Here is a 57,671-nt window from a genome sequence, read left to right on the forward strand (position 1 = left end):
GAGCACCAACAAGCCGCACGAATCGATATCCAGTCGGCCCGCAGGAGCCAGACCTTTCAAATGCATCGGACTAAAACGTTTTGGTGTTTGATCGCCATGAAAGCGCGATTCTTTGTTAACCAGGCTGATCGCAGGCTTGTATCCCGGTTCCGGTTGCCCTGATACGTAGCCGATGGGCTTGTTCAACAGTATTGTAACTTGATCTAGCTGCTGGGCTTCCGCCATGTTATGCAGTCTTATTTTCTGCAGGGGATAAATCTTTGTACCCAATTCGGTGACAGGTTCGTCATCGACATATACCCATCCGCGTTCGATGTAATTATCCGCTTCCCTGCGAGAACACAGCCCTTGTTGAGACATGAGCTTGGATAACCGGATTTTTTCCATGGGTCCCCGTGAGTTTCTATAGCGGCTTTATGGTCGACATTGAAAGATATTCTCCTCCTTCCCGCCCCTTTTGCCGGAATTTTGCCAGAGTTCGATTATTATAATTTGAACCCCCCTTCTGTTTCATATAAAATTCGGTTTTCCAGGCGCGTAGCTCAGCTGGTTAGAGCACCACCTTGACATGGTGGGGGTCGTTGGTTCGAGTCCAATCGCGCCTACCAGGAATCTGACGAGAGCCTGAATAAGCTACGGCATTCGCCGCTCAACAAACCGCCTTTGGCGGTTTTCTTTTGCGCGCCCAGCAGGCGTACAAAAGAAACGGCCTCTTGAGAGGCCGTAACAACGAATTACAGAGTAGATACAATAATGCCTGAGTCTGGCTCGATTCAGGACGTCTTGCGACTACTCCGGCGGCGCACAACCGCACCCATCAGTCCCAGGCCAGCCAACAGCATGGCATAGGTTTCGGGCTCGGGAACCGGCGCTGCAACTGTCTCGATCGAGCCGGAGTAAATACCGCCCAGCGTGCCGCTCGTGACGCCACCTATGCTGAGATATGCCGGGCCGGTAATAGGTTGATCCCAGGATAAGCCAAGATGATTCTGCGTGTTGCCGGCCGACGGAAGCACTACCGACTTCAGGATCTGATCATCTTGAGTTCCCTGCAGTCCATCAGTACCAAATGTAATCAGCGACATTGTGGACAGTACCGTTCCCAAGGTGCCTACATTCGGAATATCCAGCGGAAAATTGACGACACTATAGCCGGAACTCATGTTGGGTTGCGACAAAGTGAAGGTGAAAATATCGCTGAAGCTTTGCTGATTCCCCAACACGCTACCCGTGAATGTTGTGGGCACGCCGGGAGATATTTCACCCAGGGCAGTTGTTGTTGCATTCGCGCCGACGCTGACTCCTGCCAGAATCGCAACACCTATGGCTCGCTTCAAAAAAATATTAACCATGATTATAATCTCCTATAAGTACGTACTTGGAACAGTTGGATATCAACGATCTGTGCAGATTTGCGGCAGAGTCGATATTTTTTTACGATACTTACTACACGGATCTGGAGAAATTTAACTCGCAGAACTCGAGTTATGAAGGTTACACCTGAGAAACGAGGGGTCAATAGACCGTATGGACTAGCTAAAGCAAAAAGCATTAAACTTCTTACCGTCCGTAAACATCCTCGAAACGCACGATATCATCTTCGCCCAAATATGAACCCGATTGGACCTCGATCATCTCAAGGGGCACGCAGCCTGGATTCTCCAATCGGTGGCGAGTACCCAACGGAATAAAAGTGGACTCATTTTCGGATACGAGATAGCTGGCATCACCCCGCGTCACCTGTGCCGTTCCGCTTACTACAATCCAATGTTCCGCACGGTGATGATGCATCTGCAGCGACAGGGCGGCCCCGGGTTTGACAACGATGCGTTTTACCTGAAAACGCTCGCCGGCATCGACAGCGTCGTACCAACCCCAGGGGCGGAATACCTTGCGATGCAATTCGCCTTCGGGCCGACCCTGACGCTTGAGGCTATCAACAATTTTCTTCACGTGCTGCGTCTTGTTCATGTGGGCTACCAGGATGGCGTCTGCCGTTTCGACCACCACCATATCCTCTACCCCTACGCACGCCACCAGTCTGTGCTCCGCCATGATCAGCATGTTATGGCAATCATCCAGCAACACATCTCCTTGCGATACATTGCCGTGATGATCCTTGGGCAATACCTGCCATAAGGAATCCCATGCCCCAACGTCAGACCAGCCAGCCGACAGCGGAATCACCGCGCCCATCGGCAATGAGTCATCGCCCGCAGCAATACGCTCCATAACTGCGTAATCGATCGAGTCGCTCGGACATTGCATGAATGCTTCTTTGCTCACACGTAAAAAATCGCCATCCACAACACCCCGATCCCACGCTACATGGCAAGCCGTCAGGATGTCCGCTCGACAGCAACCGATGGCCGAGATCCATACCGAAGCATGCAGCATGAATAAACCGCTATTCCAGAAGTAAGAACCGGCGTCAAGATAAGCTTGTGCCGTTGCGAGATCGGGCTTCTCCACAAAACGCGCTATCCGATTGACCCCATCCTTTCCGAGAGGCTCACCCGATTGAATGTAGCCGTAACTCGTTTCGGGTGAATCCGGCTTGATACCGAAAGTCACGACCATGCCTTCATTGGCTAGCGTTATGCCTTTGCGTACCGCCGCCTGAAAACTTGATATATCCAGAATCAGATGATCAGCGGGCATCACCAGCAGGATTGGGTCGTCTCCGCCGCGCATTGCCGCCAGGGCAGCCAGAGTCAGGGCGGGAGCGGTATTACGCCCGACGGGTTCAAGCAGGATCGTGCCTTCGGTTTCCATCAGGCGCAGCTGTTCCGCAATTACGAAACGGTATTCTTCGTTGCAAACGATCAGCGGCGACCCGAGTTCCACGCCGGTGAGCCCCTCCATGCGTCTCACCGTGGACTGCAACAGTGAATCTTCTCCAATAAGCGGCAAAAGCTGCTTGGGATACTTCTCGCGCGAGAGCGGCCAGAGGCGCGTGCCGGAGCCTCCAGAGAGCACAACAGGAATCAATGGCTGCATGAACCTTCCATAAGGGCGATATTCCCATCCGTTAAAAATCTATTCCTGAAACCACTTACTGCCGGCTCCGATTGCTGACTACCGGTTAATAACGAAAGCGCGGACCTCTTCGTTAACGTCGGCCTCCAAATCCCTCGGGATTGGCACTTTGCCAGCGCCAACTATCGGCGCACATTTCCTCCAGCCCACGTTCCGCCTTCCAATCCAGTAAATCAAATGCCAATTTGGGGTCGGCATAGCAAGACGCAATGTCGCCAGGGCGCCGGGACCCAATCTGGTATGGCACCGGCCGACCGCTTGCCTGCTCAAAAGCCCGAATCATCTCCAGTACGCTATAGCCTGTCCCCATCCCGAGATTTACCGTCAGGCACCCCGCCTGCGCGTGCCGATCCGAAGTACCCGGGACGGCAACGGCATCCAGGACTTTCAGGGCTTTAAGGTGACCCAGCGCCAGATCCACGACATGGATATAATCCCGCACGCCGGTACCATCCGGCGTTGGATAATCGTTGCCCCAAACATTGAGAATTTCTCGCCGTCCTATCGCTACCTGGGCAACGAAAGGCATCAGGTTATCGGGAATGCCCTGTGGATCCTCGCCGATCAGGCCGCTGGGATGGGCACCCACGGGGTTGAAATAACGCAGGATACCGCAGCGCCAGGAAGAATCACTGCGGTATAGATCGCGCAAAATCTCCTCGACCATCAGCTTGCTGCGCCCGTAAGGGTTTGTGGCAGAGAGAGGATGGTCTTCAGTTAACGGAAGCCACTTGGGATCACCATAAACCGTGGCGGAAGAACTGAATACCAAGGTTTTCACATCACACTCGGTCATCGCTTCCAACAGACGAAGGGTACCGACCACATTATTATCGTAATAAGCCAATGGCTGCTTAACCGACTCTCCCACCGCCTTGAGGCCGGCGAAATGAATAACCGCACTGGCGCCGCTGTCGCGCAATGCCGCAACCAACGCGGCACGATCCCGACTATCGCCACGCACCAGGCGCAGTTTTTTGCCGGTGATGCGTTCCACCCGGGCTAATGCCTCGGGATGGCTGTTGCAGAAATTGTCGAAAACCGTCACGTCAAAGCCCGCGTTCAGCAACTCCACGCACGTATGCGACCCGATATAACCTGCTCCGCCGGTGACAAGAATCATGGTTCTCAATTAGAAATCACAATCATTCGAAATAATTTTTCCAACAACCTCAACCCTGCCGCTGAAGCAGGCTAGCGACGCACCAGTTCTTTCAGCAGCAGCCAGAGAAAAAACATATCGTCGATAAAATAGCGTTTGAACATGCGTCGAGGCTCCTGCAAAAACCGGTAAAACCACTCAAGTCCGGACTTCTGCATCCAGACCGGTGCGCGTTTGACCTTGCCCACCACGACATCGAAACTGCCGCCAACACCCATGGCAAAAGGAATTTTCATCTCTGCCTGATAACGCCCGAGAAAATGCTCTTTTTTTGGCGAACTGATCGCCACGAACAATATATCCGCCTGCGTGGCTTTAATGCGCTCGACGACCTCTGCCTCTTCCTCCGGCTTCCAATATCCATTGCGGTAGCCGGCGATGGTCAAGCCGGGATACTTGCCGGCGTAAACTTGCTTCACAGCGGAAACCACATCTTGCCGAGCACCAAGCAAGTACACGCGCCAGCCCTTCTCGGCTGAACGGCGCATTAGCGATTCGAACAGATCTACTCCGGCCACGCGTTCTTTCAGCGGCTTGCCAAGCAGCCGGGATGCCCACACGACCGGCATCCCATCCACATTAATCAACTGGCAATCATTGATGATACGTCGCAATTTATCGTCGCGGCTGGCCTTGACAAGCTTATCGACATTGATAACAACATGCTGGTGAGGCCGCCCGCTCTGAATGAATGTCTCGACGGTCTGCAACGTCTCTTCCATTGATAGATTATCGATTTGACAACCCATCATCTCAATACGATGTCTCATGACAGCTCCCTCGCAAGCACTTCGACAATCCGCTGAGCGGCTCTACCATCCCACAGATGTGGCCGGCGGCCCTGCTTGCCTTCGCCACGAAGCACCTTCCGTACCTCGGCGACGATCCGTGCGGGATCCGTGCCAGCCACCACATTGGACCCTTCATCCACGGTCACCGGACGCTCGGTATTTTCGCGGATAGTAATGCATGGCACGCCAAGCGCAGTGGTTTCTTCCTGGAGTCCGCCACTGTCGGTCAACACCACAGCGGCATCTTTCCATAAGTGGAGAAAGCTCATGTAGGGTTGCGGTCCCACCAGAGTGATGTTCGGCCCAAGGTCGATGCCAAATTTTTCAAGCGTTCCCCTGGTGCGCGGATGCACAGGGAAAGCCAGCGGTAGCTCGGTTGCTATCTCGCGCAGCGCACCAACGATACGCGCCAGCATCTCGGCGCTGTCCACATTGCTCGGCCGATGCAGGGTAACCACCCCATACTTTGCATCATTGTTCGCACACACCGTCTTGAAATTGCTTGTTTCAAACCCCGAGGTATCGGAGCGAACCAGCTTTTCCGCCTGGTATAATAAGTTATCAACCATCACGTGCCCGGCATAATGAATTGCCGCATCCGGCTTCCCCTCGCGCTTCAGGTGCGCAATGCCGCTTGGCTCAGTCACGAAAAACCAGTCCGCAATACTGTCGGTAACCACGCGGTTGATCTCTTCCGGCATGGTCATATCGCCACTGCGCAAACCAGCCTCTACGTGCGCCACGGGAATGCTCAGCTTCTTGGCTACAATAGAGCAGGCCAATGTCGAATTTACATCGCCGACCACCAGCACCGCATCAGGCCGCTCCGTATTGCAGAGCTCCTCAAAAGCCAGCATGATCTTGCCCGTCTGCTGCGCATGGCTACCTCCGCCCGCCGCCATGAAGATATCTGGTTGAGGAATGCCCAATTCCTCAAAAAAAACTTCATTCATCTCGCGATCATAGTGCTGACCGGTATGGATAATCTTGTATGTCAGGCCACCATGGGATTGCAGCGCACGTACGATAGGCGCAATTTTCATGAAATTCGGGCGCGCACCGGCAACCAGATAAAGACTTTTCACGTATTTATCCCGGCGGACCCGGGTGAAAAGCGCCGCCTGGAGGCAAAGAAGCCGATCCCCGCGATTCCCGCCATCATCATCATGTAGCTGCTCGGCTCGGAAACAACCGACATGGACATGGACTGAAACGTTTCTTTCCCATCTCCGATCAGAACCCCGGTCGAATAAGCCGAAATTGATTCTGTACCTGGCGACCAGCTATATATACCGTTCTTGAACCAGACCCCCGCTTTGTCGTTGAAAGTATTGATGTGATCATGTTCTTGAAAAAGCAGTACCCCATCCTTCCAGAATTCAAGGGAACCGGTATCGTCCGCTGCCCACTTTACATGGAGATCCAGGTAGGTCCATCTCCCCGTCTCGAGCTCCCATGAAGTCAGCTCCCGGCGTTCATAATCGATTCCTGCAATAGATTTGATGTCGGATGGAGATGTAATAGCGTCATGGTCGAATGCATTGATTAACTTCATTTTATTATCTTGAACGATAAGAGCGAGAGTCGGATTTCGAAAACCGCTCTCATTCTTGTCGGGCGAATTAAGAATTTGCGCAATGGCACTACCAACCTTGACGTATTTCCAAGTATCCGGAAGATAATAACCCCAGGAATACCAACGCTCCGAACCGACAGGATCTATGAAAGCACTTGCTTCGGAGCGGTAACCCGAATGGGTCGCAATATCGTCAGCAATATAAGTCGAGCGCATCACGGAATTCGCAGACCCTGCCGGATCTTGAACTCTTTCGAGACGGCCTGGAACACCGCTCGGTGTCGATATACCGCTAACGACATTACCGTTCGCTTCCAATGCGCGATATCCGGAAAAATCGCCCGAACTGAATCTTCCATCGAAAACAATCTCGGCATAAGCATAATTACAAGAAAGCGCAAAAACGAGGCTGGAAAAAATAAATTCTGATCGAATCATGAGACTTCCTTATAAGAGAAATCATACAACACCGCCTCAAAGTGAGCGGCCAGGTTGAGATGAACCCGAATTGATCCACAGTTTTTCTAATTGTGGATGCAAACATGCATCGAGTACTCGAGCTAATCTTGCCTTCCTGCCTCTCCAGGTTCGCAGCGAAGCAATGGCGCAGCAAGTCACTCCTTCAAGGCATGTGCCAGTTTTGAAATATCACCAGAATTGACCAGTAGCCCCTCCTGTCCTTCTATTATGATTTCGAGTATGCATCCCATAGTGGTTGTTACAACACACAGAAATCGACCATGACATCGCCTCCAGAATCGCCACCGACATATCTTCATTTTATGAAGGAAGTACAGATATGACTACACGCGCGAGCAAATTTTCCTACTTTGGTGAGCCATTCCGCAAATTGAATCTTTTTACTGATACCCAGCTCTTCTGACGATACTCATGTCCGTTGTGTTTCACTGCCGCGTCCGATGATCAATCTGAAGCGTTCATCTAGCAAGAAACGACCTGAATCAAGCGAATCGCCATTACGCGCGCTCCTCCGTATTCAAACTCCCATTTCCGTTTGTGGCACGGAGTTGAAAAAATCACGTGCGTGTGGCAGAGGCCAGATTTCCTATAGATCTAGCCCCGCTCGATGATAAGGAAATTACCCGGACCGCATGAGATAGAATGAATCTAATGAGCTTCCTCCTGCGTCTTCCGCATTCATGCTCAAAAAAATCACCGAAATCAGGATCATGCAGCACAACGCGAAGCCGTACCGTATCAGTAAGATTGTTTTCGCGCGATTAAGAAATGGTCAGCTCCGAGGCCAAACGCCTTTAACAGATCGAAAAATAGTTTCCTGAGCACCAAATTATTATTATCAAATTTCCTGATAAATTTGATATACGTACTCAACGTTTGATAATCAATCAAGGTTAAACTTTCTCTTGCCACAAGCACATCTAATGATTTCTTTGTAAAAAGATTGATGTGATGAGGTGGCGCAACCATATCCCAATTCTTCAATCCTTTTACTCTCCTGTGTATACAACCAGGATTAGGTGTACTTAAAACCACGTATCCACCAAGTTTCATTCGCTTTATTAATGCGGAAAGAAATGACCGAGGACCTACTACATGTTCTAGCACGTTGAAGCATGTCACAACATCATAGTGAGGCTATGTTGAGATACGTCTTCCTTTATTAGCTGGACGTTTAAAATATCCTTAGCAAACCTGATTTCTTCTTTAGATACCTCTAATCCGCTTGCATCCAGCGAAAACTCCTTCGCCGCTAAAGCTACGAAATAACCATTACCCACCCCTACATCGAGTAGCTGGGCCGTCCATCGATTTCCGCGATCCTTTTTAAGATGTAACGCCATCTGAATCCCCATTCGTATTCTATGGCAAGTGCTGTTTTCCGTCTCATTGTATAATAAGCATCAGTTTCGTACTGATCCTGACAAAAGTTAGTATTTGCCATAATGCAGTCGCAGTCGGGGCAAACGTGAATATCTATGTCGTTTTTGACGAAACTTTTTTGACTTGTACGATGCCTAGGATCAACTATACAAATTTTTTGCTCGTTATACATTTTATCCACCCATAGGTTGGAAATACCTGTATTGAAGATCCGACTCTGAACCGCCATACTGGCAGATTCTCCTCATCGGCCTCCTATTGGCTATTACTGATCACGAGGCTGTCTTTTCGCTCCCTTGCACGCTGCCGGTCGCAGCGAGCGCGGCATCCACATCATCCACTCTCATCACGAATCGGTGCTTGCCGTTTGCCATCGGTACGAAAGATAAATTCTCTACAAAACTAATATTATCAAATACGAGGGCCGCCTGAATCCTCTTCCGATAGATAAACCATGCATTTTCTGCTTCGCGGCAGTGTAGATTGACCACCAGATTGCACCGGTCGTACAGGACCTGAAAAGCTAGAATTCTGCCGTCTTCGCGGAACATATGGGTAAAGAATTCAGAATGTACCGTACTGCCCGCCTGATCAAAAACCAGATCGTTGGAACGCCCGATCACCTCGCGGATCAGTGGAAAGCCCCGGCCGCAGGGACAAGGGTTATCATCCATCACCACTAGATCACCAGTATCATAGCGTGGCAAAAAAAAGGTCTGATTGGAAAGATCGGTGGAGATAAGCTTACCGGATTCAAGTACTTCCGGGTAGCTGCGAGTGGTAATAAGATGAAGGCCTTGTTTGAGTTCACACTCATAAGCTGAAACTCCCCCATCGTTACATCCATATTGGTTCAAGCAAGGCGCGCTAAAAGCTGTTTCGATCGTCTCGCGCATCACTGGTGTCAACACTTCCGCCGTACATACGATGCCCCGCAACGCAAAGCGCGGGCGTCGAGACGCCAGAATGTGTCGGGCGAGTTGGTAAATTGCCGATGCATAGCCATAAAGTAGCCGGAAGCCGCCCGAGGCAATTGCTTCCGCATAGCTTCGCATCCGCTCCTGCGAAAGATCAAAGGCTGAGAACAGGGTTATGTTCATAAGTTTGTGGTAAACCTTCTCTTTGTAGCCAGTACCGAATAACGATGAGCCGGCAAAGAAAGCTACCGGCTCGCCCAGCCGATAACCAGTCACGCGCCAGCTTAACAGGATTCCGGCCCAAAGATAGGATTGGGAGGGCGTCCCCGTGAAATAGACAAACGGCTCTCCAGTGGAGCCGCCGGTCTTCTTTCGCATGCGCTTACCACTGTAGCCAGGATTCATGAGGCACTCGCGGTGGCGGTTCGCGAACGCCTTGTCGATCACCGGTAATTGTTCAAAAGAATGGTAGTTGGCGTAGAGCGGAATGCAATCCCGTAGCGCATCGAAATAGTTTGTTAGCGACTGTTTCTGCCGCTGCTGGATAGCGACGGGTGATTCGAACTGGACACTTTCTAATTGGCAAAGTAAATCTAACGCGCTGGTCCTGCGCATCATATCAATGAGAAGAAATCCTCCATGGCCTAACATCGATAACTTTCCTCGCTCAATCAACGTTGCAGGATCCAAAAGATCAAAAACAGATTACCAAGCGTTTAGCGGCGCCATTAGACTCCAATGCCATACCTTTGAAGTTGAGCCGGTCATATCTCAGGCATCCGGATGCATTTGTTATATTTTCCTAGGCCTCAATCGTGATTTTGCTCACATTAGGGAGCAGGCCGAAGCGTGCCCATATCGCCTCAAGCTGCGGAAACACCACCTCATCAGAGAATATGTGTTGTATGCGTCTTCTGCCGTTAGCGCCCAAGCGCTGCCGAAGCGGCTCATCATCGAGTAATTGGCGCAGTGCCGCTGTCAATCCGCTGATATCACCGGGCTGTACCATAACTCCCTCTTCACCCTGCCGCACCACCTCGGGAATACCGCCTACCGGAGTGGTGATCACCGGCAGCCCCCATGCCATCGCTTCCAGCACTGAGATGGGTAAGCCCTCGTTATATGAGGGCAATACGAATATCGACGCCGTCGATAATAGCGTCTCTTTATCTTCGCCGGTTACCCATCCCAGCAATTGTACCCTCTCCGAAACACCCAACTGTCGCGCGAGTTTGCTTGCCTCGTCGACATCGCCATCACCCCCGAGCGCCAATTTCACATCCCCACTCACAACAGCGAACGCCCGGATCAGATCGAAAGCTCCCTTACCCGTCCCGATCCGTCCGAGAAAAAGAATCCCATTCCTGACCTCGTTGTGCCCGAGCGTTTTTCGCCTGGGCAATGATACCGAGTTGTAGACGACCTCCACCTGCGCCCCCGGCACCATTTCGCGCAACTTAGCTGCCCAACTCACCGATAAAGCTATTACAGTCGCCGCGTTTCTCAAAAGAGCACGGATGATTTCACGCCGTAAAGGGCCGCATTCTCCGCGGAAAAACTCCTCGAACTGGCCCCCATGCATATGTAACACGTAGGGGACACGAAACAGGATGGCAGTGAAGGCAAAAATGGATTTCCTCCAAACGCTTGCTCTAGACGCGACATGAATATGGATCAAGCCAACATGACCCTTGATGAGAAGAGCAATCATTCGCCAGTAGGCAAAAAGAGCTGTCGTCAATTTTTTCCATGTAGAACCGTCTACATGGGTGAAGAGGTAAGTTATCCGCCATTTGTCAAACAGCCCGGTCTGGCGGTATTTCGCGACAACGGCCGCGATTCCACCTTTTGCATAAGGATGAGTTCCAATCATGAGCAACTCCCGTCGAGCGTTTGAGTGCTTCATATTTTAAAGATGTAATTCCTCACAGAAAAAATAGTTCAACACCTTACCGACGAAAAGATATTTTGTAATTTTGCCCCGAGCGGGTGGAGGTACTGCATTCCTGCTATTAGTTTGCCTCATATTTTGAGGTTCATGTAAAGAACCAAAAAGATCTTGCGCTTGAAATGCTGAAGAGGTATACGTCGTGCTTGGCCGAGCTAGGTTATCTCACGCGCGGCGATCGGTGCATTTGGATCTGCCAGAGCTCGACTCGCACCGAGCAGTGCAGCCACGGTCAAGATATGCCAGTTGACAAGAGAGAACCCCGCGAGTGCCATGTTGCGTTTTTTGATACAGAGCGCAAGCCATATACACATCCATGCGCCAAACTCTAAGAACAGCCATGCTTCAAGAGTATCAGGTAAACCGCCTCCACGCATCACCGCTATTCCAAAGGTCGTGAGGTGTATGGCAGGTGTAAAAACCAGAGGCCATTGGTTGCGCACTGCATGCCACCACCAGGTTTTACCAAAAGCCAAACGCAACAATATGCCGCCAGCATGAGCGCGACCGCTCTTCCAGAGCCGGCGCAAGATACCCCAATTTGATTCCGCATGGCCGGTATGCAACACTGCCACATCCGGAAGACGAAACAAGCGCCAACCTGCGGCACGTAAACGAAAGCCTAGCTCAGCCTCCTCAAAGGCCGGAAGCCAGCGGTGGGCCAGGTAACCCACCGATTCGATTGCCTCGCGCCGATAGAGACCGCCCCCGCCCAATTTATTCACCTCTGTTGGATCGTTCACGCTTCCGACCGTTTCAGCCCGTTTCGCGTCCATAGCGTTGCGGATCTGGGTATCGAGGAGTTTGCCTCCCACCCCTGCAACGTCAGGCTCGGCGGCTAGCACCTCCAATGCCCTTGCTATGAATCCCGGTTGCAACTCCATATCACCGTCGAGAACGTAGATATACTCTCCCGCAGCGAATTGATAACCTAGTTGCACTGCAGCACCGCAGCCGCAATCTTCAGTGCGAGAAAACTGTACGATACGGATGGGATAGGAGCCCGCAATTTCGACAGTCCGATCGGTTGAAAGCGAATCGACTAGAATCACTTCCCCATCAATCGATTGCGCCTCGCGAACGGCAGCAACCAAACAGTTAGCAATCCGCGCTTCTTCGTTGAATGCCTTAATAAGAATACTAACGGAACCCTTACGCTTCATCGCGATACTCATGCTCCGAGCCTTCCGATGTAAAAATCGTCACGTTGGACACATCGTATTGGGACATCAACTGGCACCGCAACATTGGGTACCTCGACTACTATAGGATAAGTCCTTACCGGCTTGCCATGCATAATATCAAACCCTTCAGATCGTCCCCGCTCTCCGAGCGCTAGAAACCAATCTCGCGGCAAGCCGTGGATCGGGACAAACCAATATCTGCTGGGTTCAAGCTTGATCACATATTCGACCATTTGCTTTGGGTCATTTATTTTGGAGACTTGATCGGTCCGATGTGAGTTTCTCCAGACCGAAGCTTACGGGTGAAATAATCTTGAAGGCGGCTAACACGTTGATGGAATATTATCAGAAATGGCCTTAAAACTGGTACACACGCCTTAATCTGATCTACTCAATAAGCTACTTTTCCCGTTGTCGCCCCCAAAAGCTCAGCATACTTATTTATTTTTGATTGTTGAGAAGCTTTAAAAGCCGGAAAAACTCATCTTACATATGTTATATGTAGGTTTCGTTTCAATCTGCCAATCTGCCAATCTGCCAATCTGCAAAAAATATCCCGCGAAAGCGGAAAATGCAAGGCTATCGATCTGTATTGCCTCGAATGGGGGTTCCAATTCCGGGCGATCGATTATCGGCTCTGGCAGATGCAGGTTCAACACAGCGATTCAGCTGATGACTTTATGTAGGGCCATGAATGTGTCCCTTCGCTTCACTCTCGGAACACCTAAAGGGAAGTCCTTTTTCTGAAATCATGTATTGTTTCGGAACAAACAATATGCTGCTAACTTGGCTGGTAAAGAAGACCCGGTCAACAATCCACTTCTCTAAACTAGAGGTGCGCCAGAGCTCTTACATTTGATCAGAATCTTCAGAGTTCGGCCTGAGTTTTTCGAGACCTGACATAAAGTCGGGCTATAGACTCCTATGACTTTTCTACTTAGCCAGAACCAATAATGAAAATCCACCTAGCACTCTTACAGCCAGATCAGAATGAAGTTGAAAGAAAAGCTTCCTAGGCACTTTCATGAGATTGGTTTTCCAACCATGATTGGAAAGCTCTAGCGAACCGCTTGTATAGCAGTAATCCACCACCTCATATCCCGTATCTCGTAGGGTTGCCAAGGCTGTTTCCTTCATAAAATAGTGGATGTGACCCACTGATGACCTGGAACGTAATATTGGGGAGAGGCGAAAAACCGATTGAACGGATAAATCCAGAGGGATATGAAACACTTTATATACAGCTTTCTTTTTAACTTTTCTTAGAAATCCAAAGTAATCCTCAACGTGTTCAAATACGTCAATGGCCATCAATACATCGAACGCGGGATCTTCATAGTCAAGTAGATTTTCGAGAAAAAAATGAAGATTCTCCCTTTCTTTATTCTTGCAGATCGCAAAAGCTTGAGGGGAAATTTCATATCCGGAAAAAACTACTTCGCCACCGTATTGATGTGATAGACAGTTCAGTATTTCACCAGCTCCACATCCTACTTCACATAATGTCAAAGGAGTAACGCTATTTTTTTTGAGTATCTTTAATATCTGCTTTGCTTTCCATGCCGAATCCTCTTGATGCCAAGTTGGATGGTTCTCCAAATACGTCCCATCCTTATAAATATTGCCAGCGTTCATATTTGCTTCCCCCTATTACAGTATCTTCCAGAAGAGATACGCTACGATTGGCCACCCCATGATGCCGAATATTGAATACCGTGGTGCAGCAATCTAATCGCCTGTGCATTCCTGCTTCGATATCCTTATCATCCTTTTCTTCAATGTGATTTCAATTTTACCTCACCCTCGGAAGACGATTATCCGGGGAAGTTCACTGCTAATCAGCGAGCACATCTATCTGCGGAAAAGCCACGCAATCTCAGCGTCAACTTGGTGCTCGGCGGTTTATAAATTACCAAACAAAAATCTTACGGCCGAGCAAATGGTTCAGGCTCGCCCGTTCTTCTACTCGAAAAGGTTTGAGGAGATAAGATGCCAACATAAAAAAACCGCAGGCAAGTGCAGCCATGATGGCCAATCCCGACCAGCCGTGTGTCGGTATTGCAATCTGTTGTGCCAGCAAGAATCCCGTTAAAGCCGCCGCCGCCAGTTTGTAAATTCCGATTACATCGGGTCTGTAAGTGGTGGTACGCACCAGGGCAATAATAACCGTGGCGTTGAATATCATTTCGCTCACAACAATTGCGATGATGGGGCCCCACAGGCCCAGACCGGATTTTAGCAGCGAATAAGTCAAGGGCAACACCAGTATTCCAAAAGCCGCCCCTCGCAGACATAGATGACTCTTACCGCTAGTCACTGCCACAGTCTCCAGTATCTGACGCTGGCTATAGAGAACGAGTGCCATCAACAAGCCTGCCAGGTAATGGCCTGACTGCATGAACTTGCCACCACTGAGCAGGGTTAACAGTTCGCCTCCGGCAAGCCAGACAAATACCAGGATGGGCATCAAAACAAACAGGCTCAGTTTCCCGACGAGATTGACGTTGCGTGTCAATTCCACCATACCACCTTCTCCTACATAAGAGGCCACCAGCTTGGGCCTGATCAGACTGAACAGCATAGTCGCTGGGAGATAGCGGGAGATTTGCCCGTAGAGCCTGAGCAAAAAGCCAAACAGCGCCGTAACTTCCAGACCGAGATAACGCTGAATCAAAAATACGAAGATTTGTGGGCTATAAGTTAGCGTAACGAGGTGGCTGAAATACATATGGCGGGCCATAAGCCACATAACAGGCCAGCTCGGCGGATGCCACCCATCTCGTTTCAATAAACCGCCGTGCGTGCGCAAATGCTTGACCAAGCTGTATAAGGCGAGCATTGTGCCTAAGGCGGATGCCGTTATCTCGGCCAGTACCACTTGGTCTAGATGAACCGCTCCATGTACCGCTGTGATACTCAGGAACAACAGCAAGGCAGCATTACGCGTCACAAGGCTTATTTGCGCTTGGCCCTGTTGCAAAAGAGGTTCCAGGATGCTTTCACGGAGGTGCCGGCCAAAACCGTCCACGAGCATCACGAGCAGATAAAGCCGCGCCATATCCACCTGGTGCGCAAGTTTCAGAGGGATCAGAAGCCAAGGTATCGCCACATACAGCAGCAGCGAACCAGCGACTAGAACAAAGCCGATCCAGGCGGTAATCTTCCAAACGAAATGCGCGAGTATTTCGCCGCTAGCGTGCAGACGAAACTCCGGTAAATAGCGCGCCGCAATCCACGGCAGGCCGAGTGACGCTATTGCCAGCGCAAACTCCATTCCGGCGATCAATGTCACGTACGCCCCGTATTCTTCCACAGTCAGCAAGCGCACCAGCCAAAACAAAATAATCAAGGTGAATAGAGCGGAGATTGCTTTGCCAACAAGAAAATGCGCCGCGCTACGCTTGAGGGCGTGGCGGGAATAGGGCGAAGCACTCATAAATGACTCTCGGCTATTGGGGCAGCATGCCCATGATACGGTCAAATAAGACAACTACCAGCATGGCAGCAAGCTCTCGAAACTCATACTGAGTGGTGGCGAGGGACGATAAAAAGGGATAAAGGTAAGACAACGGATCAACAGCCCATTTGGCATAAGCAGCAGCTTGTATCGTCGGCGGAATAGATTTCGCCAAAAGCGGCAAACTGGGATTCGCATGCATAGGCCGCGCATGACCACGCCCCTCTGATGCGCCCATGCAGAGCTATAAAATCTTAAAATGAGATATCTGAATAGCTGCAGGATTTACAGGTACTGTAAAAATTATAGCTTAGGTGATTAAGACTCATATCTGAAGCAGGAGAGATCGAATCTGACCCCTCCCTGGATTTCCGACTCTGCATGAGGCACACAAGCTGTCATCCGACCAGGGACCTGGATAACCAGGACGGATTCATGGTTCATGTGCTATATGACACAGCTCAATCGGCAGCTTAACGCCATAGCCCTGCTGAGCGCGATCAAACCGGCTTAACTGTAATCCGCCTGATCCGTATCGAAGTCAGGCGGATCAATATCACGTTGTTTTTGCGAGCAGTAAGTCCCGCAAAGAATTATCTCTCATGTCTGCATTCGGACACAGTGGTTAAAACCGAAATATACCCGCCCTTAATCATTCCCCGGCAATCTCGAAAAAGAGCGCTGGACCGTCCGGTAACGCTGCTGTATCTACGTGCAATTCGATGCCGCCTCCTGCCTGCGTAAGAGGAATCGCCTCACGCCGAGCGCCCCCCAACGTGAGCGGCCACGCCTTGAGCCCGGCACTATTCTCGGCCGCGACACGTAATGTAGCCGAGATCGTCCGAACCTGCGGCGGGAATTTACCCAATGTTTTAATTGTGGTGCGTTCCGCATCCGCGAAGGTCATGCCCGTGTTGATGGCATCGGTCAATACCCACAGCAGCAAGTGACGGCTCTGGGCAATCGGCTTTTTGTCCAGCGACGAAACCGCAAACATCGCCGGTCCGCTCGCGGTGCGTACGCTCAACGCACCTATGGAGGCATCACCGCCTTTCAGCGCCAGGGCCACCGTGCGATCGGTTACAACCTGGATAAGGCCGGCCCCAGAGTCGATGACAAGCTGCCCCGTGTCGGATTGGAATAGCTGATTCTCCGGTCGAGAGCGATTACCAGAACCTATTAATCCCGCATCCTGCAAGGCTGCTAGGGCGTCCGAACGTAGATCCCGCCCAGCGGCCGGGCCATTCGCCGATTTTACAAGCCACCAAGGTTGCGATCCTGTCAGGTTGACCCAGAGTTCGCCAGGTTTTGGCCGATCTGGTATCGGGCCGAAGTCCAGCCCCAGGGGAGAAATGAAGGCCAACTTTGAAAGCGGCTCAGGCAGGTGTTCTTGACCACCGTTTCTGGCCATCATCTTATCAGTATCCATGTGCACGTGGATGCGCTTCTGTGAACTCGCGACATCGCTCCGCAGATACAGCATGGCGGCGAGACGCTCAGCAGCGTGAGCGATCGGATCGCCTCCAACGCTGAATGGGTAGATCGCTTGCCGCCGCACGAACGGCGACGGGCCGTAATCGAACTGAATGGGTGATTCGGCGAATTGGCAAATCATATCCCAGTCTTGATGCGCCGCAAACGCAGGCATCAAGGCGGCCGATTCGTGCCGCCATTGATTCCAGAATGGTTGCCCGTACTCGCTCACGGTAAATGGCTTGCCCCACTGTCGCGCGTTGCTGAGCCCGCGTATATATTGAGCCATATCTTTATGTAAGCTCGACTGCATCATTCGTGAGCCCGGATCGCCACCTTTGCTGGGCAAACCGGCGGAGTAGCTGTGCATGTCCACCCATTGCAGGTTGGAACGAGTAATGTCCGAGCTAATAATACCCCAATTGTCGAAAGCGGTAGTCAAGCCCTTGAATCCCAGGTCGCGCACCCGTTTCTCCATCGCGCGATAGCTCCGCTGTTCCAAGTCGACAACGAAGCGCATAAAATCGATATCACGGGGTCCTTTTCCCCGCACCACGACAGGCAGGTCGATTGTTCCGGTGAAGGACTCCTGAGGCTTTAGCTCAGCGCCCCAGGCTGACCGTAACGCCGTATCGTTGCTGTAACGCGCCTTCAGCCAATCACGGAACTGCGGAGCCAACGCTAGTGGATATAACGGGCCATAGCCGGCTTGTGCCGGGTATGGTCGATAGATCTCGACGAGATAAAAAAAACTTCCCTCATTAACCAGGATAATGCCCAACATCGCGGGGTCCTTTAGGGGAGCAATTCCCGTATAGGGATTTTTCGCTCCCCACAACCGCTCGATAAGGGTCGCCCAATGGGCGAAGCCCTTGGGATCAGTAAGCACATCCATTTTGGCGCGGTATTTTCTTACCCAGCGATGAGGGCGCACATCGCCCCACGCGGCATTGTCGGACGTCATACCATCGACGATCCAATAAATACCCGCCGCCTTGAGCTGGGCGAGCAGGTAATGCAGGCGGTCTAATTGCTCAGGATCAAAGTCGAAATCCTTGAAACGGTCGGTCATCAGGAGTGGGTCAACATTATGTATGCGAACCAGGTTATAGCCTGTGCGCGTGAGCTCCCTTACAAGCCGATCACTTCCGGCTTTGTCCGGCATCCCTCCACTCAGCGGGCTTAGGGCCAACGAGGCACAAAGGAAGCGCTCTGGAGTGCTGCGGCGCTCGAAGCCAATATGCCCGTCTGGTAACACAATGACCGAGCCGTGCTTGCCCGCGGGTCCGGTTGGGACCAGGGCAGAGAAATCAAGGGCACTCCCGGAAGAAACGGTAATGTCATGATCTGTAATTGTTTTCCAGTTATCCTCGGCCAACACGCTCCGCGCCATAAATAATGTTATCAGGAACGGTACAATGACGAGACTGCGAAGTAATGGGAACATTTTCAAGTCCTCCTACGGTTGTGTGTCGCTAGACTGCAAGAATAGATAACACCCTCTCTTGCGACTTCCGGCGCCTCGTGCGTTTGATCTGGCAAAAAGTGTATGGCCATTTGCTCATCTGCCCATCCTCGATAACCACATGAATCTGGTGTTTCCTTCTCCACGCGCCTTGCCGACCAACCATGATTTTTTTATGCCTTGGTGCCGAGTGAACCTTCATTATGGCGCTGCCTGGAATCTTAATACGTATTATGCTGCGACCGACGGAACACGCGATACGCGCTCGCTCCTGCCCTGCCGGCATATCCGCAGTAGATCCTGCGCCAGCGGGTCAAGACGCTTTGGCAGGCCGAGCCCGATGCAGTCATGCTCGAACACGCACGGAACGATAATGAGAACTTGCGGATTCGAAAGACTTGCGTGGTCTGGCGCCCCTGTCGATCACATAGATAAAATGAGCCATCATTGCAAAAAGCTCTGCTGAAAGAAGCGTGTTGAGTTGAATATTTGCCTCGAACGCAGAGCGCATCAGGAGGACAGCGAGCAGAGCCATGCTTCCGCCCCGGGTGGGTTTGGCTGCACGTATCGAGTACCGGATAAGAAAATATAAAAAAACCAATAACGCGGCAAGCCCGACGAACCCTGACCGACTGAATATTTGCAAGAAAAGGTTGTGCGCGGTGAAAGCAGTTGCCAAGCCGAGCCGGAGGCGACTCTCAAGTCCCCAAAAATCTGCGCCCTGCCCAAATAAAGGGTTTTCCAATCCGGCGTTAATCGCTGCGATCCATATCGACGTTCGTCCAGTTGCCGTAGATAGAGTACCCAGTGCACGCGCATCCAAATGGCCCTGAAGCGCGTCAAGTATGTCCGTGTCAAAGAACATTGCGAACGCTCCACCCACTAAAATTGAAATAATGAAACCGCCCAATAAGGCGATCGGGATTAAGCTCCCGCCTTTACGGTCGGCAATGGCCCCATTGGTTCGGTTCAATAACCGCCAGCAAAAAATGATAAAAAAACCTACGAATGCGGCTGCAATCGATGCTTTGGACTGCGTTAAAATCAGCGTCAGGCTGGCTGCGGAAAGTATGCTCGCTCTAACCCATGCCTTGGCTGACGGTTCTGCCAACTCCAGCACGAGATACATGCTTGCAACCGCGCCGAGCCCATTCGCATGCGATGTCACTCCCCACAACCTTGAATCAAAACCCGGAATCAGCCCAACATAACCGGGCTGAAAGACAAGCCGGGGCGCAACTATCGCTGCGATCAAGCTGGAGAATACTATCAAGCCAAGACACTGTTTCCCGACAACAACCGGGTCGGTTCTTGACAATCTGACCCAGAGAAACAATGCGATATATGTGAAAAGCGGGTAAATCAGGTTTACATGGAAGTAATAACGCTGCCCGAATAGAATTGGCAAAATATTAGAAGCAACGTAGAACACTACAAACGCGATAGTGATGTCATCTGGCGCTCTCAGCCCTCGGCTATCAAATCGGTCAAAGCTGGCTTTATAATTTTTGAAATTGAAAAGCCAAGCTGCACAGAGTGCCACGGAACATCCAATCGCAGCTATAAGAAGCAGCTTTGTGGACACGGCACTTCCGACATCGGCTTCGGACGAGACAACCAGGTTTTCGTCCATAAAGGTCAAGACCCGGCCAGACAAGATGGTGGTCGCTACGCTCGTGCTCGCGATAAACAGCATTAGATAGCTGAACATTCGAGCTGGCCAACGGAACCCGGCGCCTGCGACAATAACGATTGCCATGGTCGAAAGCAATGCGAGAACAAATGCAGCGAGTGGTAAGACCGTGAGTTGCAGCACAATTAATTTTCGCCAATGATTGAAAGGCCTTTCGTATGAGACGATGCGGACAAAATCGCAGGCATGTACTTAACTCCTGGCGCGATAATAAAGTCCAACGACTTATCCTGCTGAAATATCAACCATGACATGTCGGGCGTAATCGCAGGTGTGGTGTCCCACCGCATAGCGCATGGGATGCCTAGGTATAGGCGATACTCCCGGGCGAGCTTGATATGTGCGTATGCAAATGATCTGCGAGTGACAGGTTTCGCCGCGAACAGGGCTTTGGTGATTAAATAGCCGCAGTGCGCTGTTATGCCGCCGGTAACCGCAATTTCTTTCATGGATGACCAGAGCCAGGCATGCCATTCAGCTTTTGACGATGTTCAGAGGTTAACGCGCCGAGCATCTGATCGATAAACTGGGCTTGCATCTCATATGCGCGGGACGCTTCAGCATCGATGGAGGAAACGCGTATCAGCATTCCATCTGGAATTTTCCCATTCAAGCCATACCTCATTTCCGCGAGTTTTTTTTGAAGACCACCTTGAAATACGCGATTACCAACTGTTGTCCAGTAAGTGACCGGCTCATTGCGCTGCCCGAGATTGGTCAGGATACGCGTGACCGGAATCAATCCGTTTTCAGTAGCCAAGGTACCCGTTTGTTTACTCTGGAGCGAGAATCCCTGTGCAGGATAGCAAACCTCGGGGTAATGCATCTGCATGGAATCCCTCTGATCGTCTCCATAGGCGATCGCGAGCATGATGCGGTAGTCATGGTCGTCCTTGTAAACACGGCTGAGTGTCTGGGTATAAATTTTTTCGATCATTTCCTGCTGCTGCGGATCGACCATTTGCACTGAGTTCTGCTGCTCTTCGCTCCAGTTCCCGAATGTATGCGGAATCATTGTATCCAGATTGATGGCAGGCCCCTGGTCCGCAATTTTTTGGGTAGGACGCAGAGCCAGTGCGAGACCTGAGGCCGCAAGCATGAGTATCAAAAGAATGAAATTCCTGAAGAGTAGATTCATTGTTACGTTCCGCTCAACGTTCCATTGCTGCCGCGCCGCAGCTTGACGCCGAGCTGCAACAGCGAATCTACTCCGATGATCAGCACCAGGGCACTGAGGAAGAGCACCATCCCTGCGAATCCATGTAAAAAACCCTGTCCGGCTTCGTCACCAAAATGGTAGGTGATAAGCGTTAATACGATTACACGGATGACGTTAGCGGTAAAGGAGATGGGTACGATTAAAATGGCTAAGGTAACGTTGCGGAACAGGGAGTCGTGCCGGATAATGTTAAGGTAGAGCAAACCCAGTGCCTCAAGCGTAAAAAGGGTATGCAACCCCGCGCACGCGTCAGCTACCAGCAGTTTGTATTGCCCGATCTGAAGTATGACGCCCGTGCGGGCGATGGGATAATTCGCCCAGAAAAGTATGCTTTCAGCCACATAAGAAACCGCCATCTTCATCGGCATCGTCAGAGTATCCACCACCGTCGCGGGTAAGGGAATCATGAAAAGCATGAAGAAAAGCGGAAACCATTGTGCCTTGAGTGCGGCGCTGCCGCGCATGAGCAAAAGTATGGCGGCCAGCATCCAGATGACTGAACCGATCTCCAGGAGCAGAATGTCTTGCGAACGGCCAATCACATAGAGCAGCAGCGCGAAAATAAAAATGGGCCAACCGGCTGAAGGCACCACTGGCTGATTTTCGCTCAAGCGCCACATTTCCGGCCACTTGCGATAAATAAGCCAGCAAGCGATACCGAGCACAATCGGACCATGCGCTTGCTGATCGGTACTCCAGATGCCGCGAAAGAGGTCGACCAGACTGGGTAAATACAGTACGATTAATCCGGCAATAATCGGAAGCCAGATGAGCAACCGGCCGCGCCAGCCTTCCGGTTGTCCAGATGATCCGTTGAACGTAGTTGCCAAATTGGTACTCATTTTGTTTTTACAACATGCGCTATCCCGTCACCTTCGTATCGCAGCCACGCTGCTGGCGCTCGGGATTACGGTTAGCTTGTTCATCGGAGGGGCACGACCAATTGCTGTGAATCTGGTGCCGGAGCCATGGGACAAATTGCTTCATGGCACCGTGTTTGCGTTGCTCGCCTGGGCACTTGGCTTCGCTAGCGGGTTCCACGGGTGGCGCGCCCTGGCTGTTGCGTTTTTCGGCTCGCTGCTGGTTGGGTTGCTGGATGAGTGGCATCAGTTATATCTTCCTGGTCGGCACGCTGGGTGGCCTGACTTTATTGCCGATATGGCAGGCAGCTTCATCGGCACAATATCGCTGGCGTTGTGGAGCAGGAAGCGTGGCTAGAATTCGACAATAGCGGAAAATTCTCATCGTCCAATTCTCCTCACTGATGGGAAAAGAGAAAAAGCGGATAAAAGCGGTGGAGAACACGATTGCCTCCTGATAAAAATACTTGAAGCGCTTTCGGACTACCGCGGAGGCTTGGACTGCTCGCTTTTATTGCCAGTTGCAAGCCTGAGGTTTTGTACACCGTTTTCCTTCACTCAGAATTCGTTCAGCACCGACCCCACAGGCGTTGTGCCCGTTTGCTGGAGGCTACGGGCCAGTTCGATTGTTTGCGCGACTGATGTTCGATCTTTGCGTGCGACTATGAGAGCGGCTGATGCGCGCGCTGCAATAATCTGAGCTTCAGCGTATTCATGCGCGGCAGGCGTGTCAATAATGACAACATCAAAATCGCGAACCACCGATTGCAACAATTCGGGAAAGCCAGTGCGGCCGAGCAGTTCTTGCGGATTAGGCGGTACAGCGCCGGCTGGCAACACGGAAAGCCCCAGCAACGAAGGTACGCGTGCAATCGCCTCGATCCCGATACGACCTGCCAGCATACTGGATAAACCTGCGTTGTTGCCTAACTTGAATAGCTCATGCTGACGCGGCGCCCGCAGATTTGCGTCGATGAGCAAAGTGCGCTTTCCCAGTTGCGAGAAAACGACAGCCAAATTTGCAGCAATGAAGCTGCGTCCTTCCCCTATGCCGGGGCTCATGATGGCGAGGGAATTCAGCCTGGCTTCAGTATCGAACCACCGCAGCATTAGCTGGCTGCGCAAAGCACGCAGTTTCTCGACAATCGGACTGAACGGTTTATAGGCGGCTACCAGTTGATAGCTGAGGCTGTTATCCCCCGCAGGAAGGTATAGGTTATTAAATTGACGGGAGAGAGCAAAACGAACGTCGTCTTCCGTAAGCAGGCCCAGCTCAATGGCGGTATCGCCAAAGCGTTTGCCCTGCTCCACCTGCAACCGGAGAATACGATCCGCGTTCTCGGCGGAGAGGCGTCCGGTATCGACGAGGATGGCCCCTATTGAACTACCATTCCCGGTGACCCGCGCTTTACCGTAAATGGAAGACTCGTCGGGTTTCGTGGTCTGATTTCGCTTGATGAGCGGGAGGCTAGCGCTTACGGGTTTCATGATCTGGTTCCGTTTTAGGTATTAACCGGCTACCGGGCCGAGCTGCTTGGGAATTTTTTGCGGCGGCCTGCTGGAAATCACCGCAAGTACTGGTAGATCGATGGCCTGGATAAGATCTTCCGATGAACGTACACGACGGCTGCCGAGTTCAAGCATAAATGCAATCGCTATCCCGAGTAAGGTACCGAGGAAAATGGAGATTAGAACGTTGAGCAGGATTCTGGGCCGCGAGTGCTTGGTTGGCATTGTGGCTGGATTCAGAATCGCAATATTTGTCTGAGCCGACAGGCTTTCGAGACGGGTTTGAGCAGAACGCTGGCTCACACCATCAAACGTATGCTGGGCAGCTTCCACATCACGTTTGAGTACGGCGATTTCATCGCGCTCCTTGTTGAGTTCGAGTATACGTTTTTTTTGAGACTCCATTGCTTCAAGCAGTTCTTTTTCCTTTTGCTTACCTACGTCGTAGGAGGTACTGATGCTTTCCGAGATTTGCCGGGTTTCGCTAGCCAGCCTCCTCCTGAGCGAGGCAAGTTCAGTTTCCGTACGTTTCGTTTGCGGATGATTTACGCCGAGATTTATATTACTTTCGTGGTGTTTGGCCTCGAGGCGCGCAATGTCCGATTTAAGCATATTAATCATTGGGCTTTGCATCACTTCAGCCAGTGTTTCGGAGTTACCGGCGGATTTACGCTTGCTGCTGCTATCCGAAGTTTCAGCCTGCACGTTCGTTAATCGGGTAGATAATTCGTTAAGCTTGGCGGTTTCGTGATCGAGTCGCTCGTCGGTAGCGATGATGCCGGATTTTTGCTGGAATGCGGAGAGTGCCGTCTGGGCTTTTTCCAGTTTCTCACGTACCATTTTGGTCTGGTCTTCAAACCAGGTGGCAGATTGACGGGCGGGCGTGACTTTCAACTCCAAGTGAACGTCGATGTAAGCCTGCGCAAAGGCATTTGCCACGGTTGCAACAAAGCCGGGCTCAACGCCGCTGAATTCGATGTTGATTACATTGCTTTCACGTGAAGGTCTGACCTCAAGCTTTTGCTTGAGCAGGTCAGCCAGCCAAATCGTCAAATCCCCTTCACCCTCCGTGGCGTCCATCCATTGTTCCCGGATAGCCGGGCTTTCATCCATACGCAGCAGCTTGACCACACGCTGCGCCACACGGTCACTGGTGATGATATCCACCTGTGTCGCCATATATGCGGGCGTGGCCAACCCCGGCATGATCATGCCGGCAACAGGATCAGGCGACCTGACATCGATCACCACGGAACTGGTGGCCGTATATTGCTTGGGTAACAGCAGGCTGATAAAAAAAGTGGCAGCCACTGTAACCAGAAGCGTAAGCGCGGCCACCTTGTAGCGCGCCCGGAGAATGAGCAGAAATTGTAGTAGGGTCATTACGCGCCGACCATTATTAGAAGAAACTTTCTCGAACGTAAATTATATCGTTGGGCTGCACTGAATCGGTCATCTCTGGCGAGAGTCTTTCCACAACACCCTCAGCGTTTGTTCGATGAAGACGCAACCACCACTCGCTACCACGCGGCGTCGGGCCGCCGCCCTGCGCCAAGGCTTGCATGACCGTCATGCCGCGCTCGATACGATAAGCACCCGGACGCTGAGCTTCACCATAAATATAGAAAACCGGCGCACGATGGATGTAAATCGTGTCTCCTCCCGAAAGAAGGATATCTTCATTCGATTTCTCGGTGAGGTAGAGCGCGGGAATATCTATCACTTTTCGGAAAGGTTTGCCCTCTCGTAAACCGGTAACGATAGCAAAGTCATCCCCTGTTGGCGCTACGCCACCGGCAGCGGCAAGCATGTCGCTTACCCGACTGAGCGTCTCGAGCGGGAAACGGCCGGGCCGGTTGACCTGACCAAGCACGCTTACCTGGTTGCCACGCATCTGCAAAATGATGATGTTAACCTGGGGTTGCCTGACAAAGCCGCCATTCTTCAGTGCGGCGGCAACCTTTCGTTCGGCAGCCGCAATAGCAAGTCCGCCAACTTCGACAGTCCCGACGAGCGGGAAGGTAATGGAACCATTCTCGGACACACGGGTTTCGGTCGCCAGCTCTGGGTTCTGGAAAACCTGGACGCGCACGATATCTCCCGGACCGAGCGGATAGTCGAGAATATCTTGTGCATACGCACTCATGGATAACAGAGTAAATAAAAAAGCGAGTAGCCTTATCAAGGTTTTGGTCATGCTGTCATATTTCCTTTAAGCGTGGGCTAATTAGATGAGGCGTCATTTCAAACCCGCAACGCCTTTCTCAATACCAATGTCAATGTCGGACTTTACGGCGCTCACGGGTGGCGCCCCGACGGATTGCGATGCCATGTCGGTATCCGTGTCAGAAAATCCACCCATATAGGTAATTTTAGCTTTCTCTTTTAACCCCTTGAGTTCCTGTTTGGCAGCTTCCGCCATGCGTTGGTTGCCAAGAAACTGCTGGATGCGTGGCAGGGCCGCAGCTTCCGGTATTGGCACGGATTGCGCAGCCGCGAGTCGCATTACAGTGATGGACTGCGGCCCTTGGATGATCAGGCCGTCGCCGACTTTGAGCGGATGTATTTTAGGCAGCAATTCAAGAGGAATCTGTTCAGCTGATCGTGTAGCGCTACCGGCCCCAAATTTTATTTCCTTGCCCTTGAGCCAATTGGCGATACTTTCCATCGATTTTCCTGTACCAAGCATCTCTCGCAATTCGGTGTCTACCCCGGCAGTTACCGGAACCACGATTTCCTGAATGTTGTATATGCGACGCTCGGCAAAGAGTTGGGGATTATCAACGTAATATTGCTTCGCTTCCTCAACAGTCGGTTTCGCCATTTCCGCGGTCGCTTGCTCAATATATGCCCGGGCAAGAATTTCACGACGCGCGTTTTCAATAGCCATAAGAATATCTGGCGAACGGTCAAGTTTCTTGGCAACGGCTTGTTCAACAGCTAATTCCTGATCAATGAGCTTATCGAGAATTTGACGGCGGATTTTGGGCGCTGTTTCAGGCGTGCCGGCGTTAGGGCCTGCTCGAGAAAGTATGTAATTAATCTGGTGAACGGAGATTTCTCCGGAGTTGACTTTAGCGGCAATCTGACTGGCGGGCTTTTCGGTATCTTTGTTGCCACAAGCAGCAAGCGCCAGTGCCAGCGACGCGGAGAATATTTGCAATATGATTTTTTTCTGGCTGAGTTTCATGTGGGCTTGAGTGAGGGATATCAATAACAACAATGTTCAAAACTTGGATAGGATGTGCTGCATCATGCACCCACCAGCTAAAACCATAGAAAATCAGAATAATAGGCAAGTTTCGGTAAAAAATTACAGATGCATTTTAGACATAAAACATGACGTTATCGTGACTTGCTCAATGCTTTATCGAATTCGATATTCCAGTAATAAAAGAGTCACTTAATAAAAAGAATATACACGATGCTGACCGCCGTCAATTCGTTTCTGAATGCAAATCTGATGACCTCATAAGAATATTTGAACGGCAGCAACAGATAAATCAAACCGTTGACTTCGAGATTCTGGCGTGGTCCGAAGAATCACCTGTATCACTTTTGGTTACTGCAAAGTAGCGAGTTTGCACTTTCCGCGCAATAGTCCATACGCACTATCAGAACCTGTATAGCTGGCTTTTCCGCCATCAGAAGGAAGAGTTATCCAACCAGAGCCATGGGTGGCCGGCAGGCGAATTACAGTAACCGTACACCACTTTTCCGTATCTTTTTGAATGCATGAGCATCAGAAATTAAGTTTTACCGAAAAACTGCCTGCGGTACTGTCAAAGTCGAAGCCCCGTAGATTGGACGCACGTCTGTCGCGATGGAAAGCGGCACTGAGGAAAAGCATCTTGTAAGGTTGCCAATCCAACGCGACGAGGCCGGAGTGGATTGAATCGCTACGGCTAGTCGGAAGTGGAATGATGGCACCGTGCCAATTACTTAGAACATAATCGTAGCGCATGCGCAAGGCAATTTTTTCTGTAATTTGCCATATAGGCGCTATCGAAAAACGGTTATTCGATACGAAACTGCTGGAGAACCGCTGAAAGTTGGGATTCAGGAATGCGGACCCGACAGTTTGAAAGTTGGAAAGCTGGCGCGCCCAACTGGCGGTAACGTGAACTTTGCTCGTGACTGCCCAGTTTAGATTGAAGTTGCCCACGAAACCGGCAAAATCGCGCTGAGAAAAATGCTTATGTTCACGCGACAGGTATCCCGCCCGCGCATCGATTGAAGCTTTGCCGGTAACGGGCCATGACAAGCGTAGTTCGTGTTCCATCTCATCGAAGCGGGTATCGAAGAGGCTCGCAACGATGGGTTGTGGTCTGTTGATGAATTCTCCACGACCGCTCCTTACCTTATAAGTAAGCGATGCCCCCGACGGGCGGGTGTAGCGGATGCCGCCCTCGACTGAAGAAACTTGGCTATTAAAGTCCTGCACGGTGATTCTACTATTCTTCGATATGGTGTGATCAATACCACCGACAAGGTGCCAAGCCCTGTCAATTTCAAATATTCCTTCAAAATGGTAATTGTCAGCGGTGCGCAGGTTTTGAGTAGTGGAGTTGGCGAAACCCGTCATACTCGCAAAGTTGTTAAGCGCCTCGGTGTGAAACCCGCTCAATCTGCCATGAAGATAAGGAGTCGCGTACCAATGCCAGGTCGCCGTATAGTTTTTTCCGAGGAAGTTCAAAAAATCGAAATTGTTGTAGCGGTTATCGACAAGGCTGCCATTGGCCTCGAACCGCTGCATTAAATAAACCTTATTCAGGTTAAGCGCAAAGGTTGACGTTATGATCTGATCTGCTCTAGCAGGTACGCCGACTATCAAAGCAGGATTGATGAGAGGCGATAATCGGAAGACGTTGGTGTCATACGTCACCGTGGTGCCTATCGTTGCGCTTAAGGTATCGCCGGGAGCGGCACGGACGTATTGCGATACCAGCAATAAAAACAGATAGGCGGCAACCGCGAACCAACGGTCATAATGCCGATTATTACAGTAGGAAAGAGTCAGCAGCGACATTTTTTCTAGTTCTTTCTTTCCTGCGAAATAATACTGCAAAGGTATCACCTAGAGCATATGGAAAGTAGGTAAACCACGTTTGCAGACAGTAGAAGCGACAGGTTATAGCGGCAGAGCTTGAGTTCAATAAGCGGCCCGATCTTTGAGAACTATCAAGATAGTCTTCAAGATGATATGCAGATCAAGCCGCAATGACCAGTTACGCAAATAATCGAGATCATGATCAATACGCGCCTGCATCTTATCCAGCGTTCGAGTCTCGCCGCGGTAACCGTTAACCTGGGCCCAGCCGGTAATTCCAGGTTTGACCTTGTGGCGGATCATATATCCTTTTATCAGATTGCGATAGATTTCGTTATGTGCTACGGCATGAGGCCTGGGCCCGACAATGCTCATTCGACCCTGCAGGACATTAACGAACTGCGGCAACTCGTCCAGTGAATTCTTGCGCAGGAAAGCGCCGATGCGTGTAATGCGGCTGTCTCCCTTCTCCGCCTGCCGGATGCTATCGCCATCCTCGCACACGCGCATTGACCGGAATTTATAAACAAGGATTTCTTCCCCATCCAGACCATAACGTCGCTGTTTGAAAATGATGGGGCCAGCTGAATCCAGCTTTATCGCGATTGCGATAAGCAGAAGGAGCGGTGCAATCAACGTCAGGATAATGAGGGATAAAATAATGTCACTTCCTCGCTTGACGATCCCGTTGGAGCCTGTGAAGGGCGATTCGCACACAGAGATTACCGGGGTACCGCAAACTGCGCCGCTCCGACCTTGGATAAGATCGGTAATAAACATGTCCGGTACGAAATAGATCGAGGCCGTGGTGTCTTTCAGTTCATCAAGAATATGTAGAATGCGCGGTTGTGAGGCCATAGGCAGCGAAAGATAGATGAACTGGATGCGGTTTTCCTTGACGAATTCGGGGAGTTCACGAAGTCTGCCGAGCAGTGAACCGTGTTCCGCTTGATGAAGCCTGCTCGGGTTCCGGTCATCGAAAAACCCGGACAATGCGATTTTTGAATAGCGTGTTTCATGAATTCGGCTGGCAAGCGCAACCCCCTGCTCGTTCATGCCGACGATGATTGCGCGCTGTGGGGGTCCCTGAAGCAAGAGCAGATAGGGCGCGGCGGAGCGCAACGCCAGTTGGGCACCGATCTGGCTCAAGGGGGCCGCCCATAACCAGGTGATCAGCGCCTGGCTGGAGAATTCGGCAATGTAGCCGGTGGCAACGCCGAGAAAGAGTAGCAGCAAAGCCACCCAAAACCAACTGTAGAGGATATTGAAAATAAGCAATTTGACTGAAGATTGCAGACGCGATGTGCCCGGGAAGGTAATCGAAAATACGATGACCGCAAGAATCAGATAGGGTGGACGCAATTCTCCGTAGACGCTGGCGCTCACAAGCCAAAGCGAAAGTGCAAGTACCGCCGGGTCCAGGATGGCCTCGACTGCGCTCAGCATGTTATTGCCGAGCGGTACCTGCGTATGACGCGCGGAAACTGTTGATGCGGAAAATGTGGGATGGACTTCAGCCATGGCTTGGGCTGCGCTCAACTTTGGAAACGGCTTGCATGCGATTGTAGACGTCAAGTTTTCGGAAAATCTGATGCAAGTGGTTCTTTACGGTGTAAGAACTGATGCACAGAATGCTGCCTATTTCGGCGTTGGTTTTGCCCTTCTTTACCCAATCCATTATTTCGATTTCGCGCTCACTCAATCCACGGCCTTCGCTTCGTGGTTGTTCCGCCAAGAGCGACGGCATATATGAGCGCTGCGCCAGAGGCACTATTCGACGCAAGGCAGTGTCAAGATATGGCAATAGTATTTCCATCGCGCTGAGCGTGGAATCATCGAGTTTGTCTTCGGAGCTAAAAATAACGTAAAGGCAATCATGGTGTCCACGCTTGTCGCTGATGCCATGCAAAAGCGATGAGCGCATGCCGTGCAGAGCTCTCCCGAAAGAACATGGAGGAGCGCGGTCTGCACGAAAAATATCGAATTCACCAACACCGGGTTTGCAAATGCTTGATGTGCACGGCATTCTGCCCAGCTCGACCCAGCGATTATGAAACGCCTGCAACAATGGTGAAAGACTTGCCGGTTCCGATCGCGCGGTTCTGACGCCAGGCAGCGGGGATATGATGTCATGCCGTATGGAGTTCGAACTAAAATCGCCCCACGCGACGAGCATGATTTCGTGGGGAAGGTAATGCTGCACCTCTCCCTGCAACCATCTGAGCAAGTCCAAATGCTGGCGTACCGCTATCCCTTCCTGAATGATGCGGAAGTAGCGTTGGAGATGATCAACAGAGTGTGAGGGGAAAAAACCCATGTCGTGAATAAGTAAAATATTTGGATGGGTTGGACTGCTGGAGCTGCGATAAAAACATTGAAGCAAAAGCTTTCATTTTCCTTTTCTGATGAGCGCAGTCTGTTCGGCAGCACACATAGCATGCGCAGCATATTTCTAAACTTTCGCGCCACCTGCTTCTCATCAAAAGCTTTAATCATTCGATCTGGAGCTCGCGCTTCTGGTCAACACATGTTTAAGGGCACTTGGCGTAATATCAAGCACAATTCATGCCAGATAATTTCCTCTTTAAACTGAGCAATTAGCGCACTGGTTTGGCGTCAAATGTCGCCAAAGCACATCAATTGCTTACGATTCGAATATAACCATATGTTTATTACAATATTTGGATGTCGCTGAAAAGAGACACATTGATGTGCCCCGGTTGCAGTTACTGTTGGCTGGTCGAACGCAGGAATGGTGGAGTCAATTATAGATTGCCGCAAATTCGCGTAGCGATGCGTGTGGCGCTGGTCGTGACGGGGTGCAGCGAAGGATTCCGGGAGATTCTCACAGCGGCGGTTAGCGGAATTCGATGAGCGGTTCGCCAAGGTGGCGCCAAGTTGGTGGTGTGCCTGGCCGGCTTTGAAGACGCGATAGCCGTGAGGGCGCTGCCGGAAAAATACCGCAAGTGACCGCGCATCCCGAATATACGGGAGCGATTGAACGATGCGCCGCTGGGAGGGGTGATTCGCATCTTCCCCAATGACGATTCCGCCAGGCGGCTGATCGGCGCTGAGCAGGTTGAGAAAAATGAGGTCTGGCAGGAACGCCGCTACCTGGCTATGGACGAATTCGCGTAGCGGGCGAACGTGCCATCACCGGCAAAAAAACGTCATTGAACCGAGCAAAATAAATTTACAGCAAAATTTGGACTTGACTCCAGTTTGCCGCCACAACACAATGACCCGTCTGGATGCCTAAATGGGCAGCGGAACCTCCAATCTCATCAATGTTCTTTTGATGAATTTTTGCGACGCCTTCCGGTTTCATCCGAGCTTTCCCATCAGGAAATAATTCTAATGGAAGCCAATAGCGCAATATACTGATTCTACGGTGTTGAAGGGGTAAAGTACGAACTGTTCAAGTTGTACTAATTCAATACGGGACAACAATGGAGCTTGATCTACGCTTCAGCGACAAAGAGGTTACGGCGCCATAGACAGTGGATGGAAGGCCTCTGGGATCGCTCGAAAACCTTCAATCCCCCCAGTCGCTTTCTCTCCATTTTTTAACCCTTGAAAAGGGTTCTAATGGAAAATCTCGGTTCATTCCCGACACAAATTTAAATGAAATACAGAAGAGAAATAGATGGTTTGCGAGCTGTCGCCGTTCTGCCGGTAATTTTTTTTCATTCCGGTTCAGAGTGGTTTAAGGGCGGCTTCGTTGGCGTTGATATTTTTTTCGTCATCAGCGGGTATCTCATCACATCAATAATTCTTGCTGAAAAAGAAGCAGGTAAATTCACGCTTCTCACTTTCTATGAAAGAAGAGCGCGGCGGATTCTTCCAGCACTTTTTTTTGTAATGCTGATATGCCTGCCATTCGCTTGGTATTGGATGCTGCCATATCAGTTGATAGACTTCGGACAAAGTCTTATCGGCGTGCCTGTTTTTTCGTCGAACGTGGTATTTTGGCTACAGTCAGGTTACTTTGAAGCTGCAGCGGAAAAAAAACCTTTACTTCATACTTGGACTTTAGCAGTCGAGGAACAGTTTTACATCATCTTTCCTCTTCTAATCATTATTTTTTGGCGACGAGGTAAGAATTGGCTGGCGGTACTGTTTGCCGTTGCCGCTGTTGCTAGTATAGGGCTAGCGGAATGGGGTTGGTGGAACCACCCCGTACCTAATTTCTTTCTTGCACCCACCCGCGCCTGGGAGCTTCTGATTGGGTCACTGCTTGCCGTCTACTATCCTATGCTGCACAGGAGGAGATACCTTCCACCAGTCAGCCAGCTAGTCAGCTTCGCTGGTTTTGTCTTGATCACCTACGCTATTTTCAATTTCGACAAAGAGACGCCCTACCCCAGCGTTTATACTTTAATCCCCACACTCGGTACAGCCTTAATTATTCTCTTTTCCAATCCTGACACAATTGTCGGGCGAGTGCTTGCTCACCGATGGCTTGTAGGCATAGGGTTGATTAGCTATAGCATCTATTTGTGGCATCAACCGTTGTTTGCTTTTGCTCGCATCAGGAATTTTGATGTATCCAATACCTGGTTACCCTCCCTTTTATGCGTTTCCTCTATTGTGCTTGCCTATTTGACGTGGCAATACGTTGAGCGTCCATTCAGAGATAAGCAAATTGTGAATAGAAAGGTATTGTTCTTTTCCGCTTTATCCATGAGTGCGTTAATGATAAGCATCGGTGCGGTATTTATATTGAAAGATGGCTATGCCTCGCGCTATCCGGAGAGTGACAGGTACTTGGCTAGTCTTAGTTTTTCAGATCAGAAATGGTACGTAAGCAGGCGTTTTTATGACGCGCAGCTTTCGGAGTTTGACGCCAGACGTCCAAAGATCTTTATCGTCGGTGACAGCTATGCAATGGATTTCGTGAATACGTATTCCGAGAACAATTACATGAGGAATGCCAGTGTTTCGACTTTACTGGTTAAGGCTGAGTGTGGCCTGGTAATTTCAGGGCGTGATTTTTCCTCGCATATATCCCCCGCCAAGAGGGTGAGCTGCGAGCGGAGAAAGCCTTTTGAGCAAGAAAAGACAATTAATCGTATAAAAGAGTCGGATGTGCTGATTCTGGTCGCGGCATGGAAGTTATGGGAAGCGCAATACCTAGACGAGACTATGACTGCTCTGAAGCGCTTGGGCGCCAAGAAAATCTTGGTGGTAGGGAGAAAGAATTTCGGAAAAGTAGAGCCCATCAGTTATTTGGGTATGCCCAACGATCAGCGAAAAGATCTCACGAATGCTGTCGAGGAATCCCATCATGTGGTGAATGAGTTCATGAAGAAAAACCTTTCCTCAGAAATCTTCATCGATTTTCAGAACACCGTTTGCGGTGATGAAAAGTTCTGCCCTTTATTTACCGCAGATTCTCGCCTGATTTCGTATGACGGTGGGCATTTAACTAGCGAGGGAGCGACATATGTTGGAGAAAGATTGTTTACTCACCCACTACTTGCACAATTTAGATAGAGGATCTGCTTTAGGAATTCTGGACACACATGAGGAGTCTTCGGCAAACTGAGCTATTGAAGGCGGTTTGCCATGAGACGAAAGCAATTTTCGATGGGGTGGCTGATGGGGATCGAACCCACGACAACCGGAATCACAATCCGAGTAACAAAATTCTGATAGACGGCTGATTCAAAAGTCAAACCATCACTCCCGCAGTCTAACATGGCCAGATTCCAGCTCCTTGGAAACTCGCGGCAGCTCTGACGCTGTTTCCATATCTTAGACAATATTTCAATACCTGCTATTGTTAAATCAGCACATATTTACTTATGGGAACACATGGTTCCGCATATGGACTGTTAGTGCTTTTTTTACGGTTAGCGCTGGAACGCCATGGTACGTGTCGTTATGAAGAAGCCCCCTGAGGAGGAACTAAAAATGAGAGCTTTTTTTATTGCCTCGTTAATCAGCAGTATTTTTGCTGCTAGCCCAATAATTGCTCTTGCTTCCCCCGACAAGGAGGAAGAGAGGGAGGCCATTAAGAGGGAGGAATGGAAGGCCGAAAAGGAAGAAAAGAGGAGGGCCGAAAAGGAAAAAAAGGAGGGTAGTGCCGCAGGGACGAAAGACTGGGACAAAGGTGAGGTATACGAGCTCCCCGACCCTTGCTTGAAAAACTCCAATCTTCCAGGGTGTGAAGTCGGTCGATATTAAAATGAAACTTAAAGACTGGAAAACGGTAGCCGAAGACTGGAAAGCGTTTATTGAAGTAGTCGGAACCATTTTGGGTTGGTTGGCACTTCTCTTCGGGGGCGGGTTTGCTATCTGTCAGTATCTCGAAAAAAACAAGGCAGACCGGATAAAGGAAAGCTTGGTGTTCGTTGAGCGGTTCCAGAAGGCGCCGATTTATGACAAATGGGAACGAATAGCAAGCACATGGCGCAATCATGAAGAAGAGATGAATGATCTCCTTAAGATTCCTGGCGTGACAGAACAGTGGAACAGTTTCGTCCTAACGACCATAAAAGAGGAACAGATAGAGGGTGATGTCTTTGCCATTATTGATTTTTTTCGTTTAGTACATGTATGTGCCCGGAGCGAGATATGTGATGCCGATACGATAAATGAATTCTTCGGAAGTGAAGTCCGTACATTTTTTAGGCTGCACTACCCATTTATATCTTACAATCGAGAGACCCGTAAGAATCCGTCACATGCCAAGGAGTTAGAGGAGTTTGTTGCATCCTTGCCGCGCTGACACAGGGTTTGACGTGGTGAAGGAGCGACCTCCGGAGAATTGCTGGTCAGGATACTAAAACATGGTATGAAACTTATGATGTATTCAAGCTGAAACCACGCACCTACAAGGATTACAGCAAAGTGAAATCATCCTGAAGTCATTAAAGTTCACAACGCGGATTCAAATTCGAAATGCAACATCTAATGGTGGCCTGGTATAGCGCACCGTTTTTACCAATGAACACCTCAAACGGTGTTCTGAATAAAGTGGCCCCCTCAGTCAAGACAATATTGGGTGAAGTTTAAGAGGGTAGCCTTTCACCCGCAGCGGCACGGCGCTGCCCCGGTTTTGCTTCTGTATTCTGTTCCTGAGCGAGCTTATTTCTCGCACTGAATTTATCTGCAATACTTGCTCCGCCACCGGCTGCGGTCCGGTAGACCACATCCGGTGTGCGGTAGTCCAGCGATTGGTGCGTTCTTTCCGTGTTGTAAAACACAAGTATTCTGCCAGTCCCAGCAGCAATTGCGGCAGGGTGGCGTACCCTTTCAGATACACGTCCTCGTACTTGACGCTACGCCAGAGCCGTTCCACGAAGATGTTGTCCAATGCCCGCCCGCGCCCATTCATGCTGATGGCAATGCCGTGCGCCTTGAGCACACCCGTGAACGCCTCCGAGGTGAACTGGCAGCCCTGATCGGTATTGAATATCTCCGGGGTGCCGTAGACCTGTAGCGCTTGTTCCAGGCAATCCACACAGAACCCGCTATTCAGCGTATTCGATAACCGCCATGCCAGCACCTTGCGCGAGTACCAGTCGATCACGGCCACCAGGTACACAAATCCTCGCGGCAGGCGGATGTAGGTGAGATCCATGCTCCACACCTGATTGGGCCGGGTCACGATCATGCCTCTGAGCAGGTAAGGATAAACCTTGTGTCGCGGATGCGGGAGACCGGTGTTGGGTCCCGGCGCCATGCCGGCCAGTCCCAATATGCCCATCAGCCGACAAATTCGCTTGCGGTTGATCCGGTATCCCATGCCGCGCAGATACGCCGTCATCTTGCGGCTGCCGAAAAACGGGTGGCGCGTGTATTCGGTATCGATCAGCGCCAGGGGATCACGCGCGCTGATCCAATGTTTGCGCGCTTCTACTGGCATATCCCGGACTTTTTTTTAAGCCAGTCCAGCTCCATCTTGAGCCGCCCGATTTCGGAGTAGAGCCGCTCCGGGTGAGCGGATTGATCCACCGGCTTGGGGCCGCGCCTGGCGTCAAATATGCCTGCCGCCTGTTCTTGCAGCTCCTTCTTCCATAGACCCACCTGGGTAGGATGCACTCCAAACTCCTGGGCAATCTCGTTTATCGTCTTGACCCCCCGGATGGCCTCAAGCGCCACCTTGGCCTTGTATTGACCGCTGAAATTCTTGCGCTTACTTTCACTCACAACCTGCTCCTTTTCTATCGCAGGCTACTATCTTAAATTATTGTCCGGAAATTGGGGTCCACTATACCCCGCACCTACCAGGACAATCTTACTGAGGCAAAGACGCTGCTTGCGGTATTTGGAGGAATGCGGCCATGTGATGTTCGTCCGATGCATGTGGCACAGTATCTCGACGTTCGCGGTAAAAAAGCCCCCGTTCGCGCGAATCGGGAAAAGTCTCTGCTATCGCACATATTCAGCATGGCAATGCGCTGGGGTGTGGTGGACTCCAATCCGTGCCGAGGTGTCGCCAGAAACACTGAGAAAGGGCGCGATAGGTATCTTATCGATGCCGAGTTTATGGCGGTCAAACATATAGCTGGAGACTTCATTGCTACAGTCATGGATTTCGCCTATCTGACTGCACTCCGCAAAGGCGATATTTTCGCGTTGCGGCTTGAGCAAATCACCGCAGAGGGCATCTATATTAAGCAAGGTAAGACTGGCATGAAGCAAATATTCGAATGGATACCGACGCTGAGGGAAGTGATTGCTCGCCCACGTGCGTTGCCGCGCCCTATACGCGGGCTATATCTCTTTTGCACTAGGAGAGGGCAGCCCTACACAGATGCGGGGTTTAAAGCGATGTGGAACCGCGTACAGGTAAAATGGGCTGAGTCAGGGGGAGAGCGTTTCACCTTCCATGACATTCGAGCAAAGGCGCTGACCGACGCTAAAAGGCACGGGCTTGATGCTCAGGCATTGGCCGGCCATACTTCATCGGCTACGACCGACCACTACATCAAGATGAAAAAATTTCGGAAAGTGACTCCGTTACTATAGGTTAAATAGTGCAAATTCGCCTGGTGGGCATCAACCGAAGCTGTCGCTCGCTCGGGAGCAGCTATACCTCCTCAGCAATTTCGTGCCGGTTGTCTTCTAGGGAAGGTAACCGAGTGCCACTTGGAAGTTCTTCTGCGCGAGACTGTGTCCGCCAAACAATGTCTACTATCTCCCTAATCCTATCGACAAGAGGCTTGGCATCATTGCCGAGTTTCGCGAGGATGACACCCGCATCCCCAACGAGTCCCCAGTAGCGATCAAGATCAGAGACCTTCTTATGCATTTCCGCCTGGAGCTTTTCTAGGCGGTGCAGTAGCCTCTGTTGGTGCTCTTGCTCTAGCACCTTGGTCTTTGATATCTGATCTCGAAGCTCGTTAATTAGGTGTTGCACACGATCCAAGTCACCTTGAGAAAATTCATAAACAAAACAACTTCCCAGCTTTGTCCGAAAGCGTGATCGTAAGGAAGAAACTTTAAGGTTCGACATTTCAATCTGGCACGCCTTTTGAATATCTACCAAGTATCCCCATATGAGACCACAGTCGGCTGTTCCCCCGCTGGACAGGCTGGGAGGTGTTCGAACGGACGCTAATGGAAGAATATTCGCATAAAGCATTTCAATAACCAGAGCATAAGCCTCGACCAAAACGTCATATTGGTTATCGTCCCAATCTGGCGAAGCGGACGTTACCTCCCCCACGAGATCGACCATCTGAATTGTGCCAGCAACAGGATCAGCCTTTAATGAATCGATGAACTCTTCTTTAAAAAACAAGATTAATCTCCTTGAGAAGGTGATCACGAGAAACGAGCGTTTCCATAACAATCAAACTGACGTAATCCAAGGTGCCAAGTGAACGCCCTGCTGTCTTTAAGTTATCGGGGGACGAGATACTCTACTAATCTTGCGAAATGCGTTTTAGGGAATCAAGGTATCTTAGACAGTTGTCTAAGATAAGGTCTGCAAGGATTTCGGAAAGGAACAACGATATAATATAACCTACCGAAAATATTGGGGTGGCTGATGGGGATCGAACCCACGACAACCGGAATCACAATCCGGGACTCTACCACTGAGCTACAGCCACCATCCGAGAACAATAACGCATGTTGATGCTCAGGCACCAATGGCTAAAGAAATAGCCTATGGCGTGCCCGACAGGAATCGAACCTGTAACCCCCAGCTTAGAAGGCTGGTGCTCTATCCGGTTGAGCTACGGGCACCACTCAAATCGGATTTCGCCTCAGATTAGCATGAATTGGTCGGGGTGGAGAGATTTGAACTCCCGACATCCTGGTCCCAAACCAGGCGCGCTACCAGGCTACGCTACACCCCGGAAGGGCGATAATATACCTTTCCGGCTACAAAAGGTCAATTTATACTGTTGAGGAATGGTATATCGAATCTCACGCATTGACAGGAATTTCTTCCGCATTCCAGCACACAGGTTAATTTGCCGACTTCTTGATTTGAACTAAGCCTCAGCTCTCGCATTTATTCCGCTCGATCAACGCATATGCAGAGTGATTATGGATGGATTCGAAATTTTCAGATTCCACCACATAGGCGTCTATACGTTCGTCCCGATTCAGTATCGCCGCTATGTCACGCACCACGTCCTCGACGAATTTCGGATTGTCGTAAGCCTTTTCGGTTACATACTTCTCATCCGAACGTTTCAATAATCCGTAGAGTTCACAAGACGCCTGGTCTTCTGCCATACGTACCAGATCTTCTATCCATACGAAGCTCCTGGTTCTAACTGATATTGATACATGGGACCGCTGGTTATGTGCGCCATAATCGGAAACTTGCTTCGAGCACGGGCACAGGCTGGTCACGGGTACAACGACTTTCAGGGTGAATTGGTAGCTTCCTTTTTTTAGTTCACCGGTAAAAGTCACTTCATAATCCAGCAGGCTTTTTATGCGTGAAACGGGAGCCATTTTGCTGATGAAATAAGGAAATGTCATTTCGATATCGCCAGATTCCGTTTCCAGCTTCTCCACCATGGCCTGTAGCAGGCTTTCAAACGATTCTACGGAAATCGCCCGGTCGTGGCTGTTAAGTATTTCCACAAAGCGCGACATGTGTACGCCTTTGAATTGATGCGGTAGATCCACATACATATTGAATACGGCGACGGTGTGCTGGATAGACCCATCCTTGTCTCTTATCGAGATCGGATGACGGATGGCCCTGATACCCGCCCTGTTGATTGCAATATGCCGGGCATCGAATGCATTCTGCACGTCCGCAATAGGAAAATTCGTATCGTTCATGAAGGGATATTTTTTCCTGGAAGCGAACACGGATGCGTAAATATATGCATCCGGTTGCGTTGACTACTCAAAAAGTCTTGCTCTGACGGACTCGACGATGGTCGCCTTATCCAATCCGCAATCAGCCAGCATTTGAGAGCACTCACCCTGGTCTATGAAAACATCGGGCAAACCTAATTGCAATACGGGAACCGTAAAACCCCTGCTTGCCAGAGATTCGATCACCGCACTACCAGCTCCACCCATGATCGTATTTTCTTCAACCGTTACCAGCAATTCGTAGTTTGCCGCTAATGACGCGACCAGATCGTCGTCCAGGGGTTTGACAAAACGCATATTAGCCACGGTAGCATTTAATTCTTCTGCCGCTTCAAGGCAAGGCTTGAGCATGCTGCCGAAAGCCAGCAGCGCGATTTTTACGCCTTCCCGGCGAATCTCACCCCGGCCTATCGGTAACATCTGCATCTGCGCTTGCGGCGTTATACCCGTTCCCATGCCTCGGGGATATCGCACCGCTGTGGGCGTATCCATCTGAAATGCGGTATAGAGCATCTGACGGCATTCATTCTCATCCGCAGGAGTCATTACGGTGATGTTCGGGATACAGCGCAAATAGGTTAAATCGAAACTTCCAGCATGCGTAGGGCCATCTGCTCCAACCAATCCGGCCCGATCGATAGCAAATACGACCGGCAGATTCTGAATAGCGACATCGTGAATCAACTGATCGTAAGCGCGCTGCAAAAAGGTTGAATAAATAGCGACAACCGGCTTCAATCCGTCACAGGCCAAGCCCGCGGCAAAAGTGACTGCGTGCTGCTCCGCGATACCGACATCATAATAACGATCAGGATATTCCTGAGAGAATCTCACCAAGCCGGAACCCTCGCGCATAGCCGGCGTAATCCCGACCAGGCGCTGGTCCAGCGCAGCCATGTCGCATAGCCAGTCTCCAAAAATCTGCGTATAAGAGGGCTTGCCTGGGGCTTTGGGAATGATACCGGCGTCCGGATTAAACTTGGTTACACCGTGATAGAGAATCGGGTCTTCCTCCGCCGCCTTATAGCCCGCACCTTTGCGCGTTACGATATGCAGAAACTGGGGTCCATCAAGATGCTTGATGTTGTTGAGCGTGCCTACCAGTACGTCGAGATCATGACCATCGATAGGGCCGATATAGTTGAAACCGAACTCTTCAAATAGCGTACTGGGCGTCACCATGCCTTTTACATGCTCTTCGGCACGCTTGGCGAGTTCGAGCACGGGTGGAACGACACCCAGCATTTTTTCGCCGGCACGTCGTGCCGTCGCATAAAACTGACCTGACATGAGCCTTGCGAGATAATTGTTGAGTGCGCCCACCGGACGCGAAATCGACATGTCGTTGTCATTGAGAATCACCAATAAATTGGTGTCCATGGCACCCGCATTGTTCAGGGCTTCGAATGCCATACCTGCACTCATGGCGCCGTCGCCAATCACCGCGACCACGCATCGGCCTTTGCCCTCGCGTTGCGCTGCTACCGCCATACCTAAAGCAGCACTGATGGAGGTGCTGGAGTGAGCCGTACCGAAGGCGTCGTACTCGCTTTCGTCACGCCGTGGAAATCCTGCTATACCGCCCTGCATGCGTAGCCTGCTCATGCCCTCACGACGACTGGTAAGAATTTTATGAGCATAAGTCTGATGGCCCACATCCCATACCAGGCGATCATTGGGTGTGTTAAAAACATAGTGCAGTGCTATGGTCAATTCAACCGTACCGAGATTGGAAGATAGGTGCCCGCCCGTTTTAGAAACGGATTCGACCAGGAACTGCCGCAACTCGTCGGCAAGTTGCGGCAGCATCTTGCGTTCCAGCCTTCGCAACTTTGAAGGGGTAGTGATGGTATCAAGCAGTGGATACATTTAAACCTTGAAAATTATAGTATTCTTTACCGAAGAAAATACGAGTCAAAACTCCCGCTGGATGATGAAGTCGGTTACTTGCCGCAACCGTCCCGCCTTTGCGCCAAAAACATCCAGCGACTGATATGCATCGCGCCGCAGCTCTTCAGCCAACTCACGTGCCCGACCGCTCCCGAGGATACTCACGTAGGTTGGCTTATTATTTTCGGCATCCTTGCCGGCAGTTTTACCCAGCGTCGCGGTAGTCGCTTCTGCATCGAGTACGTCGTCCACTACCTGGAATGCCAAGCCGATACACTTCGCGAAATGATCAAGGCTCATCAGTTGGCTCTCGTTCAAACTACTACCGCAACCCGCACCAAGCATTACAGCAGCCCGAATAAGCGCTCCAGTCTTATGAATATGCATAAACTCCAGCTCCGGCAGACTTAATGTCTTTCCAACGCTGGCGAGATCAACGGCCTGCCCTCCTGCCATACCGCGAGAACCCGCAGCTTGCGCCAGATGCTTGACCATTTCCAATTGTATTTTCGGGGTATCAGCCAAGCAATACTCGCCCAACAATTGAAAAGCGAGGCTTTGTAAACTATCGCCCGCCAGCAATGCGATGGCTTCGCCATACTCGATATGACAAGTAGGCTTACCCCGCCGCAACACGTCGTTATCCATGCTGGGCAAATCGTCATGCACCAGCGAATAGGCATGTATCAGTTCCACTGCGGCCGCGGCAATCGTCACCCGCTCTTCGTCCGCCTTGTTCAGCTCTCCTGCCGCAAAGGCAAGCAACGGCCGCACGCGCTTGCCTCCACCCAGAACGGTATAGCGCATGGCGTCGTGCAGACGTTCGGGAGCAACGTTTGCAGCGGGAAGCAAGGTCTGCAGGGAATTTTCGATGCGTACCTGGCGGCTCCTCGCCCAATCCTGGAAATCAGTGGTCATCGATACCAGACGGGGAGAAATTTTTCAGTGTGTCGGCCTCAAGAAGACGTACCTGTTGTTGCGCATCCTGTAGCTTTAATTGGCAGTATTGTAGCAACTCCGCACCACGTTTGTGAGCTTCGAGCGATATTTCAAGCGGCATTTGTCCTGCTTCCATTTCTATTACAATAGATTCCAATTCTGTCAAAGCGGCTTCGAAACTTTCGGGCCGTGAAAATTTGACGGAGTTAACGGGCTTTGTCATGATAAACACATTGTCGCAAATTAGGTATATTGCGGGCAAGCTACAAAAATAACGCAATAAGCAGGGTCAGGTCAATTAATCCACGAAACTTTCCCACAAAAACGATCTCTTGGTGACAATTATAAGCGTTTCAGAACGAGAGCAAGCGCTTTCCACTTTGCCCGGTGCGTTTATTCAGCAATTTTAATCTTTCAACTCTCTTTTTTATTCCTCAAAAGATCTAAAAGTAACGAAATATGGCCGATCTCGTTGATGTTTTCCAACTGGCACCGACTCAACTACCGGTTGAATGGTACCTTGACTCCCACATTCTCGACCTGGAAAAACACCTTTTGTTCGACCAGGGGCCCGGCTATGTCGGCCATGAAATCATGCTGCCGAATGTGGGCGACTATTATGTGCGGGAATGGATGAGTAATGCCAAGTTCCTGGTGCGTAACAAAGGCGGCATTGAACTTCTATCCAATGTTTGCCGGCACCGGCAATCTCTGCTGCTGAAGGGTCGCGGCAATACTAGAAACATTGTCTGTCCCATACATCGATGGACTTACGATATGAGCGGCACGCTGCTGGGCGCCCCTCATTTTTCGAAAAATCCCTGTCTCAACCTTGGCAGCACACCGCTGCAGAATTGGAACGGGTTGCTATTTGAAGGCAAGAGAAACATCGCGCGCGACCTGGCACCCCTGAGCCTTCTCAAGGATTTCGATTTTTCCGGCCATGTGCTGGAACGGGTCCAGGTAGAAGAATATGCCTGCAACTGGAAAACTTTCATCGAAGTTTACCTGGAAGACTATCACGTCGAATCATATCATCCGGGCTTGAACAACTTCGTTGATACCGCTGAACTTAAATGGGAATTTTCAGAGTGGTACAACGTACAGACGGTGGGTGTGAATGATGCGTTTACTCGTCCCGGCACGCCGGTCTACGCTAAATGGCATGAGCAACTATTGCGCCAGAGTTCAGGAAAAATGCCGAAGTATGGTGCGATCTGGATGCTCTACTATCCAAACATCATGCTAGAATGGTACCCGCATGTACTGATTATCAGCACGCTGATTCCGACGGGAACAGAGCGCTGCACCAACGTCGTCGAGTTTTACTATCCGGAAGACATTGTCTTGTTCGAACGTGAATTCATTGAAGCGGAACAGGCCGCCTATCATGAAACCGCGGTTGAAGATAACGAAATATGCAAACTGATGACAGCCGGACGCCGCGCGCTATACGAGCAGGGAATCAATGAAACAGGCCCGTATCAGTCACCGATGGAAGATGGCATGGTTCATTTCCATGAATTTGTGCGACGCGAAATCGGGCCGCACATAAAGTGATTTCGAATTTGCCACTGACTAATTTTGCATGCTTTTTTGAGGTTACCCCATGATTACCATTCAGGAAGCCGACAATTTAATCAGCGTTGCTGTTTTCGGTGAGTTTACCTTGGCTGACTACAAGCAATTCGAAGAGCAGGTACTCTACAAATCCAGGCGCGACAGCAAAGTGAATGTGCTGTTCGATTGGCGCGACATGCTGGGCTACACTGTCGACGTCGCATGGGAGGACCTCAAATTCATCCGCGCACACGGCAGTGAATTCAACCGGGTTGCAATAATTACCGAGAACCAGTGGCAGGCTTGGGGTGCCTGGGTATCCAATCTATTCGTTGATGCCGACATCAGGGTATTCGGTCACTACACCGATGCCAAAGCTTGGGTAGAAGCTTAAAGCGGCCTGGCGCGGGCTCAGACTTATCTGCGATTATCAGATCAGGAAACCTGAATTCCTCCCACTACCCACCTATCCCCTTCCATAAGCAGTAATGAACATGCCTGTGGACAGGCTGAAGCCCCGCATGACGAACATGACATCGCTCGTTCATTTGGCAGTCGTATTCATGTAGAATGCCCGCTGAAGAGGTCGAGGCCAGGTGTGGCCAGTTCCAACCGAAGACGCAGGTTCAAGTAGTGTTGCAAAAAAACGACACATTTCTCTTCTATTCTCCAAAATCTCTTTATATTGGCCGCCAACTCGTACAGAATGGAACCTGTCGATCTTGCTGTGTTAAGGAAGGCTTGCTGTTTATTTAAACGACGCCTGACACGACTGAAAATGGTGGCATCACAGCTACATGGATATGACGGATGGTATTGTGTTGGCAGCGAAGTCAACAGAAATGTCGTCAGTTACTGATCTTGGTAGCGCACCTGAGCTCCTGGTATTTAATTGATAAAGATTCAAATTCAAACTGAGCATTCCGAGCTCGAGCGGTAAACGGATAGCGATCAGAACTACTGTATTTCGGACCGGATTACTTACATTACAAAAAGATGATTAGACCATTAATTTGGAGGGGAAGACCTTGAGTTCAACAATAGCGAAGTTGAACGCTCCGCTAACGCAAGCGTTTGATCCTCGGTTATTAGACGAGTCGCCGATAGCAATAACCCCAACACCGACGTACAACACTCAAGATCAACGATTAGCTGATTTTGAAACCTTGACTGCTGCCTTGGAATATGCGGCAGCTGGCGTCGCGGGATTTAATTTCTATGATGCCAAAGGCAATCTACGCTCGATCCTTCCGTATCAGGCGTTAAAGCAAAATGCCCAGACGTCAGCCCAACGCTTGATGGGCATGGGTCTGACCAGCGGCAATCGCGTGGCCATTATTGCCGATACCACCCCAGAATTTGTAGAATTGTTCTTTGCATGCCGCTATGCCGGATTGGTTCCTTTTGCGATGCCGGTACCAGTCAATCTTGGCAGTCATGCTGTATATGTTCAGCAGCTGCGGGGGATGCTTGATGCGGGTCAGGCGAGCGCCGCCATAGCCAATGTGGACTATATTAATTTTCTGAGCGAAGCTGCGGAGGGATCCCAGGGATTACGCTGGGTCGGCACGCCGGAACAACTCGGAAAGTTTGCAGTTCCCGATACAGCGCTACCGACAAATACCCCTGACGAAATCGCTTATCTTCAATTCACCTCTGGCAGCACGCGCACTCCGCGTGGGGTAATTATTACCGAACGTGCACTGATGAGCAATTTACAGGGAATTGTTCGGCACGGACTGGAAATACGCGCTGGCGACCGCTGCGCATCATGGCTACCGTTTTATCACGATATGGGGTTGGTGGGCATGGTGATGGCACCAATGGTGGCACAGGTTTCCGTCGACTATCTGGCCACCCGCGATTTTGCCATTCGACCTCTGCAATGGTTGCGGCTGATTAGTCGAAACCGTGCTACCGTGGCGTTTAGCCAGCCATTCGGACTCAAACTTTGTACCTTGCGAGTCCGCGATTCCGATTTGGAAGATCTTGATCTTAGCAGTTGGCGAGCAGCGGGTGTCGGTGCGGAGATGATCCGGCCCGATACTTTAAGGTATTTTGCGGAAAAATTTGCACCTGCGGGTTTTGATGCGCGAGCCTTTCTCCCTTGTTATGGACTGGCGGAATCAACGCTTGCCGTAACTTTCTCTCAAATTGGGAAAGGTTTTCAGAGCATTCAGGTGGACGCTGGAACCTTGATTGATAAAAAAATGGCGGTTCGGTTACAGGTGGAGGGCAGGAAATATAGCGAATTTGTAAATTGTGGACGGCCCTTGCCAGGACACACGGTCAAGATCGTCGATGACGCTGGTCAGGAATTGTCTGATTTAAAAGTGGGCAGCGTGCTGGTGCAAGGTAGCAGTATCATGACGGGCTACTTTAATAATCCGGAAGACACCCAAAAAACGCTGCAGCCCGGAAACTGGCTGGATACAGGAGATCTTGGTTTCCTGTTCGAGGACGATCTTTATGTCACTGGCCGTCGTACAGATGTAATTATCGTTAACGGGCGCAATATCCGCGCGCAGGACATAGAAGAACTTGCCGAGCAACAACCTGAGGTGAGAGCCCGGGAGGCGTCTGCCTTCGGTATAACCGATACTAATGATGTTACAACGATCGTTTTGGTCATAGAATGCCGTCTAACCTCGATAGCAGATCGTCAATCTCTCACCAGTCGGTTGCAACGTCTTGTATATATGGCATTTGGCGTTAATTGCCTGGTCGAATTAGTTTCGCCGCATACTTTGCCTCGCACTTCCTCAGGTAAGCTATCACGTTTTGCCGCACGTCAGGGTTTCATACAGCGGACACAATTGACTGACCAGCTATCTGCTGAGTCTGGGGAAAAATAACCAACATATGTCAGGTTCCTGGGTGGCCGTGACCGGTGCCACCGGCTTTATTGGTCGTGTTCTGCTACAGTCACTGATCAAGGAAGGGTGGAAGGTCAAGGCCTTGACCCGGCGTCCGCGGACTGACGATGAATTTACGCAATGGATTGAAGGTGATTTAGATAATTACCAGGCGCTGCGAAGCCTCGTCACGGGTGTTTCGGCAGTTGTACATTGCGCAGGGCAGGTTCGCGGTAGCTCTCTCAAGGACTTCGTCCATACTAATGTGGATGGTACGGACAACCTCGTGCGTGCTTCAATAGAACAGAGTTCACCGCCTCGTTTTCTCCTTATATCTTCCTTGGCTGCCAGACAACCGGAGCTCTCTTGGTATGCAGCCAGCAAGCGCATGGCTGAGCAACTGGTTAGTGACCACTCGCAAAGGATGCCATATGCAGTTTTTCGTCCAACCGCCGTCTATGGCCCGGGCGATAAAGAAATGAGTCCACTTTTCAGAGCAACCCGCCGCGGCCTGTTGCCAATGGTGGGGCACAGCGCAATGCGTTTTGGTTTGCTACACGTCAATGATTTGGTGGCGGCTGTTATCTGCTGGCTTTCCACCAAGAATCCCGTGCAAGGCGTCTATGAACTTGATGATGGGACGCCCGGAGGCTACAATAGTCAATCCGTAGCGGTAATTGCGCAAGAAGTATGGAAGCGGCCCGTACATTGTATCTTCTTCCCGGCATCGCTTGTTTGGTTGGTTGCGACCATTAATTTATGGTCGGCGCGGTTGCTACGGTATTCCCCAATGCTGACCCCGGGGAAAGTCAGAGAATTACAGCACCCCAACTGGGTTTGCGATATAGCGCCTCTAACTCATGCGCTTCCCGGTTGGCGGCCCTCTGTCCAACTGCGTGATGCCTTGCCTCAAGCGGTATAATTTCTAACTAACAAATCAATTCAAACCGAGCAGCCATGGCGAGCGATTACACCGATGTTCTGCAGAAACTTTGCCATCACCTTAAGCAATTTTGTGAACCCGACGCGCAAATCACACCGCAGACAGATCTCATTCATCAACTTGCGATCGACTCTGTCAAATTGCTGAATCTGGTTATGGAAATTGAAGATGAGTTTGACATTTCCGTTCCGCTCAATGCACTTGCGGATGTGCAGACTGTTCACGAGCTTGCGAATTTAATCCATCAGATAAAGTCTGCACAACAATGAGTTTGCTAGATAAGCTTGATGCCGTTGCTGCGGCGAGAAAAGCCCTGCTACCCGAGGGAATTGACGTTTTTGGCACGCCCATAGAAGAGGTTTATTCTTCGACCGAGGCAAGAATTGGCGATCGCCGCATACTATTCCTGGGCACGAATAACTATCTCGGACTTACCTTCGCACCGGAGTGTCTGGCGGCAGCGCACTCAGCAATCGATAACGAGGGCACGGGCACTACCGGTTCCCGCATGGCCAATGGTAGCTACAGCGGACACCGTGCTCTTGAGCGAGAATTTGCCGATTTTTACGACTGCCATTCCTGTATTGTCTTTACAACAGGATATCAAGCCAATCTCGCTACGATCTCCGGCCTGGCTGGCGTTGATGATGTCGTTCTCATTGATGGCGACTCCCATGCAAGCATCTATGACGGATGCCGTTTAAGCGGCGCTGAAATCATCAGGTTCAGGCACAACGATATGGTGGATCTGGAAAAGCGTCTCCGACGTCTGGGAGACCGCTCACGCTCCACGTTAATCATTGTTGAAGGTATTTACAGCATGCTGGGCGATCGAGCGCCCCTTGCGGATATTGTCAAACTAAAGGATGCTTACGGCAGCACGCTTCTTCTGGACGAGGCACATTCACTCGGCGTCCTCGGCAAGACAGGCCAGGGTCTGGTAGAAGAAACAGGGCTCATCGACAAGGTCGATTTCATCACCGGTACATTCAGTAAAAGCCTCGGCGGCATTGGAGGCTACTGCGTGAGCAATCATGCGCAACTTGATCAGTTACGCTATGTCAGCCGTCCTTATATATTCACCGCATCACCTACGCCGGCTACTATCGCATCAACCCGGGCAGCGCTCAAATTGCTGCATGACGGCATCGAGCTACGCCAACAGCTTTGGAAGAATGTGCACCAACTTTATTCTCGGCTCGATGATCTCGGTTATCAGCTTGGCCCGGAGCCAAGCCCCGTTATCGCAATCATACTCGACGCGCCGCGACAGGCGCTGATGCTATGGAAGGGCCTGCTTGATCATGGTATTTATGTAAATTTAGTGTTACCGCCGGCCACACCTGACGGCTGCTCATTGGTACGCTGCAGCGTTAGCGCAGTTCATACCAGCGAACAGATGGATCAGGTAGGCAACGCTTTCGCCGAGTTGCGCGAAATTATTTTCGAGTAGGCTCTTGAGCAGTTCCTTGGTCTTTCTGCTTCTCAGCTGCGGAAGCTTCGTCCTGTTATGGCGGAGTCTGATAACCCCACATCGGTCCGGAATCTACCAATAAACAATGAAAGTGACGGATATCGCTTATCAGCGATAAATCAAAAAGCAGAAACTTGGGACTTCCATGTCCCTGGCAGCCTGTCGGACTTGAAGAATCGCAGCGAAAAAGTGATTGGGTGAGGGCAGATTTTGAAATTTTGAGGGTCAATAGTTATTCTATTGGCCGAAAAAGCGGCGAAATATGAACCGCCCAGACGCTTTTACAGCCGATTTCCTTTAAAACCGACAGACTGCTAGGGTCACCCATGATGGGCAACCGCTAGATGGAAAACGTAAAGCTTGTGCCTACCCGATGCCTCTAAGTCAGGAAGTTTTGGGACTTGTTGTCCGACGGCGCAGGAAAAAGAAAGCCGCGGCGCCGGCTGCGCCCAGTAAGAGTACGATCTCTGTCGCGCCAAAGCCTGAGTTATGGCCATCGTGACCTCCACCTCCTCCGACATGTACTGGAATGCGTACTGCTGTCGTCATCTTCCCGCCCTTCTCTGTCTCCAGTAGCAAGGCATACTGGCCGAGCTCCTCCAGGTTCAGCGAGAAGGTGATGCTTCCAGATGCGTACTCTTTGGCTGGTATGGACATAATCTCATGCTCTCCGCCCCCCTCTCCATGCCCTTCCATAACCATACGGACTGCAATGGGTATTTCCCGAGAGTCGAGATCCGTCAAGTCCACCGTGAAATACAACTCGCCAACTTCCGGAACATGATCGCAATACGCATGAGTGGGCGGAAGTGCACCCTTGGGTTTTTCATAGGCACTGAAGGCAACGGGAAAAGCACCCGATTTGATGGCACAGTCTCCCGAATGATGGCCTTCATGAGCAAGCATAAGCTGCGCGTGGACTGGCAGCGCCACCAGTGCTACGAGCGTAGCACACGCTAGCCCAGCAGCCCACTCAAACATTTTCTTCATAATATCTCCGGTTTCGAATTCGCAAATTCATCGCGCACAGCGCTGACGATAGTAAAAGATTGTATAACAAACCATCCGGGAATAGGAAATAGCGTACGTCCGGTCGTTTCGCGAAAAGATGAGCTAACTGGACTTGAATGTGTTTTATCCCAGCACCGCCGCGATTGTGGCATGGGACAATCCAAGCAATCCAGTTACGTACTTACCTCAACCATACGCTGCTTGATGCGATATTGCTGAGCCCCGGCATCATATAAGAGTGGCGAGAATAAATGGCGGTTATGTCGTGGAATTATTCAGTAAGTCGAATGAGAATTCAATCACCGAAACCGAATCAGTCAATATCAGCCACGCATCGTCTTCCGCGCGACCTCAGCTTTGTGTGAGAACCGTTTTTTTGTTTTGTATCGGCGTTGATCTCATACAAAAGAAAATGAAGCTGGCCGATAAGCCGGGTTCTGTCGTGGACAGTCATTCCTCTAGGCGTGCGGTTACCCGCAAGCTCAAGCAACCTACCCGCAGGCTCAGCGAGCCGCATCATTGCCTGCCTATTTGGTCTTGCTCCGGATGGAGGTTACCGCGTTTCACCGTAACTTAATACGCTCGTCTCTGTGGCCCTATTCCGCACCTCACGGCGGCCGGCCATTAACCGGCATCCTGCTCTATGGAGCCCGGACTTTCCTCCCCCCGCCTTCCATTACTGAAAAGCAGGCAGCGACTGTCTAGCCAGCTTCGATAGGGATAATACCCTAACGCGGCGAAGAGGAAGCAAACTTCTCAATTAAGGGTCTACGGAAATGCACAGCTTATGAAATATTCGAGGTATGATCTGGATTCGAAAAACGGATGACCCGGATGAACCGTAGAAAACTGCTTATTTCTGCGTTGGTGCTTATCCTTTCCGGATGCGCTTTATTGCATCCTCAGGAACCCCTTCGGATCTCTGTAGCGGGACTTGATCCGTTGGAGGGACAGGGCATGGAAGCCCGCTTCGCGGTACAACTCAGAATCCAGAACCATAGCGACAAACCGATCGATTATGACGGCATTGCACTCGATCTCGATTTACGTGGAATGAGCTTCGCAAGCGGCGTCAGCGATCAGCGCGGCACCATCTCCCGTTTTGGAGAAACGGTCGTTACGGTGCCTGTGACCGTGCCCGCGACCGCAATTATCCGTCATGCGTTTGACCTGGCTACCGGCGATCGTACAAAAACCGAATACGAACTGCACGGTCGGCTAGGCGGAGCGGGGCTCGCTATTGGAAGAAGCTTCAACTCCACGGGAGAAATTACGTTGCCAACCCTGCCGCCAGAGGAAACGCAGTAAATACGATTGCACGGTTACCCCAACCGGGCGCCGACTTGCCTGACCCCGGCATCATCATCCCCACATAACCCGGCCTTGCAAGCCTAGTTATGCAGCGCCCGATTGATTAACACCATACCGTGCGCGATATTCTTCCATCGCACGCAGGTTGTGTACCAAGTCCTTCCTGTCCCGCAGATAACTGATGATACTGTCCAGGTTGGCAATGCTTGTGCCGTTAATACCAAATTCATGATGCACCTCCTGCATGGCGGACAGCGTCCCGTTGCCGCGCTCCATCCGATCCAGCGCTATGATGAGTCCACCGGGAACAGCGCCAGAACCGAGAATATAACCAACCGATTCGCGTACTGACGTACCGGCGGAAATCACATCGTCAACGATCAGTACCTGTCCAACAAGGGGGGCGCCCACGAGGTTTCCGCCTTCGCCGTGGTCTTTCACTTCTTTACGATTAAAACAGAAAGGGTAGTTATATCCGCGCTCCGCCAACTCGATGGCTATGGCGCTAACCAACGGAATGCCTTTGTAGGCGGAGCCGAAGAGCATGTCAAACGGAAGCTGGGCAGCAAGAATGGCTTTGGCGTAAAATTGGCCCAGCTTTCTCAGAGAGTCGCCATCGTTAAACAGTCCGGCATTGAAAAAATAGGGCGACATCCGCCCGGCTTTTGTTTTAAATTCGCCGAAGCAAAGTACATGGCGGCTGATGGCAAATTCAATAAATTCCTGACGGAAATTGGACATAGCAATGATGAACCTGAGAAGATGGATATGCGAATTATAACGGTTAACCTGAACGGCATACGCTCCGCGGCAAACAAGGGGTTCTTTCAATGGTTGCCGACGCAGGAAGCAGACATCGTATGTATGCAGGAGTTGAAAGCACAGGCCACTGATATTACCCGCGAAATAGTATCGCCTGATGGCTATCACGGCCATTTTCATTGCGCTGAAAAAAAAGGATATAGCGGCGTAGGCACGTACAGCCGATGCAAGCCGGATAACGTTGTCTCGGGCCTGGGCATCCCGGAGATCGACGCGGAAGGACGTTATCTGCGCCTTGATTTTGGCCGGGTGAGCGTGATATCGGTCTATTTTCCTTCCGGCTCCAGCGGAGAACATCGGCAAGCCGCAAAATTCTTCTTTCTGGAGCGATTTTTTCCCATGCTCAAACAGCTGGCGGATTGCGGCAGGGAGATCATTTTATGCGGCGACTGGAATATTGCCCATAAGGAGATCGACCTGAAAAACTGGCGATCCAATCAGAAAAATTCCGGCTTTCTCCCGGAAGAACGCACCTGGCTTACTGACGTTTTCCACGAACTTGGATTTGTCGACGTATTCCGTCAAATCAATCCGGAGCCTGAGCAATATACGTGGTGGTCCAATCGAGGGCAGGCATGGGCAAAAAATGTGGGCTGGCGTATCGATTATCAGATTGCGACCCCCGGAATTGCCGCCAAGGCCAAGGCTGTTTCCATTTATAAGACGGAACGGTTTTCCGATCATTCACCGCTTATTATCGACTACGACTACAGCTTATGATCCCGAATCAGGTAATCGATCGATTGGATGCCCTGCCTCGAATGCCGGATTTGGCCTAATGCCCGCTGCCTTGTCCGGCTGGCTGCACGCTTTTCGTATTTACACCCACCCACGCGTGTTGGGAATGCTGTCATTGGGCTTCTCTGCCGGATTGCCGCTGTTACTGGTACTGGGGACCTTGTCATTCTGGTTACGGGAAGCGGGGATCGATCGTTCCACTATTGGCCACCTGAGCTGGATCGGATTGGCTTACGGCTTCAAATGGATGTGGTCTCCCCTGGTGGATCGCCTGCCTTTGCCATTATTAACCCGTTTACTGGGGCGACGGCGCGCATGGCTTTTGCTATCGCAAATCTCTATTGTCGTCGCGCTGATCGGCATAGCAAGCACCGATCCGCTCGAAAATTTGACGCATACGGTCTTTTTCGCCTTGGCCGTCGCCTTCGCTTCTGCAACGCAGGATATTGCACTGGACGCCTATCGAATCGAAGCGGTATCGCTGAGGCTTCAAGGCGCCATGGCCGCCACCTATCAAGCAGGTTATCGCATGGCAATGATTCTGGCTTCCGCAGGCGCCTTATGGATAGCAGCGGCGGTAGATCCTTCGGAAGCCACCTATGAGTATGCTCCCTGGCGAACTGCCTACCTGGCGATGGCGGCCTTCATGGTGGTCGGGATTATTACCACGCTCATGATACGGGAGCCCGACGTCCCCGTTAACCGTCTCATCTCGGAGAATGAAGATCGCGCCAAGGCTGCTATTGCGCACTGGAATCTGAGCGTACGGCTTACGCAACTGCTGGCCTGGCTATATGGGGCAATGGTCGCGCCCTTCCGGGACTTTATTGTGCGTCATGGCGGACAGGCATTGCTGATTCTGGCTTTAATCGCGGTCTACCGCATCTCGGATGTAGTGATGGGCGTGATGAGCAACCCGTTCTATGTCGACATGGGATATTCCAAGGATGAAGTGGCAACGGTCTCCAAGGTTTATGGCGTAGTCATGACGATCGCCGGCGCGGCCATCGGCGGTGTATTCATAGCGAAAATCGGCATTATGCGCACGCTTTTTCTCGGAGCGGTATTGTCGGCGGCGACTAATCTTCTGTTTGTCTGGCTCACAGGGCGCGGGCACGACGTCACCGGGCTCATATTCACCATTTCCGCCGATAATCTTTCAGCCGGCATTGCCTCTTCCGCTTTTATCGCCTACCTTTCCGGCCTGACCAACTCCGCCTATTCCGCCACGCAATACGCCCTGTTCAGCTCGGTGATGCTGTTGATGCCAAAATTTATCGCGGGGTTCAGCGGCGACTTTGTCGATGCTTACGGTTACGCCAGTTTCTTTACCGGCACAGCGTTACTGGGTCTTCCTGTGCTGGTTCTAGTGTGGCTGGCCGGGCGGGCGAAATTTGACACTGCGGATTCCGAAATGCATCGCAACTAAGGAAATTTGCGCTTACTTCTGCTGTTCGAACCGATAAAACGCCAGCATTCCCAGCAAATTAGGCAGAAATGTATTCTGATGATTGCCATTCAGCACCCGGCGTTCGAGAATGCGGGCGCCATGCTGGCTGCAAAATTCTTCAAAATCGCCAAGCGTGCAATTATGAATGTTGGGCGTGTCGAACCATTGATAGGGCAGCGCTTCCGAAACCGGCATATGGCCGGCTAAAACCTGCAGGCGATTTTTCCAATAGCCGAAATTCGGAAATGAAACAATACCCTCTTTACTCACCCGTAGCATTTCCTTCACGATTCGCTCGGTATTCTTGACCGCCTGCAGGGTTTGGGAGAGCACTACATAATCGAATGAATCCGATTCGAAACTTTGCAGGCCCGACTCCAGATCGCTCTGAATTACGTTCACGCCATTATTGAAACATGCCAGAACATTGGCGTCATCAATTTCAACGCCGTAGCCCCGGACGTCACGCGTATCACGCAAGAAACACATGAGCGAACCGTCACCGCAGCCGAGATCGAGTACTCTCGTACCCGGCTTTACCCATGCCGCGATTACTCCGAAATCCGGACGAAGCGCAACGGATGGATTACATTCTTCAACACCGGCCACGTAGTCAGTATTTGCGCGATCCATTATCCTAAATCCGGTAGTTGACCGCTCATTTAATAGATCAGTGTCATGATTAAACAATATTTCATATTATTTGACGCTCACCTTCCGGCTGAGGTCGCTACGGGAAGAATTGCACAGTTTTTGCGGCACATGGCTGCGTTGCAACTCCTTGGAATGGAACGACCATTCCGCGTCATTGCGCCTTGCCCTGCACCCCAAAAACCGCACACTTCTTTCCGTCCAACTACCGGATTTAGGATTATTTCCGGTAAGTAAGATTTACAAGCTTCAGCTGGGATGATGGCCATCCAGAAGCACGACATAAGGAAATGTAATAATATTGCGTATTGTAGCGTCTAATAACAGATCGCATGCAAGCCCAGATTGGGTCAACTCGCAAAAGCTGCGGCTACATGTCTAAAACCCCAGATCTTTCCAGATTCTGTCCACCCGCTCCTTTACCGCAATATCCATCACAATTGGCGTTCCCCATTCGCGGTTCGTCTCCCCCGGCCATTTGTTGGTAGCGTCCAGCCCCATCTTTCCGCCCAGGCCCGATACCGGGCTGGCGAAGTCAAGGTAATCTATCGGCGTATTTTCCACGATCAGTGTATCGCGCGCGGGGTCGACGCGCGTGGTAATGGCCCAGATAACTTCCTTCCAATCACGGATATTGACGTCGTCGTCAGTGACAATGATGAATTTGGTATACATGAATTGCCGCAGAAAACTCCATACGCCGAACATGACTCGCTTGGCGTGGCCCGCGTACTGCTTTTTCATGCTCACCACCGCCATGCGATATGAACAGCCTTCCGGTGGCAGATAAAAGTCGACGATTTCGGTAAACTGCTTTTGCAGCAATGGCACGAACACTTCATTGAGCGCCAAACCAAGTATGGCCGGTTCGTCCGGTGGCTTGCCCGTGTATGTCGAATGATAAATCGGGTCATGCCGCATGGTGATGCGCTCGACGGTAAATACCGGAAAGGTTTCCTGCTCGTTGTAGTAGCCGGTATGATCGCCGAACGGACCTTCCAACGCCGTTTCTTCGGGGTGGATATACCCTTCCAGTACGATTTCGGCACTCGCCGGAACCTGCAGATCATGGCTCAGGCATTTCACGATCTCCGTTTTCGCACCGCGCAGCAAACCGGCGAACTGGTATTCGCTCAAGCTGTCGGGTACCGGCGTGACGGCGCCGAGTATGGTCGCCGGGTCTGCCCCCAACGCCACTGCCAACGGATAAGGCTGCCCCGGATTAGCCAGACAAAAATCGCGAAAATCCAACGCACCGCCACGATGGGCCAGCCAGCGCATGATGAGCTTATTCGGCCCGATCACCTGCTGGCGATAAATCCCCAGATTCTGCCGCGTCTTGTGCGGCCCCCGCGTGACAGTCAATCCCCAGGTGACCAGCGGACCCGCATCTCCCGGCCAGCAGGTCTGAATCGGCAGCCTGCCGAGATCCACATCCTTACCTTCCCATACGATATCCTGGCAGGGCGCTCTGGAAAGCTCTCGCGGCGCCATATTGAGTACCTGTTTCAGGACGGGCA

Annotated in this window: 51 protein-coding genes, 4 tRNA genes, 1 other RNA gene and 1 pseudogene (2 of these 57 cut by a window edge); 16 read left to right on the forward strand and 41 right to left on the reverse strand. The window is 50.9% G+C overall.

Annotated features, from left to right (window positions below; genetic code table 11):
* Window positions 1-387, reverse strand: the 5' portion of a protein-coding gene (locus KJS40_RS13310) for a pseudouridine synthase (RefSeq protein WP_213538356.1). The gene continues 345 nt to the left of window position 1, outside the view; the window shows 387 of its 732 coding nt (coding positions 1-387); the start codon lies at window positions 385-387; its stop codon lies beyond the left edge, outside the window.
* Between the two features lie 144 nt (window positions 388-531).
* On the opposite strand from KJS40_RS13310, the gene KJS40_RS13315 reads away from it, so the two are divergent.
* Window positions 532-608: transfer RNA gene (locus tag KJS40_RS13315), tRNA-Val, on the forward strand.
* A gap of 165 nt (window positions 609-773) precedes the next feature.
* On the opposite strand, the gene KJS40_RS13320 is transcribed toward KJS40_RS13315, so the two are convergent.
* The 19 genes from KJS40_RS13320 to xrtB form a co-directional block, all read right to left on the reverse strand.
* Complete coding sequence (locus KJS40_RS13320) at window positions 774-1,352, reverse strand: FxDxF family PEP-CTERM protein (protein WP_213538357.1); 579 nt, start codon at window positions 1,350-1,352, stop codon at window positions 774-776.
* 208 nt (window positions 1,353-1,560) lie between these two features.
* Window positions 1,561-3,000 (reverse strand): mannose-1-phosphate guanylyltransferase/mannose-6-phosphate isomerase, encoded by a 1,440-nt coding sequence (locus KJS40_RS13325; RefSeq protein ID WP_213538358.1) that lies wholly within the window; start codon window positions 2,998-3,000, stop codon window positions 1,561-1,563.
* A gap of 112 nt (window positions 3,001-3,112) precedes the next feature.
* Window positions 3,113-4,162: a UDP-glucose 4-epimerase GalE gene (galE, locus tag KJS40_RS13330; RefSeq protein ID WP_213538359.1), complete on the reverse strand. Its 1,050-nt coding sequence runs from the start codon at window positions 4,160-4,162 to the stop codon at window positions 3,113-3,115.
* Between the two features lie 71 nt (window positions 4,163-4,233).
* On the reverse strand, window positions 4,234-4,971 hold the full coding sequence (locus KJS40_RS13335) for a WecB/TagA/CpsF family glycosyltransferase (protein WP_213538360.1): 738 nt from the start codon (window positions 4,969-4,971) through the stop codon (window positions 4,234-4,236).
* Window positions 4,968-6,077 (reverse strand): UDP-N-acetylglucosamine 2-epimerase (non-hydrolyzing), encoded by a 1,110-nt coding sequence (gene wecB / locus KJS40_RS13340; protein WP_213538361.1) that lies wholly within the window; start codon window positions 6,075-6,077, stop codon window positions 4,968-4,970. Before wecB ends, KJS40_RS13335 begins: the two co-directional genes overlap by 4 nt.
* Entirely contained in the window at window positions 6,074-7,006 is a 933-nt protein-coding gene (locus tag KJS40_RS13345; protein ID WP_213538362.1) for a polysaccharide lyase, read from the reverse strand. The genes wecB and KJS40_RS13345 overlap by 4 nt, the downstream gene beginning before the upstream one ends.
* Window positions 7,007-7,786: 780 nt before the next feature.
* On the reverse strand, window positions 7,787-8,170 hold the full coding sequence (locus KJS40_RS13350; protein ID WP_348529530.1) for a methyltransferase domain-containing protein: 384 nt from the start codon (window positions 8,168-8,170) through the stop codon (window positions 7,787-7,789).
* Window positions 8,167-8,391 (reverse strand): class I SAM-dependent methyltransferase, encoded by a 225-nt coding sequence (locus KJS40_RS13355; RefSeq protein ID WP_213538364.1) that lies wholly within the window; start codon window positions 8,389-8,391, stop codon window positions 8,167-8,169. The genes KJS40_RS13350 and KJS40_RS13355 overlap by 4 nt, the downstream gene beginning before the upstream one ends.
* 312 nt (window positions 8,392-8,703) lie before the next feature.
* Entirely contained in the window at window positions 8,704-9,999 is a 1,296-nt protein-coding gene (locus tag KJS40_RS13360) for a hypothetical protein (protein ID WP_213538365.1), read from the reverse strand.
* A 151-nt stretch (window positions 10,000-10,150) separates the two neighbouring features.
* Window positions 10,151-11,221 (reverse strand): glycosyltransferase family 4 protein, encoded by a 1,071-nt coding sequence (locus KJS40_RS13365; protein WP_213538366.1) that lies wholly within the window; start codon window positions 11,219-11,221, stop codon window positions 10,151-10,153.
* Between the two features lie 230 nt (window positions 11,222-11,451).
* On the reverse strand, window positions 11,452-12,471 hold the full coding sequence (locus KJS40_RS13370) for a glycosyltransferase (protein WP_213538367.1): 1,020 nt from the start codon (window positions 12,469-12,471) through the stop codon (window positions 11,452-11,454).
* A gap of 942 nt (window positions 12,472-13,413) precedes the next feature.
* On the reverse strand, window positions 13,414-14,115 hold the full coding sequence (locus tag KJS40_RS13375; protein WP_213538368.1) for a class I SAM-dependent methyltransferase: 702 nt from the start codon (window positions 14,113-14,115) through the stop codon (window positions 13,414-13,416).
* A 274-nt stretch (window positions 14,116-14,389) separates the two neighbouring features.
* Window positions 14,390-15,916 carry a hypothetical protein gene (locus KJS40_RS13380; protein ID WP_213538369.1) on the reverse strand — a complete coding sequence of 509 codons (1,527 nt, stop codon included), beginning with the start codon at window positions 15,914-15,916 and terminating at the stop codon, window positions 14,390-14,392.
* 13 nt (window positions 15,917-15,929) lie between these two features.
* Window positions 15,930-16,139 carry a hypothetical protein gene (locus tag KJS40_RS13385; protein ID WP_213538370.1) on the reverse strand — a complete coding sequence of 70 codons (210 nt, stop codon included), beginning with the start codon at window positions 16,137-16,139 and terminating at the stop codon, window positions 15,930-15,932.
* Between the two features lie 450 nt (window positions 16,140-16,589).
* Window positions 16,590-18,857, reverse strand: a complete 2,268-nt coding sequence (locus KJS40_RS13390) for a beta-galactosidase (protein WP_213538371.1) — start codon at window positions 18,855-18,857, stop codon at window positions 16,590-16,592.
* A 364-nt stretch (window positions 18,858-19,221) separates the two neighbouring features.
* On the reverse strand, window positions 19,222-20,193 hold the full coding sequence (locus KJS40_RS13395; protein ID WP_213538372.1) for an O-antigen ligase family protein: 972 nt from the start codon (window positions 20,191-20,193) through the stop codon (window positions 19,222-19,224).
* Window positions 20,194-20,693: 500 nt separating this feature from the next.
* Window positions 20,694-21,017, reverse strand: coding sequence for a hypothetical protein (locus tag KJS40_RS13400; protein WP_213538373.1), 324 nt, complete (start codon window positions 21,015-21,017; stop codon window positions 20,694-20,696).
* Window positions 21,014-21,706, reverse strand: coding sequence for an exosortase-associated protein EpsI, B-type (gene epsI, locus KJS40_RS13405; RefSeq protein WP_213538374.1), 693 nt, complete (start codon window positions 21,704-21,706; stop codon window positions 21,014-21,016). Before epsI ends, KJS40_RS13400 begins: the two co-directional genes overlap by 4 nt.
* A 2-nt stretch (window positions 21,707-21,708) precedes the next feature.
* Window positions 21,709-22,629 carry an exosortase B gene (gene xrtB / locus KJS40_RS13410; RefSeq protein WP_213538375.1) on the reverse strand — a complete coding sequence of 307 codons (921 nt, stop codon included), beginning with the start codon at window positions 22,627-22,629 and terminating at the stop codon, window positions 21,709-21,711.
* 1 nt (window position 22,630) lies between these two features.
* Between xrtB and KJS40_RS13415 the strand changes: the two genes are divergently transcribed.
* Window positions 22,631-23,005 (forward strand): VanZ family protein, encoded by a 375-nt coding sequence (locus KJS40_RS13415; RefSeq protein WP_213538376.1) that lies wholly within the window; start codon window positions 22,631-22,633, stop codon window positions 23,003-23,005.
* Between the two features lie 200 nt (window positions 23,006-23,205).
* Here KJS40_RS13415 and epsG read toward each other — a convergent pair whose 3' ends face one another.
* From epsG to epsA, 7 genes are all read right to left on the reverse strand, one after another.
* Window positions 23,206-24,135 (reverse strand): chain length determinant protein tyrosine kinase EpsG, encoded by a 930-nt coding sequence (gene epsG, locus KJS40_RS13420; protein ID WP_213538377.1) that lies wholly within the window; start codon window positions 24,133-24,135, stop codon window positions 23,206-23,208.
* Between the two features lie 21 nt (window positions 24,136-24,156).
* The gene (gene epsF, locus KJS40_RS13425; protein ID WP_213538378.1) at window positions 24,157-25,539 is read right to left on the reverse strand and encodes a chain length determinant protein EpsF; all 1,383 of its coding nucleotides are present in this window, start codon (window positions 25,537-25,539) and stop codon (window positions 24,157-24,159) included.
* Window positions 25,540-25,555: 16 nt separating this feature from the next.
* Window positions 25,556-26,353 carry a polysaccharide export protein EpsE gene (epsE, locus tag KJS40_RS13430; protein ID WP_213538379.1) on the reverse strand — a complete coding sequence of 266 codons (798 nt, stop codon included), beginning with the start codon at window positions 26,351-26,353 and terminating at the stop codon, window positions 25,556-25,558.
* A gap of 42 nt (window positions 26,354-26,395) precedes the next feature.
* Window positions 26,396-27,346: an EpsD family peptidyl-prolyl cis-trans isomerase gene (locus tag KJS40_RS13435; RefSeq protein ID WP_213538380.1), complete on the reverse strand. Its 951-nt coding sequence runs from the start codon at window positions 27,344-27,346 to the stop codon at window positions 26,396-26,398.
* Window positions 27,347-27,898: 552 nt separating this feature from the next.
* Entirely contained in the window at window positions 27,899-29,185 is a 1,287-nt protein-coding gene (epsL, locus tag KJS40_RS13440) for an XrtB/PEP-CTERM-associated polysaccharide biosynthesis outer membrane protein EpsL (protein WP_213538381.1), read from the reverse strand.
* 123 nt (window positions 29,186-29,308) lie between these two features.
* Complete coding sequence (locus KJS40_RS13445) at window positions 29,309-30,652, reverse strand: undecaprenyl-phosphate glucose phosphotransferase (RefSeq protein ID WP_244859785.1); 1,344 nt, start codon at window positions 30,650-30,652, stop codon at window positions 29,309-29,311.
* Window positions 30,653-30,719: 67 nt separating this feature from the next.
* Entirely contained in the window at window positions 30,720-31,523 is an 804-nt protein-coding gene (gene epsA / locus KJS40_RS13450; protein WP_213538383.1) for an XrtB/PEP-CTERM-associated transcriptional regulator EpsA, read from the reverse strand.
* 680 nt (window positions 31,524-32,203) lie between these two features.
* On the opposite strand from epsA, the gene KJS40_RS13455 reads away from it, so the two are divergent.
* The 4 genes from KJS40_RS13455 (at window position 32,204) to KJS40_RS13470 (ending at window position 35,939) form a co-directional block, all read left to right on the forward strand.
* Entirely contained in the window at window positions 32,204-32,344 is a 141-nt protein-coding gene (locus KJS40_RS13455; RefSeq protein WP_213538384.1) for a transposase, read from the forward strand.
* 486 nt (window positions 32,345-32,830) lie between these two features.
* Window positions 32,831-34,702, forward strand: a complete 1,872-nt coding sequence (locus KJS40_RS13460) for an acyltransferase family protein (RefSeq protein ID WP_213538385.1) — start codon at window positions 32,831-32,833, stop codon at window positions 34,700-34,702.
* Window positions 34,703-35,077: 375 nt separating this feature from the next.
* A complete protein-coding gene (locus KJS40_RS13465; RefSeq protein WP_213538386.1) occupies window positions 35,078-35,395 on the forward strand; it encodes a hypothetical protein in 318 nt (105 codons plus the stop codon).
* Window position 35,396: 1 nt separating this feature from the next.
* Window positions 35,397-35,939, forward strand: a complete 543-nt coding sequence (locus tag KJS40_RS13470; RefSeq protein WP_213538387.1) for a hypothetical protein — start codon at window positions 35,397-35,399, stop codon at window positions 35,937-35,939.
* Window positions 35,940-36,312: 373 nt separating this feature from the next.
* Here KJS40_RS13470 and KJS40_RS13475 read toward each other — a convergent pair.
* Window positions 36,313-37,363 (reverse strand): annotated as a pseudogene (locus tag KJS40_RS13475) (IS3 family transposase); the annotation flags it as partial.
* A 51-nt stretch (window positions 37,364-37,414) separates the two neighbouring features.
* Between KJS40_RS13475 and KJS40_RS13480 the strand changes: the two are divergent.
* Complete coding sequence (locus tag KJS40_RS13480; RefSeq protein ID WP_213538388.1) at window positions 37,415-38,185, forward strand: tyrosine-type recombinase/integrase; 771 nt, start codon at window positions 37,415-37,417, stop codon at window positions 38,183-38,185.
* Window positions 38,186-38,246: 61 nt separating this feature from the next.
* Here the strand turns inward: KJS40_RS13480 and KJS40_RS13485 are convergent, their stop codons facing one another.
* The 8 genes from KJS40_RS13485 to KJS40_RS13520 all read right to left on the reverse strand — a co-directional run bounded on the left by KJS40_RS13485 (window position 38,247) and on the right by KJS40_RS13520 (window position 43,559).
* Window positions 38,247-38,960, reverse strand: coding sequence for a hypothetical protein (locus KJS40_RS13485; protein WP_213538389.1), 714 nt, complete (start codon window positions 38,958-38,960; stop codon window positions 38,247-38,249).
* A 238-nt stretch (window positions 38,961-39,198) separates the two neighbouring features.
* Window positions 39,199-39,273: transfer RNA gene (locus tag KJS40_RS13490), tRNA-His, on the reverse strand.
* A 59-nt stretch (window positions 39,274-39,332) separates the two neighbouring features.
* Window positions 39,333-39,409 (reverse strand) — tRNA-Arg (locus KJS40_RS13495).
* Window positions 39,410-39,445: 36 nt separating this feature from the next.
* Window positions 39,446-39,522 (reverse strand) — tRNA-Pro (locus KJS40_RS13500).
* A 145-nt stretch (window positions 39,523-39,667) separates the two neighbouring features.
* A complete protein-coding gene (folE2, locus tag KJS40_RS13505; RefSeq protein ID WP_213538390.1) occupies window positions 39,668-40,468 on the reverse strand; it encodes a GTP cyclohydrolase FolE2 in 801 nt (266 codons plus the stop codon).
* Window positions 40,469-40,531: 63 nt separating this feature from the next.
* Window positions 40,532-42,376: a 1-deoxy-D-xylulose-5-phosphate synthase gene (dxs, locus tag KJS40_RS13510; protein WP_213538391.1), complete on the reverse strand. Its 1,845-nt coding sequence runs from the start codon at window positions 42,374-42,376 to the stop codon at window positions 40,532-40,534.
* Between the two features lie 45 nt (window positions 42,377-42,421).
* Window positions 42,422-43,315 carry a polyprenyl synthetase family protein gene (locus KJS40_RS13515; RefSeq protein ID WP_213538392.1) on the reverse strand — a complete coding sequence of 298 codons (894 nt, stop codon included), beginning with the start codon at window positions 43,313-43,315 and terminating at the stop codon, window positions 42,422-42,424.
* Window positions 43,305-43,559 (reverse strand): exodeoxyribonuclease VII small subunit, encoded by a 255-nt coding sequence (locus KJS40_RS13520; RefSeq protein WP_025040964.1) that lies wholly within the window; start codon window positions 43,557-43,559, stop codon window positions 43,305-43,307. Before KJS40_RS13520 ends, KJS40_RS13515 begins: the two co-directional genes overlap by 11 nt.
* Before the next feature lie 236 nt (window positions 43,560-43,795).
* On the opposite strand from KJS40_RS13520, the gene KJS40_RS13525 reads away from it, so the two are divergent.
* From KJS40_RS13525 to KJS40_RS13550, 6 genes are all read left to right on the forward strand, one after another.
* Complete coding sequence (locus KJS40_RS13525) at window positions 43,796-44,896, forward strand: aromatic ring-hydroxylating dioxygenase subunit alpha (protein WP_213538393.1); 1,101 nt, start codon at window positions 43,796-43,798, stop codon at window positions 44,894-44,896.
* A 49-nt stretch (window positions 44,897-44,945) separates the two neighbouring features.
* Window positions 44,946-45,290 carry an STAS/SEC14 domain-containing protein gene (locus KJS40_RS13530; RefSeq protein ID WP_025040966.1) on the forward strand — a complete coding sequence of 115 codons (345 nt, stop codon included), beginning with the start codon at window positions 44,946-44,948 and terminating at the stop codon, window positions 45,288-45,290.
* Between the two features lie 634 nt (window positions 45,291-45,924).
* Complete coding sequence (locus KJS40_RS13535; RefSeq protein WP_213538394.1) at window positions 45,925-47,751, forward strand: fatty acyl-AMP ligase; 1,827 nt, start codon at window positions 45,925-45,927, stop codon at window positions 47,749-47,751.
* A gap of 7 nt (window positions 47,752-47,758) precedes the next feature.
* A complete protein-coding gene (locus KJS40_RS13540; RefSeq protein WP_213538395.1) occupies window positions 47,759-48,673 on the forward strand; it encodes an NAD(P)-dependent oxidoreductase in 915 nt (304 codons plus the stop codon).
* 35 nt (window positions 48,674-48,708) lie between these two features.
* Window positions 48,709-48,963, forward strand: coding sequence for an acyl carrier protein (locus KJS40_RS13545; protein ID WP_025040969.1), 255 nt, complete (start codon window positions 48,709-48,711; stop codon window positions 48,961-48,963).
* On the forward strand, window positions 48,960-50,147 hold the full coding sequence (locus tag KJS40_RS13550; RefSeq protein ID WP_213538396.1) for an aminotransferase class I/II-fold pyridoxal phosphate-dependent enzyme: 1,188 nt from the start codon (window positions 48,960-48,962) through the stop codon (window positions 50,145-50,147). The genes KJS40_RS13545 and KJS40_RS13550 overlap by 4 nt, the downstream gene beginning before the upstream one ends.
* 405 nt (window positions 50,148-50,552) lie before the next feature.
* On the opposite strand, the gene KJS40_RS13555 is transcribed toward KJS40_RS13550, so the two are convergent.
* Window positions 50,553-51,158 carry a hypothetical protein gene (locus KJS40_RS13555; protein WP_025040971.1) on the reverse strand — a complete coding sequence of 202 codons (606 nt, stop codon included), beginning with the start codon at window positions 51,156-51,158 and terminating at the stop codon, window positions 50,553-50,555.
* 431 nt (window positions 51,159-51,589) lie between these two features.
* Window positions 51,590-51,892: RNase P RNA component class A (gene rnpB / locus KJS40_RS13560), an RNA gene on the reverse strand.
* A 121-nt stretch (window positions 51,893-52,013) separates the two neighbouring features.
* On the opposite strand from rnpB, the gene KJS40_RS13565 reads away from it, so the two are divergent.
* A complete protein-coding gene (locus KJS40_RS13565) occupies window positions 52,014-52,487 on the forward strand; it encodes an LEA type 2 family protein (protein ID WP_213538397.1) in 474 nt (157 codons plus the stop codon).
* An 87-nt stretch (window positions 52,488-52,574) separates the two neighbouring features.
* On the opposite strand, the gene pyrE is transcribed toward KJS40_RS13565, so the two are convergent.
* Window positions 52,575-53,231, reverse strand: a complete 657-nt coding sequence (gene pyrE, locus KJS40_RS13570) for an orotate phosphoribosyltransferase (protein WP_213538398.1) — start codon at window positions 53,229-53,231, stop codon at window positions 52,575-52,577.
* A 27-nt stretch (window positions 53,232-53,258) separates the two neighbouring features.
* On the opposite strand from pyrE, the gene KJS40_RS13575 reads away from it, so the two are divergent.
* Window positions 53,259-54,032, forward strand: coding sequence for an exodeoxyribonuclease III (locus KJS40_RS13575; RefSeq protein WP_213538399.1), 774 nt, complete (start codon window positions 53,259-53,261; stop codon window positions 54,030-54,032).
* A gap of 58 nt (window positions 54,033-54,090) precedes the next feature.
* Complete coding sequence (locus KJS40_RS13580; protein ID WP_213538400.1) at window positions 54,091-55,479, forward strand: MFS transporter; 1,389 nt, start codon at window positions 54,091-54,093, stop codon at window positions 55,477-55,479.
* Between the two features lie 12 nt (window positions 55,480-55,491).
* Here the strand turns inward: KJS40_RS13580 and metW are convergent, their stop codons facing one another.
* Both metW and ubiD read right to left on the reverse strand, forming a co-directional pair.
* Window positions 55,492-56,133, reverse strand: a complete 642-nt coding sequence (metW, locus tag KJS40_RS13585) for a methionine biosynthesis protein MetW (RefSeq protein WP_213538401.1) — start codon at window positions 56,131-56,133, stop codon at window positions 55,492-55,494.
* 396 nt (window positions 56,134-56,529) lie between these two features.
* Window positions 56,530-57,671 carry the 3' portion of a 4-hydroxy-3-polyprenylbenzoate decarboxylase gene (gene ubiD / locus KJS40_RS13590; RefSeq protein ID WP_213538402.1) on the reverse strand. It continues 322 nt past the right edge of the window, so the window shows 1,142 of its 1,464 coding nt (coding positions 323-1,464); the start codon falls outside the window, past its right edge; it ends in the stop codon at window positions 56,530-56,532.

The organism is Nitrosospira sp. NRS527 (assembly GCF_018406445.1).
In the GTDB taxonomy this organism is placed as follows: domain Bacteria; phylum Pseudomonadota; class Gammaproteobacteria; order Burkholderiales; family Nitrosomonadaceae; genus Nitrosospira; species Nitrosospira briensis.

Coding starts and splice junctions, on each gene's coding strand:
- epsE (WP_213538379.1), bottom strand. CDS start 26,353: ATGACCAAAACCTTGATAAGGCTACTCGCTTTTTTATTTACTCTGTTA.
- KJS40_RS13515 (WP_213538392.1), bottom strand. CDS start 43,315: ATGACCACTGATTTCCAGGATTGGGCGAGGAGCCGCCAGGTACGCATC.
- pyrE (WP_213538398.1), bottom strand. CDS start 53,231: ATGTCCAATTTCCGTCAGGAATTTATTGAATTTGCCATCAGCCGCCAT.
- KJS40_RS13370 (WP_213538367.1), bottom strand. CDS start 12,471: ATGAGTATCGCGATGAAGCGTAAGGGTTCCGTTAGTATTCTTATTAAG.
- KJS40_RS13545 (WP_025040969.1), top strand. CDS start 48,709: ATGGCGAGCGATTACACCGATGTTCTGCAGAAACTTTGCCATCACCTT.
- KJS40_RS13355 (WP_213538364.1), bottom strand. CDS start 8,391: ATGGCGTTACATCTTAAAAAGGATCGCGGAAATCGATGGACGGCCCAG.
- KJS40_RS13460 (WP_213538385.1), top strand. CDS start 32,831: ATGAAATACAGAAGAGAAATAGATGGTTTGCGAGCTGTCGCCGTTCTG.
- KJS40_RS13525 (WP_213538393.1), top strand. CDS start 43,796: ATGGCCGATCTCGTTGATGTTTTCCAACTGGCACCGACTCAACTACCG.
- KJS40_RS13320 (WP_213538357.1), bottom strand. CDS start 1,352: ATGGTTAATATTTTTTTGAAGCGAGCCATAGGTGTTGCGATTCTGGCA.
- KJS40_RS13380 (WP_213538369.1), bottom strand. CDS start 15,916: ATGAGTGCTTCGCCCTATTCCCGCCACGCCCTCAAGCGTAGCGCGGCG.
- KJS40_RS13360 (WP_213538365.1), bottom strand. CDS start 9,999: ATGTTAGGCCATGGAGGATTTCTTCTCATTGATATGATGCGCAGGACC.
- KJS40_RS13390 (WP_213538371.1), bottom strand. CDS start 18,857: ATGTTCCCATTACTTCGCAGTCTCGTCATTGTACCGTTCCTGATAACA.
- KJS40_RS13550 (WP_213538396.1), top strand. CDS start 48,960: ATGAGTTTGCTAGATAAGCTTGATGCCGTTGCTGCGGCGAGAAAAGCC.
- KJS40_RS13465 (WP_213538386.1), top strand. CDS start 35,078: ATGGTACGTGTCGTTATGAAGAAGCCCCCTGAGGAGGAACTAAAAATG.
- KJS40_RS13365 (WP_213538366.1), bottom strand. CDS start 11,221: ATGATTGGAACTCATCCTTATGCAAAAGGTGGAATCGCGGCCGTTGTC.
- KJS40_RS13565 (WP_213538397.1), top strand. CDS start 52,014: ATGAACCGTAGAAAACTGCTTATTTCTGCGTTGGTGCTTATCCTTTCC.
- KJS40_RS13375 (WP_213538368.1), bottom strand. CDS start 14,115: ATGAACGCTGGCAATATTTATAAGGATGGGACGTATTTGGAGAACCAT.
- xrtB (WP_213538375.1), bottom strand. CDS start 22,629: ATGAGTACCAATTTGGCAACTACGTTCAACGGATCATCTGGACAACCG.
- epsF (WP_213538378.1), bottom strand. CDS start 25,539: ATGACCCTACTACAATTTCTGCTCATTCTCCGGGCGCGCTACAAGGTG.
- KJS40_RS13435 (WP_213538380.1), bottom strand. CDS start 27,346: ATGAAACTCAGCCAGAAAAAAATCATATTGCAAATATTCTCCGCGTCG.
- KJS40_RS13520 (WP_025040964.1), bottom strand. CDS start 43,559: ATGACAAAGCCCGTTAACTCCGTCAAATTTTCACGGCCCGAAAGTTTC.
- KJS40_RS13335 (WP_213538360.1), bottom strand. CDS start 4,971: ATGAGACATCGTATTGAGATGATGGGTTGTCAAATCGATAATCTATCA.
- metW (WP_213538401.1), bottom strand. CDS start 56,133: ATGGATCGCGCAAATACTGACTACGTGGCCGGTGTTGAAGAATGTAAT.
- epsL (WP_213538381.1), bottom strand. CDS start 29,185: ATGTCGCTGCTGACTCTTTCCTACTGTAATAATCGGCATTATGACCGT.
- KJS40_RS13530 (WP_025040966.1), top strand. CDS start 44,946: ATGATTACCATTCAGGAAGCCGACAATTTAATCAGCGTTGCTGTTTTC.
- KJS40_RS13385 (WP_213538370.1), bottom strand. CDS start 16,139: ATGCATGCGAATCCCAGTTTGCCGCTTTTGGCGAAATCTATTCCGCCG.
- KJS40_RS13580 (WP_213538400.1), top strand. CDS start 54,091: ATGCCCGCTGCCTTGTCCGGCTGGCTGCACGCTTTTCGTATTTACACC.
- KJS40_RS13345 (WP_213538362.1), bottom strand. CDS start 7,006: ATGATTCGATCAGAATTTATTTTTTCCAGCCTCGTTTTTGCGCTTTCT.
- galE (WP_213538359.1), bottom strand. CDS start 4,162: ATGATTCTTGTCACCGGCGGAGCAGGTTATATCGGGTCGCATACGTGC.
- epsA (WP_213538383.1), bottom strand. CDS start 31,523: ATGGGTTTTTTCCCCTCACACTCTGTTGATCATCTCCAACGCTACTTC.
- KJS40_RS13575 (WP_213538399.1), top strand. CDS start 53,259: ATGCGAATTATAACGGTTAACCTGAACGGCATACGCTCCGCGGCAAAC.
- KJS40_RS13555 (WP_025040971.1), bottom strand. CDS start 51,158: ATGAAGAAAATGTTTGAGTGGGCTGCTGGGCTAGCGTGTGCTACGCTC.
- KJS40_RS13540 (WP_213538395.1), top strand. CDS start 47,759: ATGTCAGGTTCCTGGGTGGCCGTGACCGGTGCCACCGGCTTTATTGGT.
- dxs (WP_213538391.1), bottom strand. CDS start 42,376: ATGTATCCACTGCTTGATACCATCACTACCCCTTCAAAGTTGCGAAGG.
- KJS40_RS13400 (WP_213538373.1), bottom strand. CDS start 21,017: ATGAAAGAAATTGCGGTTACCGGCGGCATAACAGCGCACTGCGGCTAT.
- KJS40_RS13325 (WP_213538358.1), bottom strand. CDS start 3,000: ATGCAGCCATTGATTCCTGTTGTGCTCTCTGGAGGCTCCGGCACGCGC.
- folE2 (WP_213538390.1), bottom strand. CDS start 40,468: ATGAACGATACGAATTTTCCTATTGCGGACGTGCAGAATGCATTCGAT.
- epsI (WP_213538374.1), bottom strand. CDS start 21,706: ATGAATCTACTCTTCAGGAATTTCATTCTTTTGATACTCATGCTTGCG.
- KJS40_RS13445 (WP_244859785.1), bottom strand. CDS start 30,652: ATGCTGAGCGCAGTCGAGGCCATCCTGGACCCGGCGGTACTTGCACTT.
- epsG (WP_213538377.1), bottom strand. CDS start 24,135: ATGAAACCCGTAAGCGCTAGCCTCCCGCTCATCAAGCGAAATCAGACC.
- KJS40_RS13470 (WP_213538387.1), top strand. CDS start 35,397: ATGAAACTTAAAGACTGGAAAACGGTAGCCGAAGACTGGAAAGCGTTT.